Annotated in this window: 55 protein-coding genes and 1 tRNA gene (2 of these 56 running past the window's edge); 21 read left to right on the top strand and 35 right to left on the bottom strand. The window is 72.8% G+C overall.

All coding sequences use genetic code 11. The features are described 5' to 3' along the window. Positions 1 to 593: the 3' portion of a tryptophan 2,3-dioxygenase gene (locus ACGFIS_RS27635; RefSeq protein WP_392904780.1), read on the top strand. Its footprint begins 238 nt before the window's first position; 593 of the gene's 831 nt are visible here — the last part of the coding sequence; its start codon lies off the left edge, out of view; the stop codon is at positions 591 to 593. After that, a complete protein-coding gene (locus tag ACGFIS_RS27630) occupies positions 583 to 1,929 on the top strand; it encodes an FAD-dependent oxidoreductase (protein ID WP_392973067.1) in 1,347 nt (448 codons plus the stop codon). Before ACGFIS_RS27635 ends, ACGFIS_RS27630 begins: the two co-directional genes overlap by 11 nt. Here the strand turns inward: ACGFIS_RS27630 and ACGFIS_RS27625 are convergent. Then, positions 1,926 to 3,356, bottom strand: coding sequence for a DHA2 family efflux MFS transporter permease subunit (locus ACGFIS_RS27625; RefSeq protein WP_392973065.1), 1,431 nt, complete (start codon positions 3,354 to 3,356; stop codon positions 1,926 to 1,928). The genes ACGFIS_RS27630 and ACGFIS_RS27625 overlap by 4 nt on opposite strands. A gap of 80 nt (positions 3,357 to 3,436) precedes the next feature. On the opposite strand from ACGFIS_RS27625, the gene ACGFIS_RS27620 reads away from it, so the two are divergent. Further along, entirely contained in the window at positions 3,437 to 3,679 is a 243-nt protein-coding gene (locus ACGFIS_RS27620; protein WP_392904787.1) for a hypothetical protein, read from the top strand. Here the strand turns inward: ACGFIS_RS27620 and ACGFIS_RS27615 are convergent. The 3 genes from ACGFIS_RS27615 to moaA are packed head-to-tail and all read right to left on the bottom strand — an operon-like array spanning position 3,676 to position 5,607. Continuing rightward, a complete protein-coding gene (locus tag ACGFIS_RS27615) occupies positions 3,676 to 3,999 on the bottom strand; it encodes a DUF6457 domain-containing protein (protein ID WP_392904789.1) in 324 nt (107 codons plus the stop codon). The genes ACGFIS_RS27620 and ACGFIS_RS27615 overlap by 4 nt on opposite strands. Positions 4,000 to 4,048: 49 nt before the next feature. Next, entirely contained in the window at positions 4,049 to 4,618 is a 570-nt protein-coding gene (locus tag ACGFIS_RS27610) for a molybdenum cofactor guanylyltransferase (RefSeq protein WP_392904791.1), read from the bottom strand. Beyond that, a complete protein-coding gene (gene moaA, locus ACGFIS_RS27605; protein WP_392904793.1) occupies positions 4,618 to 5,607 on the bottom strand; it encodes a GTP 3',8-cyclase MoaA in 990 nt (329 codons plus the stop codon). Before moaA ends, ACGFIS_RS27610 begins: the two co-directional genes overlap by 1 nt. Positions 5,608 to 5,768: 161 nt before the next feature. Between moaA and ACGFIS_RS27600 the strand changes: the two genes are divergently transcribed. The 3 genes from ACGFIS_RS27600 to ACGFIS_RS27590 all read left to right on the top strand — a co-directional run bounded on the left by ACGFIS_RS27600 (position 5,769) and on the right by ACGFIS_RS27590 (position 7,735). Beyond that, positions 5,769 to 6,575 (top strand): alpha/beta hydrolase, encoded by an 807-nt coding sequence (locus tag ACGFIS_RS27600; protein WP_392904795.1) that lies wholly within the window; start codon positions 5,769 to 5,771, stop codon positions 6,573 to 6,575. A gap of 104 nt (positions 6,576 to 6,679) precedes the next feature. Next, a complete protein-coding gene (locus tag ACGFIS_RS27595) occupies positions 6,680 to 6,829 on the top strand; it encodes a hypothetical protein (protein ID WP_392904798.1) in 150 nt (49 codons plus the stop codon). A gap of 189 nt (positions 6,830 to 7,018) precedes the next feature. Next, on the top strand, positions 7,019 to 7,735 hold the full coding sequence (locus tag ACGFIS_RS27590) for a peptidoglycan-binding protein (RefSeq protein ID WP_392904801.1): 717 nt from the start codon (positions 7,019 to 7,021) through the stop codon (positions 7,733 to 7,735). 49 nt (positions 7,736 to 7,784) lie between these two features. On the opposite strand, the gene ACGFIS_RS27585 is transcribed toward ACGFIS_RS27590, so the two are convergent. The 3 genes from ACGFIS_RS27585 to ACGFIS_RS27575 all read right to left on the bottom strand — a co-directional run bounded on the left by ACGFIS_RS27585 (position 7,785) and on the right by ACGFIS_RS27575 (position 11,636). Then, positions 7,785 to 8,978 carry an RtcB family protein gene (locus ACGFIS_RS27585; protein WP_392904803.1) on the bottom strand — a complete coding sequence of 398 codons (1,194 nt, stop codon included), beginning with the start codon at positions 8,976 to 8,978 and terminating at the stop codon, positions 7,785 to 7,787. Positions 8,979 to 9,063: 85 nt separating this feature from the next. Further along, entirely contained in the window at positions 9,064 to 10,845 is a 1,782-nt protein-coding gene (locus tag ACGFIS_RS27580; protein WP_392904806.1) for a SelB C-terminal domain-containing protein, read from the bottom strand. Between the two features lie 209 nt (positions 10,846 to 11,054). Continuing rightward, a complete protein-coding gene (locus tag ACGFIS_RS27575) occupies positions 11,055 to 11,636 on the bottom strand; it encodes a MarR family winged helix-turn-helix transcriptional regulator (RefSeq protein WP_392904808.1) in 582 nt (193 codons plus the stop codon). Positions 11,637 to 11,727: 91 nt separating this feature from the next. On the opposite strand from ACGFIS_RS27575, the gene ACGFIS_RS27570 reads away from it, so the two are divergent. Continuing rightward, positions 11,728 to 13,158 (top strand): MFS transporter, encoded by a 1,431-nt coding sequence (locus ACGFIS_RS27570; RefSeq protein WP_392904811.1) that lies wholly within the window; start codon positions 11,728 to 11,730, stop codon positions 13,156 to 13,158. 125 nt (positions 13,159 to 13,283) lie between these two features. Beyond that, positions 13,284 to 15,230, top strand: coding sequence for a propionyl-CoA synthetase (locus ACGFIS_RS27565; RefSeq protein ID WP_392904814.1), 1,947 nt, complete (start codon positions 13,284 to 13,286; stop codon positions 15,228 to 15,230). Positions 15,231 to 15,245: 15 nt separating this feature from the next. Here the strand turns inward: ACGFIS_RS27565 and ACGFIS_RS27560 are convergent, their stop codons facing one another. Both ACGFIS_RS27560 and selD read right to left on the bottom strand, forming a co-directional pair. Beyond that, the gene (locus ACGFIS_RS27560; protein WP_392973063.1) at positions 15,246 to 15,515 is read right to left on the bottom strand and encodes a GlsB/YeaQ/YmgE family stress response membrane protein; all 270 of its coding nucleotides are present in this window, start codon (positions 15,513 to 15,515) and stop codon (positions 15,246 to 15,248) included. A gap of 116 nt (positions 15,516 to 15,631) precedes the next feature. Then, positions 15,632 to 16,624: a selenide, water dikinase SelD gene (gene selD, locus ACGFIS_RS27555; protein WP_392904819.1), complete on the bottom strand. Its 993-nt coding sequence runs from the start codon at positions 16,622 to 16,624 to the stop codon at positions 15,632 to 15,634. A 181-nt stretch (positions 16,625 to 16,805) separates the two neighbouring features. Between selD and ACGFIS_RS27550 the strand changes: the two genes are divergently transcribed. Both ACGFIS_RS27550 and ACGFIS_RS27545 read left to right on the top strand, forming a co-directional pair. After that, positions 16,806 to 18,647, top strand: coding sequence for an AMP-dependent synthetase/ligase (locus ACGFIS_RS27550; RefSeq protein WP_392904820.1), 1,842 nt, complete (start codon positions 16,806 to 16,808; stop codon positions 18,645 to 18,647). Positions 18,648 to 18,657: 10 nt separating this feature from the next. After that, positions 18,658 to 18,753: transfer RNA gene (locus tag ACGFIS_RS27545), tRNA-Sec, on the top strand. Between the two features lie 118 nt (positions 18,754 to 18,871). On the opposite strand, the gene ACGFIS_RS27540 is transcribed toward ACGFIS_RS27545, so the two are convergent. Continuing rightward, a complete protein-coding gene (locus ACGFIS_RS27540) occupies positions 18,872 to 19,204 on the bottom strand; it encodes a DUF4333 domain-containing protein (RefSeq protein WP_392904822.1) in 333 nt (110 codons plus the stop codon). Between the two features lie 189 nt (positions 19,205 to 19,393). On the opposite strand from ACGFIS_RS27540, the gene fdhD reads away from it, so the two are divergent. The 4 genes from fdhD to ACGFIS_RS27520 all read left to right on the top strand — a co-directional run bounded on the left by fdhD (position 19,394) and on the right by ACGFIS_RS27520 (position 23,671). After that, positions 19,394 to 20,206: a formate dehydrogenase accessory sulfurtransferase FdhD gene (gene fdhD, locus ACGFIS_RS27535; RefSeq protein WP_392973061.1), complete on the top strand. Its 813-nt coding sequence runs from the start codon at positions 19,394 to 19,396 to the stop codon at positions 20,204 to 20,206. A gap of 154 nt (positions 20,207 to 20,360) precedes the next feature. Then, the gene (locus tag ACGFIS_RS27530; protein WP_392904826.1) at positions 20,361 to 21,296 is read left to right on the top strand and encodes a metal-dependent hydrolase; all 936 of its coding nucleotides are present in this window, start codon (positions 20,361 to 20,363) and stop codon (positions 21,294 to 21,296) included. 189 nt (positions 21,297 to 21,485) lie between these two features. After that, a complete protein-coding gene (locus tag ACGFIS_RS27525; protein ID WP_392973059.1) occupies positions 21,486 to 23,099 on the top strand; it encodes a phytoene desaturase family protein in 1,614 nt (537 codons plus the stop codon). Between the two features lie 137 nt (positions 23,100 to 23,236). After that, a complete protein-coding gene (locus ACGFIS_RS27520) occupies positions 23,237 to 23,671 on the top strand; it encodes a CBS domain-containing protein (protein WP_392904830.1) in 435 nt (144 codons plus the stop codon). A gap of 19 nt (positions 23,672 to 23,690) precedes the next feature. Here the strand turns inward: ACGFIS_RS27520 and ACGFIS_RS27515 are convergent, their stop codons facing one another. Then, entirely contained in the window at positions 23,691 to 25,157 is a 1,467-nt protein-coding gene (locus ACGFIS_RS27515; protein WP_392904832.1) for a PLP-dependent aminotransferase family protein, read from the bottom strand. 93 nt (positions 25,158 to 25,250) lie between these two features. Here ACGFIS_RS27515 and ACGFIS_RS27510 point away from each other — a divergent pair, with 93 nt between their 5' ends. Continuing rightward, a complete protein-coding gene (locus ACGFIS_RS27510) occupies positions 25,251 to 25,880 on the top strand; it encodes a YitT family protein (protein ID WP_392904835.1) in 630 nt (209 codons plus the stop codon). 4 nt (positions 25,881 to 25,884) lie between these two features. On the opposite strand, the gene ACGFIS_RS27505 is transcribed toward ACGFIS_RS27510, so the two are convergent. The 3 genes from ACGFIS_RS27505 to ACGFIS_RS27495 form a co-directional block, all read right to left on the bottom strand. After that, positions 25,885 to 26,775: a hypothetical protein gene (locus ACGFIS_RS27505; RefSeq protein ID WP_392904838.1), complete on the bottom strand. Its 891-nt coding sequence runs from the start codon at positions 26,773 to 26,775 to the stop codon at positions 25,885 to 25,887. Then, complete coding sequence (locus tag ACGFIS_RS27500; RefSeq protein WP_392973057.1) at positions 26,772 to 27,758, bottom strand: LD-carboxypeptidase; 987 nt, start codon at positions 27,756 to 27,758, stop codon at positions 26,772 to 26,774. The genes ACGFIS_RS27505 and ACGFIS_RS27500 overlap by 4 nt, the downstream gene beginning before the upstream one ends. A 199-nt stretch (positions 27,759 to 27,957) precedes the next feature. After that, the gene (locus ACGFIS_RS27495) at positions 27,958 to 28,725 is read right to left on the bottom strand and encodes an NAD-dependent deacetylase (protein ID WP_392973055.1); all 768 of its coding nucleotides are present in this window, start codon (positions 28,723 to 28,725) and stop codon (positions 27,958 to 27,960) included. A gap of 144 nt (positions 28,726 to 28,869) precedes the next feature. Here ACGFIS_RS27495 and ACGFIS_RS27490 point away from each other — a divergent pair, with 144 nt between their 5' ends. Further along, a complete protein-coding gene (locus tag ACGFIS_RS27490; RefSeq protein ID WP_392904845.1) occupies positions 28,870 to 29,832 on the top strand; it encodes a sulfotransferase family protein in 963 nt (320 codons plus the stop codon). 31 nt (positions 29,833 to 29,863) lie between these two features. Here ACGFIS_RS27490 and ACGFIS_RS27485 read toward each other — a convergent pair whose 3' ends face one another. After that, the gene (locus ACGFIS_RS27485; RefSeq protein ID WP_392905130.1) at positions 29,864 to 31,888 is read right to left on the bottom strand and encodes an ABC transporter ATP-binding protein; all 2,025 of its coding nucleotides are present in this window, start codon (positions 31,886 to 31,888) and stop codon (positions 29,864 to 29,866) included. A gap of 260 nt (positions 31,889 to 32,148) precedes the next feature. On the opposite strand from ACGFIS_RS27485, the gene ACGFIS_RS27480 reads away from it, so the two are divergent. After that, entirely contained in the window at positions 32,149 to 34,077 is a 1,929-nt protein-coding gene (locus ACGFIS_RS27480; RefSeq protein WP_392973053.1) for a Xaa-Pro dipeptidyl-peptidase, read from the top strand. Between the two features lie 60 nt (positions 34,078 to 34,137). Here the strand turns inward: ACGFIS_RS27480 and ACGFIS_RS27475 are convergent, their stop codons facing one another. The 3 genes from ACGFIS_RS27475 to ACGFIS_RS27465 all read right to left on the bottom strand — a co-directional run bounded on the left by ACGFIS_RS27475 (position 34,138) and on the right by ACGFIS_RS27465 (position 37,055). Further along, a complete protein-coding gene (locus ACGFIS_RS27475) occupies positions 34,138 to 34,917 on the bottom strand; it encodes an enoyl-CoA hydratase/isomerase family protein (protein ID WP_392904851.1) in 780 nt (259 codons plus the stop codon). 211 nt (positions 34,918 to 35,128) lie between these two features. Continuing rightward, positions 35,129 to 35,341, bottom strand: coding sequence for a helix-turn-helix domain-containing protein (locus tag ACGFIS_RS27470; protein WP_021596738.1), 213 nt, complete (start codon positions 35,339 to 35,341; stop codon positions 35,129 to 35,131). 115 nt (positions 35,342 to 35,456) lie between these two features. Further along, positions 35,457 to 37,055 carry an ABC-F family ATP-binding cassette domain-containing protein gene (locus ACGFIS_RS27465; protein ID WP_392904853.1) on the bottom strand — a complete coding sequence of 533 codons (1,599 nt, stop codon included), beginning with the start codon at positions 37,053 to 37,055 and terminating at the stop codon, positions 35,457 to 35,459. 250 nt (positions 37,056 to 37,305) lie between these two features. Here ACGFIS_RS27465 and ACGFIS_RS27460 point away from each other — a divergent pair, with 250 nt between their 5' ends. Further along, complete coding sequence (locus ACGFIS_RS27460; RefSeq protein ID WP_392904856.1) at positions 37,306 to 38,100, top strand: VOC family protein; 795 nt, start codon at positions 37,306 to 37,308, stop codon at positions 38,098 to 38,100. Positions 38,101 to 38,123: 23 nt separating this feature from the next. Here ACGFIS_RS27460 and ACGFIS_RS27455 read toward each other — a convergent pair whose 3' ends face one another. Genes ACGFIS_RS27455 through ACGFIS_RS27445 form a run of 3 tightly spaced genes read right to left on the bottom strand, consistent with a single transcriptional unit; the run spans position 38,124 to position 40,180 of the window. Continuing rightward, positions 38,124 to 38,879, bottom strand: a complete 756-nt coding sequence (locus ACGFIS_RS27455; RefSeq protein ID WP_392905134.1) for an AIM24 family protein — start codon at positions 38,877 to 38,879, stop codon at positions 38,124 to 38,126. A gap of 9 nt (positions 38,880 to 38,888) precedes the next feature. After that, on the bottom strand, positions 38,889 to 39,542 hold the full coding sequence (locus ACGFIS_RS27450; protein WP_392904859.1) for an AIM24 family protein: 654 nt from the start codon (positions 39,540 to 39,542) through the stop codon (positions 38,889 to 38,891). Next, a complete protein-coding gene (locus ACGFIS_RS27445) occupies positions 39,542 to 40,180 on the bottom strand; it encodes an AIM24 family protein (protein ID WP_392904862.1) in 639 nt (212 codons plus the stop codon). The genes ACGFIS_RS27450 and ACGFIS_RS27445 overlap by 1 nt, the downstream gene beginning before the upstream one ends. Positions 40,181 to 40,250: 70 nt before the next feature. On the opposite strand from ACGFIS_RS27445, the gene ACGFIS_RS27440 reads away from it, so the two are divergent. Together ACGFIS_RS27440 and ACGFIS_RS27435 are read left to right on the top strand one after the other, a co-directional pair. After that, positions 40,251 to 40,646, top strand: a complete 396-nt coding sequence (locus tag ACGFIS_RS27440; protein ID WP_358457924.1) for an ABC transporter permease — start codon at positions 40,251 to 40,253, stop codon at positions 40,644 to 40,646. Between the two features lie 72 nt (positions 40,647 to 40,718). Then, the gene (locus ACGFIS_RS27435) at positions 40,719 to 41,852 is read left to right on the top strand and encodes an EAL domain-containing protein (RefSeq protein ID WP_392973051.1); all 1,134 of its coding nucleotides are present in this window, start codon (positions 40,719 to 40,721) and stop codon (positions 41,850 to 41,852) included. A 16-nt stretch (positions 41,853 to 41,868) separates the two neighbouring features. On the opposite strand, the gene ACGFIS_RS27430 is transcribed toward ACGFIS_RS27435, so the two are convergent. Both ACGFIS_RS27430 and ACGFIS_RS27425 read right to left on the bottom strand, forming a co-directional pair. Further along, positions 41,869 to 42,546 carry a response regulator gene (locus tag ACGFIS_RS27430; RefSeq protein WP_392904867.1) on the bottom strand — a complete coding sequence of 226 codons (678 nt, stop codon included), beginning with the start codon at positions 42,544 to 42,546 and terminating at the stop codon, positions 41,869 to 41,871. Further along, entirely contained in the window at positions 42,543 to 43,721 is a 1,179-nt protein-coding gene (locus ACGFIS_RS27425; RefSeq protein WP_392904869.1) for a sensor histidine kinase, read from the bottom strand. The genes ACGFIS_RS27430 and ACGFIS_RS27425 overlap by 4 nt, the downstream gene beginning before the upstream one ends. 124 nt (positions 43,722 to 43,845) lie before the next feature. Here ACGFIS_RS27425 and ACGFIS_RS27420 point away from each other — a divergent pair, with 124 nt between their 5' ends. Further along, positions 43,846 to 44,415: a hypothetical protein gene (locus ACGFIS_RS27420; protein ID WP_392904872.1), complete on the top strand. Its 570-nt coding sequence runs from the start codon at positions 43,846 to 43,848 to the stop codon at positions 44,413 to 44,415. 95 nt (positions 44,416 to 44,510) lie between these two features. On the opposite strand, the gene ACGFIS_RS27415 is transcribed toward ACGFIS_RS27420, so the two are convergent. From ACGFIS_RS27415 to ACGFIS_RS27360, 12 genes are all read right to left on the bottom strand, one after another. Then, positions 44,511 to 44,840 carry a metal-sulfur cluster assembly factor gene (locus ACGFIS_RS27415; RefSeq protein WP_358457933.1) on the bottom strand — a complete coding sequence of 110 codons (330 nt, stop codon included), beginning with the start codon at positions 44,838 to 44,840 and terminating at the stop codon, positions 44,511 to 44,513. Continuing rightward, a complete protein-coding gene (gene sufU, locus ACGFIS_RS27410) occupies positions 44,837 to 45,295 on the bottom strand; it encodes a Fe-S cluster assembly sulfur transfer protein SufU (protein WP_392904875.1) in 459 nt (152 codons plus the stop codon). Before sufU ends, ACGFIS_RS27415 begins: the two co-directional genes overlap by 4 nt. Positions 45,296 to 45,350: 55 nt before the next feature. Beyond that, positions 45,351 to 46,613, bottom strand: a complete 1,263-nt coding sequence (locus tag ACGFIS_RS27405; protein WP_392904877.1) for a cysteine desulfurase — start codon at positions 46,611 to 46,613, stop codon at positions 45,351 to 45,353. Then, positions 46,610 to 47,386: a Fe-S cluster assembly ATPase SufC gene (gene sufC, locus ACGFIS_RS27400; protein ID WP_392904879.1), complete on the bottom strand. Its 777-nt coding sequence runs from the start codon at positions 47,384 to 47,386 to the stop codon at positions 46,610 to 46,612. Before sufC ends, ACGFIS_RS27405 begins: the two co-directional genes overlap by 4 nt. A 27-nt stretch (positions 47,387 to 47,413) precedes the next feature. Beyond that, entirely contained in the window at positions 47,414 to 47,731 is a 318-nt protein-coding gene (locus tag ACGFIS_RS27395) for a non-heme iron oxygenase ferredoxin subunit (RefSeq protein WP_392904881.1), read from the bottom strand. Next, the gene (sufD, locus tag ACGFIS_RS27390; protein WP_392973048.1) at positions 47,728 to 48,867 is read right to left on the bottom strand and encodes a Fe-S cluster assembly protein SufD; all 1,140 of its coding nucleotides are present in this window, start codon (positions 48,865 to 48,867) and stop codon (positions 47,728 to 47,730) included. The genes ACGFIS_RS27395 and sufD overlap by 4 nt, the downstream gene beginning before the upstream one ends. Next, positions 48,867 to 50,279, bottom strand: a complete 1,413-nt coding sequence (sufB, locus tag ACGFIS_RS27385) for a Fe-S cluster assembly protein SufB (RefSeq protein ID WP_392904885.1) — start codon at positions 50,277 to 50,279, stop codon at positions 48,867 to 48,869. Before sufB ends, sufD begins: the two co-directional genes overlap by 1 nt. Beyond that, positions 50,276 to 51,124 (bottom strand): helix-turn-helix transcriptional regulator, encoded by an 849-nt coding sequence (locus ACGFIS_RS27380; RefSeq protein WP_392905137.1) that lies wholly within the window; start codon positions 51,122 to 51,124, stop codon positions 50,276 to 50,278. The genes sufB and ACGFIS_RS27380 overlap by 4 nt, the downstream gene beginning before the upstream one ends. A gap of 80 nt (positions 51,125 to 51,204) precedes the next feature. Then, positions 51,205 to 52,209: a universal stress protein gene (locus ACGFIS_RS27375; RefSeq protein ID WP_392904888.1), complete on the bottom strand. Its 1,005-nt coding sequence runs from the start codon at positions 52,207 to 52,209 to the stop codon at positions 51,205 to 51,207. Then, complete coding sequence (locus ACGFIS_RS27370; protein WP_392904890.1) at positions 52,206 to 53,660, bottom strand: amino acid permease; 1,455 nt, start codon at positions 53,658 to 53,660, stop codon at positions 52,206 to 52,208. Before ACGFIS_RS27370 ends, ACGFIS_RS27375 begins: the two co-directional genes overlap by 4 nt. After that, positions 53,657 to 54,592, bottom strand: coding sequence for a carbamate kinase (gene arcC, locus ACGFIS_RS27365; protein WP_392904892.1), 936 nt, complete (start codon positions 54,590 to 54,592; stop codon positions 53,657 to 53,659). The genes ACGFIS_RS27370 and arcC overlap by 4 nt, the downstream gene beginning before the upstream one ends. Positions 54,593 to 54,629: 37 nt before the next feature. Next, positions 54,630 to 54,896, bottom strand: the 3' portion of a protein-coding gene (locus ACGFIS_RS27360) for an arginine deiminase (RefSeq protein WP_392904895.1). It continues 975 nt past the right edge of the window; the window shows 267 of its 1,242 coding nt (coding positions 976-1,242); the start codon falls outside the window, past its right edge; the stop codon is at positions 54,630 to 54,632.

Genomic DNA, 54,896 nt, shown 5'->3' with positions numbered 1-54,896 from the left:
CCGTGGTCGGGCAGCTGGACGTGCTGGAGACGATGACGCCCCGGCAGTTCGCCGCGTTCCGCGACGTCCTCGGAAGCTCCAGCGGGTTCCAGAGCGAGCAGTTCCGCGAGATCGAGGCCGTCCTCGGGCGGCGCAGGTTCCCGGCCTCGGACCTGCGCGACGACGAGCGGCTCCAGGCGGCGGTGTCCCGCCGGTCGATCTTCGACTCCCTGCTGCGCTACCTGGACGGCAAGGGCTTCTCCGTCCCGCCCGAGGCCCTCGACCGCGACACCTCCCGCGCCTGGGAGCCCGACCCGGGCGTGCAGAAGGCGCTGCTCGCCGTCTACGCCGACGAGTCCGGGCCCGCCGCCGAGGTCTGCGAGGCGCTCGTCGACGTCGACGAGGGCATCCAGGAATGGCGGTACCGGCACCTGAAGATGGTGGAGCGGACGATCGGCGCGAAGATCGGCACGGGCGGCTCGGCCGGCGCGGACTACCTGCGCCGCACGCTGTTCGCCCCCTCCTTCCCCGACCTGTGGGAGGTCCGCTCGCAGACCGAGCCGGCGAGTACGGGACCGGCGAGTACGGGGGAGGCCCCCGCCGATGGTGCGTGACGGCGGCGGCGAGCGGGTCGCGATCGTCGGCGCCGGCCTGGCGGGCTCCCTGCTGGCGGTGCTGCTGGGCCGCAGGGGCATCCCCGTGACCGTGTACGAGCGGCGCCCCGACCCGCGGGTCGCGGGCGCCGAACGCGGACGCTCGATCAACCTGGCGATCTCCGCCCGGGGCCTTGCCGCGCTGGAGCAGGTGGGCCTGCGCGACCAGTCCCTCAAGCGGGCACTGCCGATGCACGGGCGGATGGTGCACCCCCTGTCCGGCGGGCAGAACTTCCAGCCGTACAGCGCGGACGGCGAGCGCGCCATCAACTCCATCGGCCGGGCCGAGCTCAACCGGTCGCTGCTCGACGCCGCCGACGCCACCCCCGGGGTCACGCTGCGGTTCTCCCAGCGCGTCACCGGCGTCGACGCCGAAACCGGAGCGGTGCTCCTTGAGGACGCCGACGCCGAGCCCGCCGACGTCGTCCTGGCGGGGGACGGCGCCTACAGCGCGGTCCGCCGGTCCCTGGAGCTGGACGACGACGCCGACTTCCTTGAGCACGGCTACAAGGAGCTGACCATCCCGCCCAGGGACGGCGAGTTCGCCCTCGACCCGGACGCGCTGCACATCTGGCCCCGCGGCACCTCGATGATGATCGCCCTGCCCAACCTCGACCGGTCGTTCACCTGCACGCTGTTCTGGCCCAAGGCCGACCTCGACGCGCTGGACACGCCGGAGAAGGTCACCGCCTGCTTCGAGCGCCACTATCCCGACGTCACGGACCTCATGCCGGACCTGACGGCCGACTACGGGCGCAACCCCGTCGGGTCACTGGTGACCGTCCGGTGCCGGCCGTGGACCCGGTCCGGGGCCGGCGGCGCGATCACGGCGCTGCTGGGCGACGCCGCGCACGCGATCGTCCCGTTCTTCGGGCAGGGCGCCAACTGCGCGTTCGAGGACTGCATCGAGATCGACCGGTGCCTCACCGAGACCGGCGGCGACTGGGCCCGCGCGCTGTCGCTCTACGAGGAGCGGCGCAAGCCCAACACCGACGCGATCGCCGAGATGGCGCTGGACAACTTCATCGAGATGCGCGACCGCGTGTCGTCCCCGGTGTACCGGACGAAGCAGGCCGCGACGCACGCGCTGGAGCGGCGCCTGGCCGGACGCTACGTGTCCCGTTACGAGCTGGTGTCGTTCTCGACGGTGCCCTACGCGGAGATCCCGGCGCGGATCAGGCGCCAGAACCTGATCCTCGCCGGGGCCGTCCTCGGCACCGCGGGCGCCCTCGCCCTGGCGGCACGCGCCCTCCGCACGTATGCGCCGAGGGCTCGCGGGCGCCGGGAACACGGCTAGCCGCCGCTCCCCGCACGGCGGCCGGCGGCCAGGTCCGCGGCCGCCGCCACCAGCGCCGCCAGGACGAACACCATGACGACGATCAGCCCGTCGCGGAACGCGGCCGCCCAGTCCCCTCCCGTGCCGGAGAGGGTGGCGAAGAACAGGTATCCGGCGGCGGCGATCCCGATCGCGGTGCCGACGCGCTGCCCCGCCTGCAGCACGCCCGCCGCGCTGCCGCCCCCGGTGTGGTGCACCTCCGACAGGGTGATCGTCTGGTTGGGCGCGATGACGAGGCCGGTGCCGAGGCCCGCCGCCAGCAGCGGCGCCGCGGTCGCCCACGCCACACCGCTGCCGGGTCTCAGCTCGACCGCCACCCACGCCCCGCCGAGGCCCACCAGGACCAGGGCCAGCCCGGCGGCGACGAGCGGACGCCCGTACCGCGCCACGATCCGTCCCCCGACGGCGGACCCGATGCCCGACCCCACCGCGAACGGGGTGACCGCGAGGCCCGCGCCGAGCGCGCTGTAGCCGAGGCCGCTCTGCAGGTAGAGGGTGAAGATGAAGAAGATCGCGGTGAACCCGGCGAAGAACAGCAGCGCGATCGCCGAACCCAGCGCGTACGAGCGGAGCCGGAACAGGCCGAGGTCGACCATCGGCGTCCGGGCGCGTCGCTCCCACGCGGCGAACACCGCGATCAGTACCGCGCCCGCGGGGACCAACAGCCACGTGAGGGCGCTCTGCCGCTGTTGTTCCTGGACGAACGGCAGCAGCACGCACACGATGCCCGCGCCCAGCAGCACCACGCCGATCGGGTCGAGGCCCTGGCGCTCCCCGTAGACGGGCGCGGGCAGCAGCCGCCACGCCAGCACGAGCGCCACCACCCCGACCGGGACGTTGACGTAGAACACCCACCGCCAGCCCTGCTCCGGCCCGGCGACGGCGATCAGCGCGCCGCCGAGCAGCGGGCCGACGGCGGTCGCGATCCCGATCACGGCGCCGAGCGCGCCGAACGCCCGGCCCCGCTCGGCGCCGTGGAACAGCTGCTGGATGAGGCCCGCGACCTGCGGGTTGAGGATGCCGCCCGCGACGCCCTGCACGAGCCGGGCCACGATGAGGAACAGGATCGTCGGGGCGATCCCGGCCAGCGCGCTCGCCGCCGTGAACAGCGCGAGCCCGTACAGGAACACGGCGCGGCGGCTGCGGGCGTCACCGAGCCTCCCGGCCGGCACGAGGACGAGGCCGAACGCAAGCGCGTATCCCGACAGGATCCACTGCAGCCCGGCCTCGGACGCGTTCAGCCCATCGCGGATCGAGGGCAGCGCCACGTTGACGATGCTGACGTCCAGCAGCGTCATGAACGCCGCGACCAGGCAGACCGAGAGGGCCTCCCAGCGGCGCCGCCCGTCCCGGCCCTGGTCCGGGGCGCCTGAGCCCTCGGTCCGCACGGCTGGGTCCTATCCGGCGATCACCTGGCGAAACGCGGGGCGGGCACGTTCCGGCGGGCGGGCTGTGCCACAGTGGGCCGATGACCGACTCCGCTCCGGGGACCGGCCCCGGCGAACGGCAGTGCTCCGCCAAGGGGTGCCGCGCCGACGCCGTGTGGGCGCTGCGCTGGAACAACCCGAAGATCCACACGCCGGACCGGCGGAAGGTCTGGCTCGCCTGCGACGCGCACCGCGAGAGCCTGTCGGCGTTCCTCGACCGCCGCGACTTCCTGAAGGACGTGGTGCCCGTCACCGACCTCGACGCGCCCGCGGCCGGCGGCTAGGCGTCGTCGAGGACGGGTTCGCCCGCCGGCCCGGGAACCTCGGCCGGCCCCGGCACCGCGGCCTCGGTCCCCTCGGCGGCCTCGGCGGTCCTGGCGCTCCAGCCCTCGGCCATCTCGGTCAGCCGGGCGGCGGCGTCCCGCGCGGGCGCGCCCTGGCCGACCGCGAGGCCGAGCAGGTACGCCGTCAGCGGCGCGCCCGGCCGCGCGACCCCGTGAGCGACGTCGCGGGCCAGGTCCAGCACCAGGTCGCGGTCGATGTCGCAACGTTCGAGACCCAGTTCGCCGCAGGCCGCATTGATCCAGTCCTCAAGCACCGACATGGGTCCCCCTTCACGCATGGTTCTGGCGAATCTGCCCACTCTCACACGATCAAAGCAGGCGCTCGGCGGCGGCCAGCTCCTCGGGGGTGTCGCAGTCGTACCAGGCCGGGCGGGCGTCCGCCGGCAACGCGACCGTGACGGGGGCCAGGGGGCCGAGCAGCCCGCGCAGCGACGCGCCCGGGTAGCCGTTCAGCGCCTCCCGCAGCGTTCCGGCGCGCCAGCACCCGGCGAGCCACTGTTCGCGGCCGTCGCCGTCCACGAGCACGGAACCGGCCCGGTCCCCCATCGCGTCCAGCAGCCGGGCGAGGTGGGCGGGACGCAGGAACGGCATGTCGGCGGCCAGCAGCGCCAGCCGCGGTGCGCGCACCTCGGCCAGCCCCGCCCGCAGCGCGGGCACCGGCCCGGCGCCCGGCGGGTCCTCCCGGACGAGCACGGCCCCCGGCAGGACGTCCCGCGGCGGCCCCACCACGATCAGCCGGGACGCACCGGACGCGGCGGCGGCCGCCCACTCGATCAGCGCGCGGCCGCCGACGGGCGCGGCGGGCTTGTCGGCGCCGAACCGGCGGGCGCGCCCGCCGGCGAGCACGACCGCGTCGAACGGCCCGGGGCCGCGGTCCATCAGCCGCCGATCGCCGACATGGGCCGGGCGGGCTGCAGGAACGTCGGATCGTCGATGCCGTGCCCGGCGCGTTTGGCCCACACCGCCTTGCGCCACCGGTCGGCGAGTTCGGTGTCGGTGGCGCCGCCGCGCAGCGCGTCGCGCAGGTTGGACTCCTCGGTGGCGAACAGGCAGTTGCGGATCTGCCCGTCCGCGGTGAGCCGCACCCGGTCGCAGGCGCCGCAGAACGGCCTGGTCACCGAGCCGATCACGCCGACGACGTCCGGGCCGCCGCCGATCGTGAACGCCTCCGCGGGCGCGCTGCCGCGGTCGTGCTGCTCGTCGGGCGCGAGGTCGAACTCCGCCGACAGCCGTTCGAGGATCTCGTCCGCGGTGATCATGTTCTCGCGGGTCCAGCCGTGCTGGGCGTCCAGCGGCATCTGCTCGATGAACCGCAGCCGGTAGCCGTGGTCGAGGCAGTAGCGCAGCAGCGGGACGGCCTCGTGGTCGTTGACGCCGCGCATCAGCACCGCGTTGACCTTGACGGGCCGCAGTCCCGAGGCCTGCGCGGCGGCCAGCCCCTTCAGGACGTCGTCCAGCCGGTCGCGGTGCGCGAGCCGTTTGAAAGTGTCGCGGTCGAGGGTGTCGAGGGACACGTTGACCCGGTCGAGCCCGGCCTCGGCCAGCGGCACGGCCAGCCGGTCGAGCCCGATGCCGTTGGTGGTCAGGGAGATCTGCGGCCGGGGCTCCAGTTCCCCCGTCCGCCGCACGACGTCGGGGAGACCGCGCCGCAGCAGCGGCTCGCCGCCGGTGTAGCGGACCTCGGTGACCCCGAGCTCCCGGACGGCCAGGCCCACGAGGCGCACGACCTCGTCGTCGGTGAGGACCTCGGGCTTGGGCAGCCAGTCCAGGCCCTCGGGCGGCATGCAGTACGAGCATCGGAGGTTGCAGCGGTCGGTGAGGGAGACCCGCAGGTCCGTCGCGGTTCGGCCGAAGGTGTCGACCAGCACGGGCGCCCCTTCCTGCTGTGCGGCGGACGGACTCACTGCCCGCCGAGAATTGCGGTCGGACACTCCACCCTATTCCGGTGGTTGACGTTCCGTCGCATCGCGGGAGACGGTTACGTTCCGTAGACCATCGAGGAGACCCGAGTGACCACCAGGAGGCCGGAGTGACCACGGCGCGGGAATGGGAGTTCGCGGGGACGCGGGGCGCGATCACCGCCCGGATCTGGGCGGACGGCGAGCCGCGCTACGCCGCCGTCCTCGTGCACGGCTACGGCGAGCACCTCGGCCGCTACGACCATGTCGCGGACGTCCTCGTCCGGCACGGCGCCGTCGTGTGCGGCCCCGACCACATGGGGCACGGCCGCTCCGCGGGCGAGCGGGTGCTGGTCGAGGACTACGACGACGTCGTGGCCGACGTGCACACGGTCGTGGAGTCGGCGCGCGGCGACCATCCCGGGCTGCCCGTCGTCATGATCGGCCACTCGATGGGCGGGCTGATCGCGTCCCGGTACGCCCAGCTGCACGGCGGTCTCCTCGCCGCGCTGGTGCTGTCGGGGCCGGTGCTCGGCCGCTGGCACGTCGTCGAGGAGCTGCTCCCCCTGGACGAGATGCCCGACGAGCCGATCGACCCGTCCACGCTGTCGCGCGACCCGGCCGTCGGCAGGGCGTACACCGAGGACCCGCTCATCTGGCACGGCCCGTTCAGGAAGGCCACCGTGAAGGCCCTCGACACCGCGCTGACGCGCGTCAACGAGCACGGGTCCCTCGGCGCCCTGCCCACCCTCTACGTGCACGGGGAGGCCGACCGGCTCGTGCGGCCGGGCGACACCCGGACCGGCATCGAGGCGATCCGCGGCGGCGGCCTCACCGAGCGGATCTACCCCGGCGCGCGGCACGAGGTGTTCAACGAGACCAACCGCGGCGAGGTCCTCGCCGACGTCACCGCCTTCATCGACCGCGTCCTCGCCTGAGCCCTGAGGAGGCGACCTCCGGATCGTCCCGGAAAGTCGGCAAGGCCGGCGAGCGGGTCGCTATGGTCGTCACCGGCGTGGAGGCGCGCCGGATGGAGGATGACATGAGCGAACCGCTGCCGCCGGAGCCGGTCAACGGCGCCCGCGCCACCGAGGCCGACGAGGAGGAGGTCCTCCGGAGCCTGTACGGCGAACCGGACGCCGACGGCGTCCACCGGGGCGACGGCCCCCCGGACCCGGACGGTGCGCGGTGAGCGCGGCGGAAATGCTGCGGGAGAAACGCTGCTCACGTTGTCGCGAGACTCGCCCGCTCGCCGCCTGCTACGCGGACAAGCGGGCGAGCGGCGGCAAGCAGACCGCGTGCTGAGCGCTGCGATGTATCTGATCGCTAGCCACGACATGCTTGGGGAGATCTAATGTCTGCACCCGGCATGCTCCGGCAGATGCGTTCCATCATCGGCCTCGGGGAGCCCAACCACATTCAACGGTGGTACGCCGAGCGCAACGGCAGTGCGTACTCGTACAACTTCCCTTGGTGTGACGCAGCCATCACGTGGGCGGCATGGAAGTCCGGCAACCACGGGGCGGTCTGCCCGAACGGGGACCGCGCCTACACGCCCACGCACGCCAACGACTTCAAGAAACTCGGTCGCTGGCACTCCGGCACCACCGCCAACGTCAACCGGTGCCGCCCCGGCGACATCGTGTTCTACGACTGGTCCGGTACCAACTCGATCTCCCGGGTCGACCACGTCGGCGTCGTCGAACGCGTCCTCGGCGGCGGGCGGATCCAGACCATCGAGGGCAACACCTCGAACCAGTGCCTGCGGCGCGTCCGCTCGGCGGGCGTCATCGCCGGGTACGGGCGCCCCGCCTACTCCGGCGGCTCGGGCGGGTCCGGCGGCTCGGGCTCGTCCGGCTCATCGTGGATGGAGAACCTCATGAGTGACCTTCCCCTGCTCAAGCGCGGCGACCGGGGCGAACACGTCGAGACCGTGCAGGGTCTGCTGCTCGCCCGGTCGCATCCCGAGGTGAAGATCGACGGCGACTTCGGGCCGGTCACCGAGCGTGCGGTCCAGGCCGTCCAGAGCTGGGGCGGCGTCGCCGCCGACGGCGAGGTCGGGCCGAGGACGTGGCCCGTTCTGCTGCGGGTCCACTGACCTCCCGCACCTCCCCGGCCCGGGCGCGGCCCGGGCCGGGGAGGTGCGGCTAGCCCTTGACGCAGATGAGCTGGCGGAGGTGCGCCACGACCTCGACCAGGTCCGACTGCGCCTCGATCACCGTCTCCAGGTCCTTGTAGGCGCCCGGGATCTCGTCGATGACGCCGCTGTCCTTGCGGCACTCGACGCCGCGGGTCTGCTCGACCAGGTCGTCCACGGTGAAGTTCTTGCGGGCCTTGTTGCGGCTCATCCTGCGGCCCGCGCCGTGCGAGGCCGAGTTGTAGGCGGTCTCGTTGCCGAGGCCCCGCACGATGTAGGTGCCGGTCGCCATCGACCCCGGGATGATGCCGAGGTCGCCGGCGCCCGCGCGGATGGCTCCCTTGCGGGTGACGAGCAGCTCCGTACCGCCGTACTCCTCCTCCGCCACGTAGTTGTGGTGGCAGGAGATGATCTGGTTCCAGCGGCAGCGCTTCTCCCCGAACCGCTTCGTCACGACCTCCTGGGCGAGCGCCATCATGACGGCGCGGTTGCGGCGCGCGTACTCCTGCGCCCAGAACAGGTCGTGGCGGTAGGCGTCCATCTTCGCGGTGCCGGCGAGGAAGACGGCGAGGTCGTTGTCCGGCAGGTCCTGGTTGTGCGGCAGCTTGCGGGCGGCCTCGATGTGCTGTTCGGCCAGCTCGTTGCCGATGTTGCGGGACCCCGAGTGCAGGACGAGCCAGATCGCGCCGTCGTCGTCCGCGCACAGCTCCAGGAAGTGGTTGCCGCCGCCGAGCGTGCCCATCTGGACGCGGGCGCGGCCGAGGCGGGACCGCACCGCCGGGTGCAGGTCGTCGAACGCCTTCCAGAAGTCGTACCAGCCGCGCTCCTTCAGGTTCGGGAGCCCGTCCGGGTCGACGGCCTGCCGGTGCGATCCGCGGCCGACGGGGATCGCCCTCTCCAGCCGGCCGCGCAGGCCCGACAGGTCGTCGGGCATGTCCTCGACGGTGAGCGACGACTTCGCGGCGGTCATCCCGCAGCCGATGTCGACGCCGACGGCCGCCGGGGACACCGCGTCCTTCATCGCGATGACCGAGCCGACGGTGGCGCCCTTGCCGTAGTGGACGTCGGGCATCACCGCGAGGCCCTCCACCCACGGCAGGGCGGAGACGTTGCGGAGCTGGTCGAGGGCCGGGTCCTCGACGGTGGCCGGGTCGGTCCACATCCGGATGGGAACGCGGCCGCCCTTGATGGTCTGGTACGGCATGCCTTCTCCTTGATCAGCGGGATCCGAACCGTGATCTATGACGCCAGAAGACAGGGTCGCGGTTCAACCGGTTTTCACCCAAGGGTCAGGAGCGGCGGCGTTCGGTGAGGCCGAGCCCGTCCAGGTGGCGCAGCAGGGCGACGGCGATGCGGCGGCTGGTGGACAGGGCGCTCCCGGCCTGCCCGGGCGTGAACGGCTGCGGCAGGGCGGACAGGATGCGCAGCGCCTCCCGGTCCGCGCCCGGCAGCAGGACGATGTCGGTCCCGTCGCGGTCGCCGTCGGCGCCGCCGCCGATCCGCAGGACGGCGCCCGCGCGTTCGGCGTCGGCGAGGTTCCCGCCCGTGAGGCCCAGTTCCGCGAGACGGCCGGCGGCGGGCGCCGAGAACGGGGCGTCCGCGAGGTCGGCCCGGAGGCGCTCCACGGCGTCCGCCCAGGGCGGCGGCGGCGCGGACGCGATCGCGGTGGAGGCCATCTGCCGCGGGGCCTGCTCCGGGACCCGTGCGGCGGCGGGTGCGGGGCCGTAGACGCGTCCGGCCTCCACGCGCAGCGGCGGGCGGACGAGCGCGGCGACGAGCCGGCGGGCCGGGAGGCCGAGGCGCAGCCGGACGGTCTCCAGCGGGATCCCCGGGGCGTGCGGGCTCTCGGCGGCGTGCCGCGACGTCTCCTCGCTGAGGCGCTCGAACAGCGAGTCCCAGTGCGCGGGGTCGGCGACCCATTCGCCGTTCAGCGTGACCGCGTCCGGCGGCGGCGCGCAGCCCATGACCGACAGCTCGGACCGGCGGAGGACGCCGTGCCGGCGCAGCACGATCGTGCCGTCCGGCCGGTCGGGCCAGGACGCCAGCTCCCGTGCCCGTGCCGCGCCCGCGTCGCGCCGCACCAGGGTCGGCGGCCGGACGTCCAGGACGCTCACCCCGGCGATCGAGCGGCGCGCGGGGTCGCGCAGGATCCCGGTGTCGCCGAGGTGCAGGGCGACCCGCGTGTTCAGGGTCAGGCGGGCGGTGTCGGGGCCGAGGGGCCGCAGCCGGACCGGGACGGCGGCCGACCCGATGTGCAGGGTCATCCGCCGCGCGAGCCGGCCGGACGCCTCGCCGAATCGGGTGCGGACGTCGATGCAGGTGGTGTGGGTCCAGGCGCCGGCGGCGACCAGGGCCATGCCGCCGTCCACGCGTCCCGCGTCGCGCAGGGTCAGCACGATCCGCGACACGCCGCCGACGGACTCGCACGGCTCGCCCGCGCAGCCGATCGTCCGGACGCGGACGCGTTCGCCGGCGGGCATCAGGAGCAGCTCGTCGCCGACGGCGATCGTCCCGGCGGCGAGGGTGCCGGTGACGACGGTCTGGCGGCCGGCGGTGAAGGCGTGGTCGATCCACAGCCGCACCGGGGCGGCGGGGTCGGGGACGGGGAGGCGGCCGGCGAGCCGGTCCAGTGCCGCGGCCAGCTCGCCGGTCCCGGTCCCGGTCCCGGTGCCGGTGCTGACGGCGACCGCCTCCGCACCGCGCAGCGCGGTCCCGGCGAGGCGCTCGCGGACCTGGCGCAGCGCGAGCTTCGGGTCGGCGGCGTCCGCCTTGGTGACGGCGACGACGCCGAACCGGACGCCGAGCGCGCCGAGGGCCTCCAGATGCTCCTGCGTCTGCGGCATCCACCCCTCGTCGGCGGCGACGGCCAGCAGGACGGCGGACGCGGGGGCGGCGCCGGCGAGCATGGCCGGGACGCCCTGCTCGTCCCCGGGCGCGTCGACGAAGGCCACGCGGCGTCCCGAGGGCAGCTCCGTCCACGCGCCCGGCTCCTCGGGCTCCTTGCCGGTGAGGGCGCGCACGAGCGCCGACTTGCCGTGCCCACCGTGGCCGGCGGTGGTGACGACGTGCATCAGCGTCCCTCCCGGAAAGGGATGCGGAAGGAAGCGCGGCGACGGGCCGGGCGGGGGAGACCATTGCGGGGGTTGTGCAGACGACGGTCCACGAAAGGTAACCCTATGGAGGTGGGAGCCCGTCGCAAAACCAGATCTCGCACACACCGCGGCCTGGAAAATCTCTCTAACATCACGTAAACCACAAACGACTCGAAACCGTCATCGGTTCAGCTCCGGCCCGACCCGGCATGGCCGGACGGCGCCGCCATCCGGGGGCCCGCGGCGGGCGCACCGGCATCGGGCGCGCCGGCGTCGGGGGCGCCCGCGTCTGCGGTACTCGCGTCGGGGGTGCCGGAGTGAGCCTCGAAGTCGTCGACCATCCGGTGCACGAGCCCGGCCAGCCGCTCGCGCTCGGCGGGCGACCATTCGGCGAGGGCCCCCGAGATCCAGCGCCGCCCGGACGCGCGGATGGCCTCGACGGCCTCCAGCCCGGCGCCGCTGAGCCCGACCCGCAGGCACCGCCCGTCGTCGGGGTCGGGGACCCGCTCGACGTACCCGGCCCGCTCCAGCCGCTGGACCTGCCGGGTGACGTGCGGCGCCTCGACGGCCAGCCGGACGGCCAGCTCCCCCGGCCGCATGGGGCCCGCGTTCTCGGCGAGGGCGCGCAGCAGCGGCACGGCCGCGCGGTCGACCGGGACGCCGGCCGCGACCACGGTGCGGTCGTGCTGCTTGAACCGGGTCAGCATGTGCGCGACCCGGCTGAGCGCCCGCTCGATCTCCACGATGTCCGGCGGCACCGGTGATGACATGCCACCCAGCCTACCGTTCTACACTTACTTAACTTAAGTAACAAGATCGCCGATCGGCCGGCTCCCCCGGCGACCGGCCGATGGAGGTTCGATGACCGGCGCCCCGACCACGGCGCGCGAGACGGCCCGGCGCCCGCCCCCCGATCCCGGGCGCACCGGCCTCACCCTGGTCGCACTGGCGTTCGCCGGGATGTCCGTGGCGGTGCAGCAGACCCTGGTGCTGCCGATGCTGCCCCAGCTCATGGACCGCTTCGACGCCCCGATCACCGATGTGACATGGGTGTTCACCGCATCGCTGCTGGCCGGTGCGGTCGCCACCCCGCTGCTGACGCGGTTCGGCGACATGTACGGCAAGAAGCGGATGATCCTGCTCGCCCTCGCCCTGCTGCTGGCCGGCTCGGTGATCTGCGCGCTGTCGGGATCGCTCATCGTCCTGATCGCCGGACGCGCGCTGCAGGGCGTCTCGGCGTCGATGATCCCGCTGGCCATCGGCATGATCCGGGACACGTTTCCGCGCGAGCGGATCACCACCGCGATCGGCGTCGTCAGCGCCACCATGGGCGCCGGCGGCAGCGCCGGCATGATCGTGACCGGGCTGATCGCTGCCCGCACCGACAGCCACCGCCCGGTGTTCTGGATCGCCGGCGCGATGGCCGCGGCCGGGCTGGTGCTGGTGGGGACCGCCGCCCGCGACGTCGGCGTCCGCGCGGGCGGGCGGCCCGACTACCCGGGCGTGGCCGTCCTCGCCGCATGGCTGATCTGCCTGCTGCTCGGCATCAGCGAGGGCAACGCGTGGGGCTGGACGTCCGGCGGCGTCCTCGGCCTGTTCACCGCCGCCGCCGTGCTGTGCGCCGCCTGGGTCGTGATCGAGCTGCGGGTCCGCGCCCCGCTGGTGCGGCTGAACCTGCTCGTCGGCGCGCGGTCGCTGTCGGCCAACGTCGCCTCGGCGCTGCTCGGGTTCTCGATGTTCGCCTCGTTCACACTGATCGCGGGCTTCGTGCAGGCGAAGCCGGACGTGGTCGGGTACGGGCTGGACGGCTCGGTCCTGGACGTCGGGCTCTACATGCTGCCGAGTACGGTCACGATGCTGGCCTTCTCCTTCATGGCCGGGCGGATCGCCGCCTGGATCGGTCCCGCGTTCACGCTCGCCATCGGGTCGGCCTTCGCCGGGCTGTGCTACGCGTGGCTGGCGGTGTCGAACTCGCACGTGTACGACATGCTCGCGTTCAGCGCCATCCAGGGGATCGGGTTCGGCATCGCCTACGCGGCGCTCGGCACGCTCGCCATCCAGCACGTCCCGATGGACCAGAGCGGCATCGCCAGCGGCATCAACTCGCTCGTGCGCACCACCGGCGGCGGAATCGCCGGCGCGGTCACCGCGTCCGTCCTCGCCGGGCAGGTCATCGCCGGCACCGACGTCCCCACCCTCGCCGCGTACGAGCTGTGCTTCTGGGTCGTCGCCGCGGGCTCCGTCGTGGCCGCGATCGTCGCCCTCGCGCACGGGTTCCGCCACTCCGACTAGCAGGCCGGACGGCCTGGTTCGCCCCCTTGCTGCGGGGCATGCCGTACGCACGCCGGGCGCCCGTGCGGCGCGGGCCGGGCGGCGCGGGGCCTTGACGAACGGCACCCGCGCCATGCCCTATAGGGATGCGGCCCGATCGCCGAGCGGGCCGGAAGCAGCGGGCCAGGACACCCGACCGGGAGGACGACATGGGCGCCTACGCGGCCGCGTACGAACGCAGCATCGCCGATCCGACCCGATTCTGGGGCCTGGCGGCACGGGACGTGCGCTGGCTCGTCCCGCCCGACCGCGTACTGGACGACGGGGCGCCGCCGTTCTACCGCTGGTTCACCGGCGGTGAGCTCAACACCTGCGACAACGCGCTGGACCGGCACGTCGAGGAGGGACGCGGCGACCAGGCCGCGCTGATCTACGACAGCCCCGTCACCGGGACCGTCCGGACCTACACCTACGGCGAGCTGACCGGCCTCGTCGCCCGGTTCGCCGGGGCGCTGCGGGCGCAGGGGGTCGACCGCGGCGACCGCGTGGTCATCTACCTGCCGATGGTGCCCGAGGCGGTCGTGGCGATGCTGGCGTGCGCGCGGCTCGGCGCGGTGCACTCGGTCGTCTTCGGCGGGTTCGCGGCACGCGAGCTGGCCGTCCGCATCGACGACGCCCGGCCCAAGGCGGTCGTGTCGGCGTCCTGCGGCATCGAGGCGGGCCGGATCGTCCCCTACAAGCCGCTGCTTGACCGGGCGCTGGAGCTGGCGAAGCACAAGGTCGAGCGGTGCGTGATCCGGCAGCGCGAGCAGCTGCACGCCGACCTCGTGCGGCCGCGGGACGTCGAGTGGGACGAGGCCGTCGCGGCCGCCGAGCCCGCCGAGTGCGTGCCCGTCGCCGCCACCGACCCGCTCTACATCCTGTACACGTCGGGGACGACCGGGCGGCCCAAGGGCATCGTCCGCGACAACGGCGGGCACGCGGTGGCGCTGCGCTGGTCGATGGAGAACGTGTTCGGCGTCGGCCCCGGCGACGTGTTCTGGGCCGCGTCCGACGTGGGCTGGGTCGTCGGGCACTCCTACATCGTGTACGCGCCGCTGCTCACCGGCTGCACGACCGTCCTGTACGAGGGCAAGCCGGTGGGGACGCCGGACGCGGGCGCGTTCTGGCGTGTCGCGGCGCAGCACCGGGTGAAGGCGCTGTTCGCCGCGCCGACCGCGATCCGGGCCGTGAAGAAGGAGGACCCGGAGGGCGCGCTGCTCGCCGGGCACGACCTGTCCGCGCTGGACACGCTGTTCCTCGCCGGGGAGCGCCTGGACCCCGACACCTACCGGTGGGCGTCGCGCATCCTCGACCGGCCCGTCATCGACCACTGGTGGCAGACCGAGACGGGATGGCCGATCGTGGCGAACCTGCGCGGGCTGGAGCCGATGCCGGTCAAGCCGGGGTCCCCGTCGGTGCCGGTCCCCGGGTACGACGTGCGGGTCCTCGGCCCGGACGGCTCACCGGTCCCGCCGGGCGCCGACGGCGACATCGCGATCCGGCTGCCGCTGCCGCCCGGCACCCTTCCCACGCTGTGGCAGGACGACGAGCGGTTCGTCGAGTCGTACCTGACCAGGTTCCCCGGGCACTACCTGACCGGCGACGGCGGGCACGTCGACGAAGACGGCTACGTGTGGGTGATGGGCCGCACCGACGACGTGATCAACGTGGCCGGGCACCGGCTGTCCACCGGGACGATGGAGGAGGTCATCGCCTCCCACCCGGCGGTCGCCGAATGCGCGGTCATCGGCGTCCAGGACTCCCTCAAGGGGCAGGTCCCGCGCGGGCTGGTGGTGCTCAAGAGCGGCGTCCTGGCCGAGCCGGAGGAGCTGTGCCCGGAACTCGTCCGGATGGTGCGCGACCAGGTCGGGCCCGTCGCCTCCCTCAAGGAGGTCACGGTCGTCACGGCGCTGCCGAAGACCCGCTCCGGCAAGATCCTGCGGGGGGTGATGCGGGGCATCGCCGACGGGCAGGAGGTCTCCGTCCCGTCCACGATCGAGGACCCGGACGTCCTGGACACCCTGCGTCCCGTCCTGCGGAAGGCCCTGTAGCGCGCACCGTGCGCGCTACGAGTGGGTCCGCTTGGGCCAGAACGCCGCCACCAGGAACACGCCGACCACCGCCAGGAAGACCTGGAGGAGCGTCGCCCAGAAGCTCCAGCCGTCGCCCGCCAGGCCGAACAGCTGGGCCAGGCCCGTCCCGGCGAACGCCGCGACGATGCCGGCGCCGATGGTGAGCCAGACCGGCATGCTCTCCCTGCGCGGCGCGAGCAGCCGTCCCAGCACGCCGATGACCGCGCCCAGAACGACGGCCGCGGCGAGCCCCGCGATGGCCATGTGCGCCCCCTCACCCCGCCCGGCCCCCGGCGGCGAGACCGGTCACCGCACTCCCCTACCCGTGTCGTGATGGCCGACACGGGTACGGGACGATGTGCCGCCGCCGGAGCGCGGTGTCAGCGCACGACGATCGTGTGGCGTCCCCGGGCGACCAGTTCGCCGATGACCGGGGCGCCGGGGATCTCGCCGGCGATCAGCAGGCCGCCCGAGGTCTGCGCGTCGGCCAGCAGCAGCCGCTCCTCCTCGGCGATCCGGCGGAAGTCGGTGTGCGGGGACACCCACGCCAGGTTGCGCCGCGTGCCGCCGGGGACGAATCCGTCCCGCACGGCGGCCCGCGCGCCGTCCAGGTACGGCACCGCGGAGGCGTTCACGACGGCCGTGACGCCGCTCGCCCGCGCCAGCTTGTAGAGGTGGCCGAGGAGCCCGAACCCGGTGACGTCGGTGGCTCCGGTGACGCCGCGTTCCAGGGCCGCGAGCCCGGCCTCCGCGTTGAGCGCCGTCATGGTCTCGACCGCCTGCGGGAACACCACGCCGGTCGTCTTGTGGCGGGCGTTGAGGACCCCGATGCCGAGCGGCTTGGTCAGCGACAGCGGGAGCCCGGGGCGTGCGGCGTCCAGCCGCAGCAGCCGGTCCGGGTCGGCGACGCCGGTCACGGCCAGGCCGTACTTGGGCTCGGGGTCGTCGACGCTGTGGCCTCCGGCGATGGCGCAGCCCGCGAGCGCCGCCACGTCCCGTCCGCCGCGCAGCACCTCGCGGGCCAGTTCGGCGGGAAGCGCGTCGCGGGGCCAGCCCAGCAGGTTGAGGGCCATCAGCGGCACACCGCCGACGGCGTAGACGTCGGACAGCGCGTTGGCGGCCGCGATGCGGCCCCAGTCGTAGGCGTCGTCGACGACGGGCGTGGAGAAGTCGGCGGTGGACACCACGGCCCGGTCGTCCTCGATCCGCAGGACGGCCGCGTCGTCGCCGTCCGGGCCGCCCACCAGGAGGTCGTCGCCGCCGCCGGTGAGACCGGTCACGACCCATTCCAGCTCCGCCGGCGGGATCTTGGACGCGCAGCCACCGCCGTGCGCGTACTGCGTAAGGCGGGCGACGGGTGCGAGGCGGGTCACTGGAAGATTTAACGCACAATCATCGCAAATGATCAAGAAACGGACAGTATGGATCCGGTCACCGAGGGCCGAGCGCGGGGGCCCGGCCGGCCGGGGAAAACACCGAACCCCTTGTCCGAACGACGTTCGGCATGGTGCGATTCAGCCTTAGCAAGTCATCACTTACATCCTAGGGGCGACCATGGGGATCCAGGAACAGCAGGCCGAACTCGACCAGGCCCTTTCGGGACGGACGATCTGCACCGTCCTCGCCGAGACCGCCGGGCGGCACGGCGACCTGCCCGCCTACTCCGAGCGCACCGGCGACGCGTGGAAGACGCTGACATGGGCCGAGACCCGGACCCGGGCGCTGGAGACGGCCGCCGGCTTCGCCGCCCTCGGCCTGGAGCCCGGCGACGTGGTCGCGCTGATGATGCCGAACCGGACCGAGCACGTCCTGGCCGACCTCGGCGCCGTCCACGCCGGCGGCACCCCCGCCACCGTCTACGCGACCCTCGCGCCCGACCAGATCGCGTTCGTCGCCGGTGACTGCTCCGCCAAGTACGCCGTCCTCAACGGCAAGGACCAGCTCGACCGCTGGCAGCCGGTGCTCGACCGCCTCCCCGGCCTCCGCAAGGTCATCGTCGTCGAGGCGGACGACTGCCCGGCCGGCGACCGCTACCTCACCTGGGACGCCCTCACCGAGCTCGGCCGCAGGGAACTCGCCGCCGCCCCCGCCGCCGTCGACCGCCGCTGGCAGGCCGTCAAGCCCGGCGACACCGTCACCCTCCTCTACACCTCCGGCACCACGGGCGACCCCAAGGGCGTCCTGATCACGCACTCGATGGTGCTGCACGAGGCGGCCATGGTGGAGCGCAGCTCGGTGCTGCCCGACCACCCGTCCGGCATCTCCTACCTGCCGTTCGCCCACATCGCCGACCGCGTCCTCAGCTACTACCTGCCGGTGCGGCTCGCGTCCCACGTCCACTTCTGCCCGGACCCGGCCCAGCTCACCGCCATCCTCGGCGCGGTGCGGCCGCACTCCTTCTTCGGCGTCCCCCGCGTCTGGGAGAAGATCATGGCCGGCATCCAGGCCGTCCTGTCCGCCGAGCAGGACGAGGCCAGGAAGCAGGCCGTCGCCGCCGCCCTCGACGCCGGCCGCGCCTACGTGACGGCCCAGGAGTTCGGCAACACCCTCACCCCCGAGATCACCGCCGCGTTCGAGAAGGCGGACCAGGCGGTCCTCACCCCCATGCGCGCCATGCTCGGCCTCGACCGCGTGGTGCAGGCGTCCAGCGCCGCCGCCCCCCTGCCCGTCGAGGTCGCCCGCTTCTTCGCCGGCCTCGGCCTGAAGATCTTCGACGCCTACGGGATGACGGAGACCACCGGCGCCGTCACCGCCAACCTGTCCGACTCCTTCAAGCTCGGCACGGTCGGCCGCCCCTTCGACGGCGTCGAACTGAAGCTCGCCGACGACGGCGAGATCCTCGTCCGCGGCGCCACCTGCACCCCCGGCTACCTGCGCCGCCCCGAGGCGACCGCCGACCTCATCGACTCCGGCGGCTGGGTCCACACCGGCGACGTCGGCCGCCTGGACGCCGACGGCTTCCTCACCGTCGTCGACCGCAAGAAGGAGCTCATCATCACCGCCGGCGGCGAGAACATCGCCCCGTCCATGATCGAGAACCACCTCAAGGAGCACCCGCTCATCGGCCAGGCCCTCGCCTTCGGCGACCGCCGCCCCTACGTCGTCGCCCTCATCACGCTCGACGGCGAGGTCGCCCCCGTCTGGGCCGCCGCCCACGGGATCGACACCACCGACCTCGCCGCCCTCGCCGACAACCCCCTCGTCCTCGACGAGGTCGCCAAGGCCGTCGAGGACGCCAACACCCGCCTCGCCCGCGTCCAGCAGGTCAAGAAGTGGCGGCTGCTGCCCGCCGAGTGGACCGCCGAGAGCGAGGAGCTCACCCCGACCCTCAAACTCAAGCGCCGCGTCGTCCACACCAAGTACTCCACGGCCATCGACGACCTCTACACCGGCTAAGATCACCGGCGGAGGCGTGTGAGCGCCTGGTGGCCTCCCCGGCCTTCAAAGCCGACGGTCCCGAGGATCTCGGGACGGCGGGTTCGATTCCCGTACGCCTCCGCCACTCCCCCTCCGGCCGCCGGTCATCGTCGATGAGACGGCGACCGCCGTCACGGAGCGTGTCCGTGACGGCGGCGGGCGGTGTACCGGCGAGCCGGAGCAGCGGCCGGCGGGAGTGACCGTCAGCCCTTCGGCTGCGGGGGCTCCTTCATGTTGAAGCGGACCTGGTCGCCGTCGACCGAGGTCACGGTGATGATCACCGGGTAGGCGCGGTCGTTGCCGTCCTTGACGGTGCATTCGATCGTGGTGCCGACCTCGCCCTTCAGGTCTTCGCCGCACTCGGCGGTGGCGGGGCCGATGCCGCCGTCGTCGAAGGGCGGGCCGAACTTCGCGACGATCTGCTCCTCCACCTTCTCGGCGGAGACGGTCTTCGTCACCCCCGCGTTCACCTCGCAGGCGGTGGTGGCCAGCACCAGGGCGCCGAACAGGGCGGGAACGAGCAGGAACTTGCGCATCGGTGTCTTGGCTCCTTGCGTTCTGTGGCGCCCCCGTCCCTTGGGGGCGCGCTTTGGCACGTTCCGATCATCGATTCCGGGACGCCCCGCGGACCAGGGTGTCCAGTCCCGAGGAGAAAGGGATTGAAAACAGGACACAGCGGGCCGAACTTTCCGCTACTTGCGGGTATCCGGGGTACCGTCACGCCCATGGGGCGGATCACCGTGCGCAGGCCCGTGCTGCGGCTGGGCACCTCCGGGTCGCGGAGCCGCAGGCCCGACACGCTGGCCGTGGAGGAGCCGCTGGAGATCCGCGTCGCGGGCAAGCCGCTCACCGTCACGATGCGGACGCCCGGGCACGACTTCGATCTCGTCGCGGGTTTCCTGGCGGCCGAGGGCGTGATCGCCGGCGCAGGGGACCTGGCGACGATGCGCTACTGCGCCGACACCGACGAGCAGAACACCCTGGACGTCGCGCTCGCTCCCGGGATACCGGCACCCGACGACTCCATGGCCAGGGCGTTCACGACGACGAGTGCGTGCGGGGTGTGCGGGAAGTCGAGCATCGAGGCGCTGCGCTCCGACCGGCCGTACGAGGTGCGCGATGATCCGGTACGGCTCACGCCGCACGTCCTGGCGGCGCTTCCGGAGCGGCTGCGCGAGGCGCAGCGGGTCTTCGACAGGACGGGCGGGCTTCACGCGGCCGGGTTGTTCGATGCGGGCGGTGACCTGCTCGCCGTGCGGGAGGACGTCGGGCGCCACAACGCGGTGGACAAGGTGATCGGATGGGCGCTGCGCCAGGGGCGGCTGCCGCTGGCGGGGAACGTCCTGATGGTGAGCGGGCGCGCGTCGTTCGAATTGACGCAGAAGGCGATGACGGCGGGCGTGCCGGTGCTGGCGGCCGTGTCGGCGCCGTCGTCACTGGCGGTGGATCTGGCCGAGGACGCCGGGATGACGCTCGTCGGGTTTCTGCGCGGAGAGACGATGAACGTCTACGCGGGAGCGGAACGAATCGCCCTGTGAGGGTCGAGAGTTATCACCCCGGGTCGAAAACCAGGCGGTAACTTGTTGGGCACGCCCCAAGACACGGCGGGCACCACCGGAGTTGACTCGTCCCCCAATGGATACGCGCGCGTGTGCTCACGCGGCGTGACGACGCGTGGAATAGAGGACCCGAATGGCGAGGCCCCTGACAGACGGCGGACCGGCGTCCGGGATCGACGAGCGCCATCCTCCGATCAAGCCTCGGCGCGTGTCCTTCGACTGGTCGCAGACACCGCTGCACTGGGTCCCCGGCGATCCCGTCGCGACCCACATCATCAACTCGTTCCACATCGTCCTGCCCGAGGGCGAGAAGTGGTTCATCCAGTGCGTGAAGGACGCCCGCCCCTACATCAAGGACGAGCGGCTCCAGGAGGAGATCCGGGGCTTCATCGGGCAGGAGATGGTGCACGCCCGCTCCCACCAGGGCGTTCTCGACCAGATCCTGGAGGCCAACGGGATCGACGTCTCCAGGATCACGGGCCCGGCGGCCAAGGGCAACGCCGACCGGCCCGCGCAGATGGCCGCGCTGAAGAAGAAGAACCCGCGGGCGTGGCGGCGGAGGCTGCGGTTCGAGCTGGCCGCGGTCGCCTCGATCGAGCACTACACCGCCGTCCTCGGCCAGTGGATCATGGACAACGACCGGTTCGAGAAGGCCGGGGTCGACCCGACCATGCTGGACCTGCTGCGCTGGCACGGCGCCGAGGAGGTCGAGCACCGGTCGGTGGTGTTCGACGTGTACAAGGCCGTCGGCGGCGGCTACGCCACGCGCGTCGCCGCCTGGGTGGTGTCGCTGTTCTTCCTGTACTGGGCCCTGATCGGCGGTTCCCTGTACCTGCTGAAGCAGGACCCGACCATCAAGAAGCGGGTGACGCCGCTGCGCGTCTACCGGTCGTACCGGCGGTCGGTCCGGCTGGGCCACGTGCCCGGCATCTTCAAGCTGCTGCTCGGCGAGGCGCCCGTCTACCTCAGGCCGAACCACCACCCGTCGAAGGTGTGCTCGACGCCGCGGGCACTGGACTACCTGATGCAGTCCCCCGCCGCGCGGGCCGCGGGCTACGACCCGTACTAGACCGCCGCCCCCCGCCGAGGGCCCGTACCGCCGCGCCGTACGGGCCCTCGGCCTCTGCCGCGGCGGGTCTCACCCCGCCGTCCCCCCTCGGCCGGGAGCGAACACCGCGTGGGGCTGAACACCGCGTCGGCTGAACACCGGCGCCCCGGGTACCCGTAGGGTGATCACTCACCGGGGAGGCGGTACCACATGGCGGACGCCGTGGTCGTCGGCGCGGGACCCAACGGGCTCGTCGCCGCCAACATGCTGGCGGACGCCGGCTGGGACGTGGAGGTCCTCGAAGCGCAGCCGGAGCCGGGCGGGGCCGTCCGCAGCGACCGGGGCGTCCATCCCGGCTACGTCAGCGACCTGTGCAGCGCGTTCTACCCGCTCGGCGTCGCGTCCCCCGCGATGCGCGCCCTGGAGCTCGAACGGCACGGGCTGCGCTGGCGGCACGCGCCCGCCGTCCTCGCGCACCCGCTGCCGGACGGACGCTGCGCCGTCCTCGAACGCGACGCGGACGCGACGGCCGACGGGCTCGACGCGCTCGGCGCGGGCGACGGCGAGGCGTGGCTGCGGCTCTGCGGGCTGTGGGACGAGATGGGGGAGGACGTCCTGCGCGCCCTGTTCACCCCGTTCCCGCCCGTCCGCGCCGCGCTCCCCCTGGCGGTGTCGGCACGGCGCGCGGGCGGGCTCCGCGTCATGCGCGACCTGCTGACGCCCGCGCGCACGTTCGGCGAGCGGGAGTTCACCGGACCCGGCGGCCCGCTGCTGCTCACCGGGTCGGCGCTGCACACCGACATGCTGCCGGAGACCACCGGCGGCTCGGTGTTCGGCTGGCTCCTCGCCATGATCGGGCAGCGGTACGGCTGGCCGGTGCCCGAGGGCGGCGCGGGCGAGCTGACGGCGGCGCTCGTGCGGCGGCTGGAGTCGCGCGGCGGACGCGTCCGGTGCGACACGCCCGTCGCGTCGGTGATCGTTCGCGGGGGCCGGGCGCTGGGCGTCCGCACCGCGTCCGGTGAGCCGGTGCGCGCGGTCAAGGCCGTGCTGGCGGACGTGGCCGCGCCCCTCCTCTACGGCGGCCTGGTCGACTGGTCCGACCTTCCGGGCTCGCTCCGCGCCGACATGCGGCGCTTCGACTGGGACCATGCCACCTTCAAGGTCGACTGGGCGCTGTCGGGCCCCATCCCCTGGGCGTCCCCCGGCGCGGCGCGGGCCGGGACCGTCCACCTGTCCCCCGGCATGGACGCGCTGAGCGACTACAGCGCGCAGCTCGCCACCGGCCGCGTCCCGTCCGAGCCGTTCGCGCTCCTCGGCCAGATGACGACCGCCGACCCCTCCCGCTCCCCCGCCGGAACCGAGTCGGTCTGGGCCTACACCCACGTGCCGTACCGGGTGAAGGCCGACGCGGGCCCCGACGGCATCACCGGAGCCTGGGACGAACGCGAGCGGACCGCCATGGCCGCGCGCATGGAGGACGTCGTGGAACGACTCGCGCCCGGCTTCCGCTCCCGGATCACCGGCCGCCGGGTCACGGGGCCGCCCGCGTTCCAGGAGCACAACGCCAACCTGCTGAACGGCGCCCTGAACGGCGGCACGGCGATGCTCCACCAGCAACTGGTGCTCCGTCCCGTCCCCGGCCTCGGCCGCGCCGAGACGCCGGTCGCCGGCCTGTACCTGGCGTCCGCGTCCGCCCATCCCGGCGGCGGTGTGCACGGCGCCTGCGGCGCCAACGCCGCCCGGGCCGCCCTCGTCCACGCCTCCCCGGCGGGCCGCCTCCTGACTCCCGCCCTCGGCGCATTGAGCCGCCTCCTCGCCCCCTAACCCGTGCAGGGGTTTACCGCCGCGGGGTTTTCCCGGCGGCCGGAACATGCGACCTTGGCAGGACAAGCCCGGCGACCGGCCCCCGCCCCCGGCGGCCGTCGTCCCACGGGCCCCGAACCGGCACCGGAGCGTGAGGCATGCGGATTCGCGACATCCTGCGGAGGAAGGGAGACACGGTGGCCACGGTGCGGCCCGACGCCACCGTGCGGCAGCTGCTCGCCGTCCTGGCGGAGCACAACATCGGGGCGGTGGTGGTCTCGCCGGACGGCGCGTCGATCGCCGGCATCGCCTCCGAACGCGACGTCGTGCGGTCCCTGCACGAGCGCGGCGCGGCGCTGCTCGACCGCCCCGTCTCCGACATCATGACCGTGGAGGTGCGCACCTGCGGCCCCGCCGACAAGGTGGAGGACCTGCGCCACGCCATGACCGAGCACCGTTTCCGGCACGTGCCCGTCACCGAGGACGGACGCCTCGTCGGGATCGTCAGCATCGGCGACGTGGTCAAGAGCGCCATCGACGAACTGGAGAGCGAACGCGAACATCTCGTGGACTACATCCAGCGGGCACCGTAGGGGTTCCGCCGCTCCCGGGTCAGACGTAGGCGGGAAGGAGACGGCCGGCCGGAGCCGACTCGGCCTCGCGGTAGGCCTGGGCCAGGCGTTCCACGGCCAGGCGGAGCGTGTCCGGCGGCAGGACGTACGGCAGCCGGACATAGTCCTCCAGGACGCCGTCCACGCCGAACACCGGGCCGGCCACGACCCGGACGCCGAGCCGCTCGGCCGCCTCCGCGAGCGCGGAGGCGACCGGTGCCCCGAGCCGCGCCCACAGCGACATGCCGCCGGCGGGCAGCCGGAACTCCCAGCCCGGCAGACGCTCGCGCAGTGCCCCGGCGAGCGCGTCACGGCCGCGCAGCAGGCTCTCCGCCCGCTCGGCGCGGACCTCGTCCACCCGCAGCAGCAGCTCCCGGACGATCAGCTGGTCCAGTACCGGGCTGGCCATGTCGGACGATTCGCGGGCCAGCACCAGGCGGCGGGCCATCGGCGCGGTCGTGCGGATCCAGCCGATCCGGAGGCCGCCCCACATCAGCTTCGACGCCGAGCCGATGGTGACGACGCGTCCGCCTGAGTCGAAGGAGGCCAGCGGCGGCTCGCGCGGCGCGTCCGGGTCGTGCCCCAGCTCGGCGAAGGTCTCGTCGACGACCAGGAGCGCGTCGGCGCGTCGGCCGGCGTCGACGAGCGCGGCCCGGTCGGCGGACGCCATCAGCAGCCCGGTCGGGTTGTGGAAGTCGGGGATCGTGTACGCCATCCGGACGGCGGCCTGCCGCATGGCGCCCGCGGCGAGCTCGACGTCCCAGCCCTCGTTGACGCCGACGGGGACGAGCCGGGCGCCGCGGCGGCGCAGCCCCTCCAGCGCGTGCGGGTAGGTGGGGCGCTCGACCATGACGGCGTCACCGGCCTCGATGAGGGCCTGTGACAGCAGCGTGAGCGCGTGCTGGGCGCCGGTGGTGACGATGATCTGGTCGGACCGGGTGGGGACGCCGCGCGCCGTGTACCGGTCCGCGATGACCTGGCGCAGGCTCGCCAGCCCGGCGGGCTCGTAGCCGGGGCCGGAGCTGTAGCGGGGCAGTTCGTCGACGGCGGCGGCGACGGCCTCGCCGAAGACCGCCGGGGCGCCGGGGGTGGCGCAGCCGAGATCGATGAACGCCGGGTCGTCGGGTACCGGGTGCGCCTTGCCGAACCGGCCGCCGGGCGGCGTGCTCCGCGTCTCGGCCGGCGACATCCGAATCGGCGGCAGGACCGTCCAGCTTCCCGCGCCCTGGCGGCTCTCGATGTAGCCCTCGTCGCGGAGCCGGTCGTAGGCGGCGGTCACGGTGGTGCGGCTGACGCCGAGGGCGGCGGCCAGGTCGCGTTCGGCGGGCAGCCTGGTCCGCAGCGCGAGCCGCCCGTCCAGGACGAGGGCGCGCACCGACCGGGCCAGCGCCGCGTAGACGGGGCGTTCGCGCGACACGTCCCCCAGCAGCCGGGCCAGATGCGGTCCGCTCACGTATCGAGTGCTCACCTAAGCCACTTTCGCATATTGGCCCTATAGAAACCAGTCCACTCGGGCCAAGGTATGCAGGAAGATGGCCGGTTTTGAGTGAAGGAGCGAATAATGGCCTTGATGGCACGCCGTCTGGTGCAGCTTTATATCGGATTGGCCCTGTACGGGCTCGGGATCGCCCTGCAGGTGTCGTCGGGCCTCGGGAACGACCCGTGGGACGTCCTCCACCAGGGCCTGTCCCGGCGTTTCGGCCTGTCGATCGGCGCCTGGATCATCATCGCCGGCGCACTGGTGATGCTCGCGTGGATCCCGCTGCGGCAGCGGCCCGGCACCGGGACGATCAGCAACGTCGTCCTCATCGGCGTCTTCGCGGACCTGTTCCTCTGGCTGCTGCCCACCCCGGAGGCGCTCGGCGTGCGCTGGGCGTACCTGGTCACCGCCGTCCTGGTGGGCGGTTTCGCGACCGGCTGCTACATCGGCGCCGGGCTCGGTCCGGGCCCGCGCGACGGCCTGATGACCGGGATCGCGGCGCGGGGTCACTCCCTCCGGGTGGTCCGGACGGGGATCGAGCTGACCGTGCTGGCCACCGGCTGGCTGCTCGGCGGCACCGTCGGCATCGGAACCGTCCTGTACGCCGTCGCGATCGGCCCGCTGACGCACGTCCTGCTGCCCGTGCTGACGATCAAGCCCCGCGTCTCCGAGCCGGCCCCGAGCCCCGAACCCGAAGCCGCCCGCGCTTGATCGTTCAGCGCTCGGCGGCCAAGGTGGCGAGGACGGAGGAGAACTCCTCCGGCAGCACCAGCGAGCCGCCCTCGTAGCGGGTCTCCAGGTAAGACAGCTCCCCGGCGCGCCACCAGTACAGGTGCGGGCTGAGGGAGCCCGGCCCGTCCTCGTAGGCGCGGTGGGCCTGGGCCTGCAACTCGTTGGCCGCCGCCACGGCCGCGCGGTAGCGGGCCCTCGGGCAGCCCTCGTTGATGCGGAGCGGATGCGCGACGATCAGGCTGCGGTTCGGGGCGATGACCAGCGCGCCGTACGGCCCGATCGGCAGGTACTCCTCCAGCCAGGCCAGGTGGGTCACGGCGTAGAACGTCCATCCGTGCAGGACCGAGACGCGGACGCCGCCGAGGTCCTGCTCGTCCACCTGGAGCGGCCCGTCGGCGCGGACGTTGGAGCGGCCGAGCATGAACAGCGCGTCGCCGGAGACCGGCCAGCCGTTCATCTCGTCGGTGCTGACGGTCCGGACGGAGGTGGGCGTGTCGACGACCACGACCTCGATCAGGCCGGGTGCGAACGACCGCGCCGCCAGCACGCCGTTGTCGGCCTCGGCGGGGTAGATGCGGGTGCGCAGCAGATGCTGGGCGAGGTCGAAGTCGCTCAGGTCGAGCGGCTCCTCCATCGCCGTGACGATCGTGGTGACATGGTCGGACACCAGCGCCGGCCAGTCGTCGCGGGGCACCAGACGGGCGAGCTGGCGCAGGTCGCGCATGCTCACCGGCAGCCGCTGGGCGCCCTCCAGCAGCATGATCTCGCCGGGCGCGCGGTGGCAGGAGTAGCCGAGGCTCTCGGCCACCAGCACCAGCAGCGAGTCGAGGGTCCCGTCATCCGCGGGTTCGGGACGGGCGTGGCGGCCTCTCATCGCGCACCTCCCGGCGCTCGAAGGGTGAGCGCGGCCGCGTCCGGGGGGCCCAGTGCGGTCGTGTCGAGCACGGCGAAGGCGCCGAGTTCCAGTGTGCGCTGGTGCGGGCCGTGCCCGGCGGGGACGCCCGCCAGGACCGGGACGCCGAGCGGCCCGAGCCGCGCGGCGAACACCGAGTCGAGTTCGGCGGGGTCGCCGCAGTCCCGCCAGGAGCCGAGCGCGATCCCGGCCGCGCCGTCGAACCATCCGGCCTGGAGCAGCTGGACGAGCATGCGGTCGATCCGGTACGGCGCCTCGGCCACGTCCTCCAGGAAGACGATGCGGCCCGCGGCGGGCGGCGGTGCGTACGGGGTGCCGAGGAGCGCCGCGAGGAGCGACAGGGTGCCGCCGGTGAGCGGACCCTCCGCGCGGCCCGGACGCAGCGCGTGCGTGCCGGGCAGTGCCACCGGGCCGCCGAACAGCGCGGCGCGGAGACCGTCCAGCGTGCCGTCGGGACCGCCGTCCGACAGTGCGGGGCCCAGGTCGGCGATCACGCCGGCGGGCATGGGTCCGAACGACGTCGTGACGGAAAGGCGCGTTCCAAAAGCGGCGTGCAGGGCCGTGACGTCGCTGGAGCCGTGCAGGATCTTCGGGCCGCCGCCGGACGCCGCGGACGCCTCCGCCGCGGCGCTCAGGGCGTCCCAGTCGAGATGGTCGAGGACGCGGGTGGCGCCGTAGCCGCCGCGCGCGCAGATCACCGCGCGGACGCGCGGGTCGCACCAGGCGGCCTGGAGGTCGGCGGCCCGGTCGGCGTCGCCTCCGGCGAGCCGGTGCCAGTCGTCGCGGACGGGGCCCGGCGAGCCGAGGTTGACTCGGTCGAGGGCGTGCTTTCCGACCACCGCGTCAAGGCCCAGGTCACGGAGAACGGCGCAGCCCGCCTCCAGGCGGGCGGGCTCGGCGGGGCCGCTCGGGGCGACGACCGCGATCCTGTCGCCGGGTCGCAACCGCCTATACCTGCGGGTTTGTCGCGTTCGCGGCAGTCCGTCGGGCATGCCGACGGCGGGCGCGTCGGCCGGTCCCTGGACCGCCTTCGCGCGGGCGCCCCCGCTTTTCAACCCGATCCCTCCTCGCACCGCGACGGATAGAGCTTGTCAGGATCCGGACGCCAGCGGAAGAGGCGCACGGTCACGACCCGCCAACAGATCATCGCCCGGTGCCGAGCGCGATGCCGGCGAGCCGCGGCAGGGTCTCGCCGACCGGCCGGCGCAGTACCGCGTCGGCCAGCCCATCGTACGGCGTCTCCTCCGCGTTGATGATCACCAGGCGGGCGCCGTGGTCGACGGCCTCCAGACACAGCCCGGCGGCCGGCTGGACGGTCAGCGACGTGCCCACGGCCAGGAACAGGTCGCAGGAGCGCGCCGCGCTGACCGCCGCGTCCAGGACGTCCCGGTCCAGCGCCTGGCCGAACGAGATCGTCGCGGACTTCTGGATGCCGCCGCACTCCACGCACGGCGGGTCGTCCTCGCCCGCGTCGAGCCGCTTGAGGACCTCCGGCATCGGGGTGCGCAGGTCGCAGGACAGGCAGACGGCGTCCCGCACGGTGCCGTGGAGCTCGATGACCGCCGCGGCGCCCGACCCGGCGCGCTGGTGCAGTCCGTCGATGTTCTGGGTGATCAGGGCGCGGAGCCGTCCGGCCCGCTCCAGTTCGACGAGGGCGGCGTGCGCGGCGTTCGGCTCGGCGTCCCACAGCGGGTTGTCGCGCCGGAACCGCCAGGCGCGGCGCCGCACCTCCGGGTCGGCGAGGTAGGCGCCGATCGTGGACATCGCCTCCGCCGCCGGGTCCTTCGTCCAGACGCCCTGCGGACCGCGGAAGTCCGGGATGCCGCTGTCGGTGGATATCCCGGCGCCGGTGAGGACCGTGATCGCCTCGGCCTTCGGCAGAAACTCGGCGAGCGTCAGGGGAGCGTCCACCCTTCCCATGGTAGATGCCGGGCGGCACCGCACGTTCCGGCCGGGTCCGAACGGGTCGGCCCTGTCTAACAGATGGATATCGGTCGGCCCTTACGGAGGGTCACGGATGGAGCAGACCTCAAAAGGTGACAAACTTGGCCCCGTATGAGGTCGACGCCGCACATCCTGGTGATCAACGGCACCAAGGTCCGCCGCCCGGTGTTCATCCTGGGCGCGCCGCACTCGGGTGCGGGATTGCTGGCGCGCGCGGTCAAGCGCTCCCCCGGCTTCCATCTGACGACGGGCCGTCCCGGTGTACTGCGCGTCACCTACGCGTTCGCCCGGCAGCCGTCGATCGCGACGGAGCGCGGGAAGGGCGCGGCGCGGGTGCTCCGCGACGCCTACGCCGAGGCGTGGCTGGTCTCTGCCCGCGCCTGCGCGGAGTGCCCGGACGAATGCCGTGAGCTGGCCGGACTGCCGCCGCGGCAGCCCGCCGCCGACCGTCCCGGGCAGGGCGGCGACCTCCCGGAGCCGTGCGTCGAGCCGCGCGGGCTGGCCCGGTTCGCCGACGCGTCCCCCGACCTGATCTACAGCACCGACGTGCTGCTGGACGCCTTCCCCGACGCCCAGCTCGTCCAGGTGATCCGGGACGGCCGCGACGTCGTCGCCGACATGCTGGACGACGAGCGCTGCCTGGCCTGGTTCAAGCCGGGCCTGGCCAACCTCGACACGGTGTTCCCCAACCCGTTCCTCGGCGTCGAGGACCATACCGAGCGGAACCGGTGGCCGCGCGCCGCGACCGCCGTCAAGTGCGCGCTGCGCTGGCGGGGCTCGGTGCGGCTGAGCGCGAAACTCCGCCTGCAGGTCCCGGAGGACCAGCTGTTCACCGTCCGTTACGAGGAACTGGTGGCCGGCCCGCGCCGCGTGGGCGCGGAGCTGTCGAGGTACCTGGACGCCCCGCTGTCCAGGACGGCCCTGTCGGGGCTGGTCCGCGTCGGGGCGCCGGACCCCGGCCACGGTGTCGGCGCGTGGCGGGACCGCCTGACCCCGCGGCAGGCCGCCCAGGTCGAGAAGGTCGCCGGGACCGAGCTGCGGCGGCTCGGCTACCAGCTCGGCTCCGGCATCTGAGACCGCCGGGCGGCCGGCCCGGCCGGCGCCGTCACTCCGCGCCGAGCGGCTCGGTCTGGCGCTCCTCGTCGCGCTGGTGCGCGAACTGGGTGCGGTACAGCTCGGCGTACAGGCCGCCCTGGAGCAGCAGTTCCTCGTGCCGCCCGCGCTCGGCGACCCGGCCGTCGTCGATCACCAGGATCAGGTCGGCCTCCCGGATCGTCGACAGCCGGTGCGCGATCACCAGGGACGTCCGCCCGGCCAGCGCCGTGCGCAGCGCCCGCTGCACGGCCGCCTCGGACTCGGAGTCCAGGTGCGCGGTCGCCTCGTCCAGCACCACCACGGACGGCGCCTTCAGCAGCAGCCGGGCGATCGCGAGACGCTGCTTCTCCCCGCCCGACAGGCGGTAGCCGCGGTCGCCGACGACGGTGTCGAGCCCCTCGGGCATCTCGGCGACGAGGTCGCCGATGCGCGCGGCCTCCAGCGCCGCGTGGATCTCCTCGTCGGAGGCGTCCGGGCGGGCGTAGCGCAGGTTCTCGCGGATCGAGTCGTGGAACAGGTGCGCGTCCTGGCTGACCACGCCGATCTCGGCGCGCAGCGAATCGAGCGTGACGTCGCGGACGTCGGCGCCGCCGATCCGCACCGCGCCCTCGCTGACGTCGTACAGCCGCGACACCAGGTGCGTGATCGTCGACTTGCCCGCACCGGACGGCCCGACGAGCGCGACGAGCCGGCCGGGCTCGGCGGTGAAGTCGATGTCGTGCAGGACCTCGCGCCCGGGGGCGGTGTCGGTGCGCGCGATCGACTCCAGCGAGGCCAGCGACACCTCTTCCGCCGACGGATAGGCGAACCGGACGTGGTCGAACTCGACCGACGGCGCGCCCCGGCTCCCCGACTCCCCGGTCGCCTTGGTCGCCTTGGTCAAGCTGGTGGCCTTGGTCAAGTCGGCGGCCTCGGGCTCCTTGGTCAGGCGAGTGCCGTTCCCGTCGGACCCGCGTGCCTCGCCGAGGGTGCGGGCGCCGTCACGGTCGCGGATCAGCGGCTTGAGGTCGAGCACCTCGAACACGCGGTCGAAGCTGACCAGCGCGGTCATGACGTCCACATGGACGTTGGACAGGGCGGTGAGCGGCCCGTACATCCGGGTCAGCAGGGTCGCGAGCGCGACCAGCGTCCCGAGTTCCAGGGCGCCGTTCACGGCGAGCGCGCCGCCGACGCCGTAGACCATGGCCGTGGCCAGGGCCGCGACGAGCGTCAGCGCGGTGAAGAAGACCCGGCCGTACATGGCCGCGATGATGCCGATGTCGCGGACCCGCGCGGCGCGCCCGGAGAAGTTCTCCTCCTCCTCGGCGGGCCGCCCGTACAGCTTGGCCAGCATCGCGCCCGCGACGTTGAACCGCTCGGTCATCAGCGAGCCCATCTCGGCGTCCAGCACCATCTGCTCGCGGCTGACGCGCTGGAGGCGCTTGCCGACCCACTTGGCCGGCAGGATGAAGATCGGGAGCAGCAGCAGCGCGATCAGCGTGACCTGCCACGACAGGATCAGCATGGTGGCCACCACCAGGATCAGGCTGATCACGTTGGAGACCACCGACGACAGCGTGGTGGTGAGGGCGCGCTGCGCGCCGATGACGTCGTTGTTGAGGCGGCTGACGAGCGAGCCGGTCTGCGCCCGCATGAAGAACGCGACGGGCTGCCGCTGGACGTGCGCGAAGACCTGGCTGCGCAGGTCGTAGATGAGGCCCTCGCCGACGCGTGCCGAGTACCAGCGCTGGACCAGGCCGAGGACGGCCTCCACCAGCGCGAGCCCGGCGACGGCGACGGCGAGCCAGACGACCAGGCTCTGCCGCCCCGGCACGATGCCGCGGTCGATGATCGCCTTCAGCAGCAGCGGGTTCGCGACGACGATCAGCGCGGACAGGGAGTTCAGGGCGAGGAACAGCCCCAGTTCCCGGACGTAGGGACGGGCGTACCCCGCGATCCGCCCGACCGTGCCGGGCTTGAGCTTCTGCTGGGTGACGCTGCTGTCCTTGCGGAACGAGGCCATCACCTGCCAGCCGTTGCCCGGCATTCCCGGCATTCCCACAAACGCCTCCGAGGTTCGCCGCGCGGCCCGCGGGAGCCGCGGCCGCGCATGGAACGTAATCAAGTAAGCATCTCAGTATCCGGCCGGGACAACGCGCACCGGGCGGCCCCCCTTCCCGCGTCCGCTCCTGGCGTAACCAGAGCTCGCCCGTTGACCGGTGGTGGGTGGGGGCCGGAGGACGGTGGACTTCGCATCACTCGCGGAGTAAAAGTGATCAACCCCCTATGTCAGGCTCACACCCCCCAGGAGCCCCGATGACACGACGCCTCCCGCGAGGCGGCGCCGGCGTGGCCGCCCTCACCGCCGCGCTGCTCGCCCTCACCGCGCTCCCCGCCGGGGCGGCCGGCCCCACCGGGTCCTCGCCGCCCGGCGCCGCCCCGAAGCTCACCGTGAAGGACGGCGAGACGCAGCCGGTCTTCTCCCGCGCCGACGCCGTCACCCAGACCGTCGACATCGAGACGACGGCCGACAGCGACAGGGACGGCGTCCGGGACCGCGTGCAGATGCGGATCATGCGTCCGAAGGAGACCGACACCGCCGGCCTCAAGGTCCCGACGATCCTGGAGCCGAGCCCGTACTGGGCCGGCGGCAACGACGTCGTCAACCACCCCGTCGACATCGGCGACGCGCGGGCCGGGGCCTTCGCCGCCCCCCGGCGTGACCTCGCGGCCCTGTTCCCCGGGTACTACGACAACTACTTCCTGCCGCGCGGATACGCCGTCGCCGACCTGGACAGCATCGGGACGGGCGGCTCCACCGGCTGCCCGACGTCCGGGGACCGCAGCGAGCAGGCCGGCGCCAAGGCGGCGGTCGACTGGCTGAACGGCCGCGCCCGCGGCTGGGCACCGGACGGGACGCCCGTCACGCCGGACTGGTCGACCGGCGACGTCGGCATGATCGGGCAGTCCTACAACGGGACGCTGCCGAACATGGCCGCCGCGACCGGCGTGACGGGGCTGAAGGCCATCGTCCCGATCGCTGCCATCTCCAGCTGGTACGACTACTACCGCGCGAACGGCGGTGTGCTCGCCCCCGGCGGCTTCCAGGGCGAGGACCTGGACGTCCTGGCCAAGTACGTGCTGACCCGGGAGAACCCCGAGGTCTGCGCGGAGATCATCGACGAGATCGAGGCGGCACAGGACCGCGTGACCGGCGACTACGGCGACGTCTGGGCCGCCCGCGACTACGTCGGCCAGGCGAAGAACGTGCGGGCCGCGGTCATGGTCGTGCACGGCCTGAACGACTGGAACGTGAAGACGAAGAACTCCGTCCAGTGGTGGAACGCCCTGAAGAAGACCGGTGTCCCCCTCAAGCTGTGGCTGCACCAGGGCAGCCACGCGACACCGTTCCGCTGGCGTGTCGAGGAGTGGCTGCGCCAGACGCATCGCTGGTTCGACCGCTACCTGCACGGCATCCGCAACGGCATCGAGCACGAGCCCCGCGTCGACGTCCAGCACGCGGACGGGACGTGGGAGACGGCGCGGGACTGGCCCGTCCCGGGAACCCGCACCGTGCCGCTCGCCCTGAACGCCGGCCCGTCCGGGCAGCCCGGGAGGCTGGCCCTGCGGCCCCGCCGCGGCGCGACGCAGTCGTTCGCCGACGAGGGCAGGACCCGCACCGCCGAGCAGCTGCTCGCCCACGAGGACCGGGCCGACCCGGGACGCCTGGCGTTCCTGACGCCGCCGCTGTCCGCGCCCGTCCGGGTGAACGGCACACCCGGGATCACTCTCCGCGCGTCCCTCGACGGGCGCTCGCCGTACCTGACGGCGCTGCTGGTCGACTACGGCACCGGAACCCGCCCCACGGGCCGCCGCGCCGACACCGGTGAGCGGGTCTGCTACGGCCAGGGCGTGCCGGGCGACGACGGCTGCACCACCCGCCAGGCCCTGGAGACCGAGACGGCCCCCTACAAGATCATCACGCGGGGCTGGCTGGACGCGCGGAACCGCCATGATCCGGGCCGCACGGAGCCGATCAGGCCCGGCCGGACCTACACCTTCAGGTGGGACCTCCAGCCGGCCGACTACACGGTGGAGCCCGGCCACCGGCTCGGCGTGATCGTGCTGTCCACCGACTACGACTACACGCTGCGTTACCCGGCCGGGACCGAGGTCACCGTGGAGCCGGGCGTCAGCCGGATTCTGCTGCCGCTCGCCGGAGGCGGCCACAGGGCCCTGAGATAGCCGGACGCGGCGGGCCGCCCCATGGGACGCCCGTGGGGCGGGCCCGCCGCCACCCGGTGATCAGCGCGTGAACAGCTCGCGCAGCCGGCCGATCTGCTCGTGCCGCTCGGCGGCGCACTGCTCTTCGAGGGTGTTCTCGGCGGCCTGCCACAGCAGCCGCTTGGTGGCGACGGCCGCGCCCGGGTTCACCGCCAGCAGCGCGGTGACCAGGTCGCGGACGGCGTCGTCCAGGCCGTCGCGGGGGACGACCACCTCGGCGAGACCGAGCCGTGACGCCTCCTCGGCGAGCACGGTGCGGGTGGTGAGGCACAGCTCCAGCGCCCGCCCGATGCCCACGATCTCGACGAGCGGCTTGGTGCCGGTCAGGTCGGGGACGAGCCCGAGCGCGGGCTCCTTCATGCAGAACTTGGTGTCGTCGGCGATCACGCGGATGTCGCACGCCAGCGCGAGCTGGAAGCCGCCGCCGATCGCGTGGCCGTGCACCGCCGCGACGGTGACGATCTCGGGGCGCCGCAGCCAGGTGTAGCCCTCCTGCAGCTCCGCGATGAACCGGTCGGTGGCATCGGCGTCGGAGCCGTCGGTGAATCCGTCGCCCTCGCCGGAGAACATGCCGAGGTCGATGCCCGCCGAGAAGCTCGGGCCCTCGCCCCGCAGGACGACGACGCGGACATCGGCGGGCAGGGAGCGGCCGATCGCGGCGAGACCGCGCCACGTCGCGAACGTCATCGCGTTGCGCCGCTCGGGCCGGTTCAGCGTGACGGTCGCGACGGCGCCGTCCACGTCGAACCGCAGCCCGCCCTCATCAAGCACGGACTGGTCGAGCACCGGCTGATCGGGCACCGCCCGATCGAGTACCGCCGGGTCCGTGACCGTTACCGGCCGTCCGTCCGTATTCGCGTCCGCCATTGGCCTCCCTTTCGATGAGCACCACGGGCCCGCCCCGCCGTCCACGGGGCGGGACCCGGCGCCTGTCCGCCGCCGCGACCGAACCTTACTCGGCCGGTCGCGGCGCCGGTTCAGGCGGTGCGCTCATCCGGGGGCCGGTGTCCGTTCAGGACTTCTTGCCCCGGGTCGCGCCGCCGCGACCGCGCAGGTTGACGCCGGACTCGGTCAGAATCCGGTGGATGAAACCGTACGAGCGGCCGGTGGCGGCTGCCAGGGCGCGGATGCTCTCGCCGGAGTCGTACCTCTTTTTCAGGTCCGCCGCCAGCTTGTCGCGCTCGGCACCGGTCACGCGGGTGCCCTTCTTAAGGGTCTCGGCCACGAGTACCTCCCGTAGTGATGTGGTGACCGCTGCGTTATCCCCGCCATGATCAGTCATTCCCGCCGGTTCGGCTACCCACTCGGCCAGAAAAGATCTGCGGAAGTCACCCCGCAGGTCACGCGAGCGCCACCAGATCGGCAAACTCGTCACTCCAGATGTCTTCCACACCATCCGGGAGCAAAATCACTCTTTCCGGTGCGAGCGCGTCGACGGCCCCCTCGTCGTGGGTCACCAGGACGATCGCCCCGGCGAACGTCCGCAGCGCCCCGAGGATCTCCGCGCGGCTGGCGGGATCGAGGTTGTTGGTGGGCTCGTCGAGCAGCAGGACGTTCGCGCTGGACACCACCAGCATCGCCAGCGCCAGCCGGGTCTTCTCGCCGCCGGACAGGACGCCCGCGGGCTTGTCGACGTCGTCGCCGGAGAACAGGAACGAGCCGAGGATCTTGCGGACCTCGACGGGCGCCATGCCGGGCGCGGCCGACTGCATGTTCTCCAAGACGGACCGTTCGACGTCCAGGGTCTCGTGCTCCTGGGCGTAGTAGCCGACCCGCAGGCCGTGACCGGCCACCACCGACCCGGTGTCGGGCTCGTCGACCCCCGCCAGCAGCCGCAGCAGCGTCGTCTTGCCCGCGCCGTTCAGGCCCAGGATGACGACGCGGCTGCCCCGGTCGACGGCCAGGTCCACGTCGGTGAAAATCTCCAAAGATCCGTACGATTTCGACAAACCCTCCGCGGTGAGGGGGGTTTTGCCGCACGGTGCCGGTTCCGGGAAGCGGATCTTGGCGACCTTGTCGGCCCGCCGCTCGCCCTCGACGCCCGCCAGCAGGCTCCTGGCGCGCCGGTCCATCTGCTGGGCCGCCTTGGCCTTGGTGGCCTTGGCGCGCATCTTGTCGGCCTGCGACAGCAGCGCGGACGCCTGCCGCTGCGCGTTGGCCGTCTCGCGCTTGCGGCGCCGCTCGTCGGTCTCGCGCTGCTCCAGGTACTTCTTCCAGCCGACGTTGTAGATGTCGACCACGCTGCGGTTGGCGTCCAGGTGGAACACCCGGTTGACCACGGCGTCCAGCAGCTCCACATCGTGGCTGATCACGACGAGGCCGCCCTGGTGGGACTTCAGGAAGTCGCGGAGCCAGACGATGGAGTCGGCGTCCAGGTGGTTGGTCGGCTCGTCCAGCAGCAGCGAGTCGGCGCCGGAGAACAGGATGCGCGCCAGTTCCACGCGGCGCCGCTGACCGCCCGACAGCGTCCCGAGGGGCTGGGTCATCACCCGGTCCGGCAGGCCGAGGCTGGAGGCGATCGAGGCGGCCTCGGCCTCGGCGGAGTAGCCGCCGAGCACGTGCAGCCGCTCCTCCAGCCGGCCGTACCGGCGGACGGCCTTGTCGCGGTCGGCGCCCGACGCGGTCGCCATCGCGTCCTCGGCGGCGCGCAGCCTGCGGATGACCTCGTCCAGCCCGCGGGCGGACAGGATCCGGTCGCGGGCCAGCTCCGCGAGGTCGACGTCACGGGGGTCCTGCGGCAGGTAGCCGATGGTGCCGGAGGACGTCACGGCGCCCTGCGCGGGCAGCGCCTCCCCGGCCAGCACCTTGGTGAGGGTGGTCTTGCCGGCGCCGTTGCGGCCGACGAAACCCACCCGGTCGCCGGGGTTGACCCGGAACGTGGCGGTCTCGATCAGCAGCCGGGGTCCGGCGCGCAGCTCGATGTCTTTCGCGATGATCACAGTGACAGGCTCCCCTGACGGACGGCTCGGAGGACAGGCACGAAGAAGCGCGCCTCTCGGTCACCGTGGGACCGGGGCGCGCTGGGCGCACTGTCAATTCGGGAGCGGAACCATGCGTCCAGTGTACGGGATGGGCGGCGAGCCCCGCCCCGCCGCCGGTCCATGCGGATCCGAAGTGTGAACCCCGGGCCCGTGGCCAGGATGGAGGTGACGGGCGTGCGGCGGAACGACACGAAGGAGTGTGGGCGGGATGACCCAGGTCACGAGCAACGCGCCGGAGGGGACGCCGAACTGGCTCGACATCGGCGTCCCCGACATCGACCGCGCCAGGACGTTCTACGGGACGCTCCTCGGCTGGGAGTTCCAGGACGCGGGCCCGGAGGCGGGGCACTACAACCAGTGCCTCCTGCGCGGCGAGTCCGTCGCCGGGATGATGCTGAACCCGGAGGACCAGCCGGACGTGTACTGGTGGGCCGTCTACTTCGCCGCCGACGACTGCGACGGCGTCGTCAAGCGCGCCACGGACGCGGGCGCGGAGGTCGTCGTCCCGGCCATGGACGTGATGGACCTCGGCCGCATGGCGGTCCTCAGGGACCCGCAGGGCGGGCAGTTCGGCCTGTGGGAGGGCCGCGCGCACCCCGGTTCCCGGATCGTGAACGAGCCGGGGTCGTTCGTCTGGAACGAGCTCGTCACCCCCGACTCGGGACCCGCCTGCGAGTTCTACAAGGCGTTGTTCGGGTACGAACTGGAGCCGATGCCGGGCGACATGGACTACTTCATCCTGCGCCGCCCCGACGGCCGCTACGTCGGCGGCATCCAGGGCGGGTCCGGAATCGCCCTCGGCGGCGGCGGCCCTCGGGTCCCGTCCTGGACGACGACCTTCGCGGTCGACGACGCCGACGCGGCGGTCCGGACGGTCCGGGACGCCGGCGGCACGGTCGACGCCGAGCCGGTGGACAGCCCGTACGGCCGGTACGCCGCCGTCCGCGACCCGTTCGGAGTCCCGTTCAACGTGGGCAGGCCCGCACCCGAACCCGAGGCGTGACCGGCCGCCCGGTCACGCCTCGCTCAGCCCTGGCGTTCGGCGGCGAGCCGCTGGGTGATCGTCTGCTGGAGCCGCTGGAGCCCGGATGTGCCGACCAGCCCGATCTGGCCTTCGAGGTCGCGCAGCAGGACGTCCTCGCGCATCACGACCTCGGACGACTGCATCAGCACGGTGCCCGCACCGGTGAAGTCGAACTGGTGCTCCTCGCCGGACGAGCCGCCGATGCCGAGGACCATCCGGGCGGCGCCGAACGCGCCGCGCATGTAGGAGTGGTCGTAGTGGTGGCACGGGGACGGGCAGTCGGCCCAGCCGAGCAGCGCCTGCGGGTCGATCCTGATCGGCGGCTCGACGAAGTGGACGGGGCCGTTGGAGGCGGCCACGAACCGTCCCGTGCCGATCAGCGTCAGGAACCCCGGGATGATCGACTGCTTGAGATCGAGGCCCGGCTCGAACGCCAGGAGGTTCCCGGCCCGGACGGTCAGGTTGCCGTCGTCGAGGTCGAAGGAGTTGACATCGAACCCGCGGTCGGCGAGGACGAGCTTGCCCTGGCCCTGCGCGACGATCCAGTCCTGCGCGTAGAGCGGGGAGTTGAAGGAGCGCGCGACGAGGGCGTCCAGCGGCCCCGCCGACAGCGCCTCGAACTTGACCTGCCCGTAGTAGGCGATCATCTTGCCCTTCTGCGCGAACCACTGCCCGTTGAGGTCGACGCTGAAGGCGTAGGGGTTGACGTTGTCGTTGGACGGGAGCGTCCCGGCGTTCCAGGTCTGCGTGCCGAACATGCTCACGGGTCAGATCTTCCTCTCGCTGGCCTGGACGTAGACGACGCCGGTGCCGCTCAGCTGGAGCTGGAAGCCCTCGCCGGAGCCCCGCCCCATCATCTCGCGCAGGCCGACCGCCGTGGTGAGCTTGTTCTCCACCTGGCCGCGGTGCGCGACGTACGCCTGCGGGTCGACGTGGACGGGTCGCTGCGGGCTGATCGGCAGCTCCATCACGCCGCCGTGCGACAGCAGCGCGCACGAGCCGTGCCCCATGAGCGTCGTGGTGAACAGGCCCTGCCCGGTGACCGCGCCGCGGACCATGCCGCGCACGCCGCCCTGCTCGCCCATGAACATGGTGCCGACCTGCAGGGACGCGTCGTGCACGAGCAGCCGGTCGGCCTCGGCGTAGAGCGTCTCGGCGCCGTTCAGGTCGACGACGGTGACCTCCAGCCCGCCGTGGCCGAACAGGACGCTGCCCTGCCCGGTGACGTGCATCATCGCGGAGCGCTCGCCCGCGACGGCGCGTCCGATGGTGCCGCCGATGCCCTGCCCGGCGGTGGTGGACGGGGCGAACGAGACCGGCCCGGTGTAGCCGAGCATCGCGCCGCGCTTGCTGTAGACCTCCTGGCCCGGCCCGATCGGCACCTGGAGCATCTTCGAATTGATCGACTGGTAGCCCGGCATCAGATCTCCAGAATTCCGCCGCGTTCGGAGGGCTGGACGTACACCAGCCCGTGCCCCGAGTACCGGAACTGCACGCTCTCCCCCGATCCCTGGCCGATCACCGTGCGCCAGTTGACGTCGGTGACCACGTCCTGCTGGAGCCGGCCGTGATGGCAGACGTAGGCGTGGGGGTCGACGCACAGCGGCGACTGGGGCGACACCTCCAGCGCGATCGCCGGCCCCTCCGACAGGACGGCGACCGTCCCGTGGCCTTCCACCTTGGTCGTGGCGAGGCCCTGGCCCGTCCCCATGCCCCGCAGCCCGACGAAATGGACGCCGGTCTGCAGATTCCCGTCGAGGGCGAGGAGGCTTTCCGACTCCACGAACAATGTGTCGCCGGTGAGCTGGACGAGCGTGACCTCCGTCGCCTCGTTCGCCAGGTAGACCGTCCCCTGCCCGGTGATCTCCATGAGGGTCATGCCCTCACCGGCGATCTTGCGCTTGAGGGCGCCGCGAAGCCCCTCGCCGCCCGTCATGCCCTGCCGCTTGAACGCCATCTGGCCCTCGTAGGCGACCATGGACCCGTTCAGCGCCCTGATGGTCTCGCCGCCGAGGTCGACGGCGAGCATCTTCGAGCCGTTCATCCGAAATTGCGCCACGGAGCGAGAAGATACAGGCCCCGGCGCGTTGACGGCTCGCCTTCACCCCGGATCGGGAAGGATGAGGACCATGTGGATCGCTCCCGAACGCCGCAGCCTCGGCCGGTGGGCCGTACCCGGGCTCGTCCTGAGCGCCGGTGTGGTGGTCGGGGCCGTGCTCGCCGCCGACGGGCGGTCGGGGACGGCCCTGGTCGCGCTCGCCGCGCTGGCCGGCTACGCGGCGTACCTGGCGTACCGGCGCAACGAACCGGCGCTGCCGGTCAGCGAGGGCTTCGGGTCCGGCACCCGGGCCCGCGCGCACCTGCGGGCCGCCGCGATGACGGGCGACGTGCTGACCGTCGCGGTGGTCGGCGCGCTGATCGTCCAGTCGCTGCGCGGCGCCGACATCACCGCCTACGTGTGGCTCGCCGCGGTCGCGGGGGTGACCTACTTCCTGTCGGCCCTCGCCGGCGGCCGCGGCCTCTGACCCGCGCGAACTGTGGGTTAACTTCTTCCTACAAGTCCGTTTTCAGGGCGTGGCGGGCGGCATGATGCGGCTGTGTCAGCCGTCGAAGTCCCAGACGCCCTTCTCCCGGCCCGGGCGGTGTTCCGGCCCGTCGTCGACCTCGGCACCGGCACCGTCGTCGCCGTCGAGGCGCACGCGGCGCCGCCGGGCCCGGCCGGCCCGATGCGGTTCGATCCGGCCGCGGAGGACGTGCGCCGCGCCGTGGAGGCGGCCCGCGCCGCCGCCGGTCTCGGGACCCCGCTGCCGCTGCAGATCGGCCTGCGCGCCGAGACGCTCTCTGGCGGCGACGACCTCCTCGCCGAGCTGCACCACGGCCTCGGCGACACCGGCCGGCGCCCGCAGGAGGTCATCATCTGCGTGGCGGGCGGCTTCCCGCCCGCGATGCGCCCGCCCGTCACCGCCGCGCTGGCCCGGTTGCGGGGGGCCGGCTACCTCGTCGCGCTGGCCGGTCTCGGCGCCGCCCACGCACCGCTGGACCTTCTCGCGGACGGTGCGTCCTACCTGCTGAAACTCGACCCGGACCTGGCGCGCAGGTCGGTCGCCGAGCCGCGCCGGGCGGCGCTCGTGCGGAGCCTGGTCGAGCTGGCGCACCGCCTGGAGACGCACGTCCTGGCCCCGCAGATGGCGACGCGGGAGCAGGTGCTGCACATGCGCGACGCCGGTGTGCGCCTCGTCCAGGGTCCCGCGCTGGCACCGCCGGGATGGCTGCCGGGGGCGCCGGTCACCATCCCGGTCGCGGCCCGCGAGGAGCCCGCGCGGGCGGACCTGGGGCTCGGGCCCCGGGTCTCGGAGTTCACGCTGCCCGCGGTGACCATGTCCCACACGGCGACCGCCGGCGAGGTGCTCGACGCGCTGAACACCGAGACCGGCATCACCAGCATCGTCCTGGTCGACGAACGGCAGCGGCCCCGGTGCGCCGTGGACCGGACGCGTTTCCTGCTGAGGCTGTCCGGCGCCTACGGGCACGCGCTGCACGCCCGCAGGCCTGCCGCGCGGCTGGCCGACCCGCCCCGCCCGGTGCCGCGGACCGTCCCGGCGGTCGCGGCGCTGCGGGCCGCCGGGAAGGAGGACGAGCGCGTCTACGACGACCTGGTCGTGGTGGACGAGGTGGGCCGCTGCCTGGGAATCGTCCGCGTCGCCGACCTGATCCGCGGCCTGTCGCGCTGAGATCGCGCCTGCCGCGTCAGACCGTCCCGGGTGATCCTTCGCCGGGAGCGGGCCCGGAAAGCCCGGAGGCGGCCGTCTCCTGCGCGAGGATGGCCGCCTGGACGCGGCTGGTCAGCCCGAGTTTCCCGAGTATGCGGCTGACGTGCGTCTTGGTGGTGGTCTCGGCCATGTTCAGGCGTGCCGCGATCTGCCCGTTCGACAGGCCCGCACCGAGGCACGCGAACACCTCCCGCTCCCGCGGCGTCAGCTCCGACAGGCCCGGCGCGGGCGGCCGGGCCGCGGGCCCGGACGCGAACGCGCCGATCAGCCGCCGGGTGACCTTCGGCGCGATGATCCCCTCCCCGGCCGCGACGGTCCGCACCGCCTCCACCAGCCGGTCGGCGTCGACGTCCTTGAGCAGGAACCCGGCGGCGCCCGCCCGCAGCGCCCCGAACACGTACTCGTCCATGTCGAACGTCGTCAGCACCAGCACGTCGGTGAAGCCCGCGATCTCCCGGGTCGCGGCGATGCCGTCCAGGCGGGGCATGCGGACGTCCATCAGCACCACGTCCGGGCGCAGCTCACGGGCCAGCTCCACCGCCGCCGCGCCGTCGGCGGCCTCGCCGACCACCCGGAGGTCCGGGGCCGCGCCGAGGATCAGCACCAGTCCGGCCCGCACCGCCGCCTGGTCGTCGGCGACCAGCACCTCGATCATGACGCCTCCGCGACCTGGTGGCCGACCGGCAGCTCGGCGTGCACGCGCCACCGGCCGCCCTCCGGCCCCGCGTCGAACTCCCCGGCCAGCATCGCGGTGCGCTCGCGCATCCCGACCAGCCCGCTGCCCGTGCCCGGCAGCCGCGACCCGTCCTGCCCGAGCGGGCTCAGCACGTCGATCACCACGCACCGCCGCGTGTACTCGACCCGGACCTCGGCGCGCCCCGGCCCGGCGTGCTTCAGCGCGTTCGTCAGCGACTCCTGGACGATCCGGTACGCGGCCAGCTCGACCGCGGCGGGCAGTTCGGGCGGCTCCCCGGCGATCTCCAGGCCCGCCGACAGGTCCGGCCGCGCGGTGCGCCGGACGAGCGGCTCCAGCTCCGACAACCGCGGCCGGGCCGCCGGATCCGCGGAGTCCCCGTCCCGCAGCAGCCCGATCATCCGGCGCATCTCGGCGAGACCCCGCACGCTGTTCTCACGGATGACCTCCATGGCCCGCTCGATACCGTCTCGGTCGAGGTCGCGGACCTTCAGCACGGCCGAGGAGTGCAGGGCCACGGCGCTCAGATGGTTGGCGACCACGTCGTGCAGCTCGCGGGCCATCCGGGCGCGCTCGGCGTTGACCGCGGCGAGCCGGTCCATCTCGGCCAGCCGCGCCACCTGCTCGGCGCGCTGCCGCTCCGCCTCCGCCCGGAACCGGTGCTCCCGGACGGCCATCGCGGTCAGCACCGGCGCCACCCAGACCAGCCCGGCGACCGCTCCCCCGACGACGCCGGCGGGGAACTCGCGCAACGCGATCATCGTGCCGGCCGCCACCGCCAGCGACGCCAGGACGGTCGTCGCGAGCAGCCACTCGGCCGTCCGCCGCCGCCCGTACACGCTCGCCGCGTACAGAGCGTCGCCGTAGATCATCGCCGTGGCGATGCTCGGCCCGAGGAGCACGTCGGTGAAGTTGAACGGCGTCGCCAGGGCCAGCCCGGCGAGCGGCGCGGTCCGCCTCAGCAGCATCGTCGAGCACAGCCCGAGCAGCGGGACGAGCCGCACCCGGGCCGGGGGATCCCACTCCGGGGACCACGCCGAGTATCCGTGTACCGCGAGCATCAGCAGGCCCCCGGCGAGCGCCGCCGCGGCGATCAGCGCGTCCTGGCGGGTGGTGAGACGTCGGACATTGTGCACGCCTACATCTCAGCATCCCCGCGGCCGAGCCTCGTCCATCCACGCGAGGAGGCCCGCGTACATCCTTCGGACGACACGCGAAACCTCACCCTGGACGACGACCGGCCGTTCGAAGGCTCGCACGATGGAACCAGGCGAGAAGGGATTCCACGTGCTCATCGCGATCATCGTCGGCTGTGAGATCGGCTTCTGGGGCGTGCTCGCGGCCGGCCTCCTCGCCCGCTACCCGCTGCGGATGCGGCGGACCGGCGCGGCGCTCCTGCTCTGCGTCCCGCTGGTCGATCTCGTCCTGCTGGCCGCGACGGTGATCGACCTGCGCGGCGGCGCGACCGCCGGCGCGGGCCACGGCCTGGCCGCCGCGTACCTCGGCTACTCGATCGCGTTCGGCCACAGCATGGTCCGCTGGGCCGACGAGCGCTTCGCGCACCGCTTCGCCGGCGGCCCGCCGCCCCGCGGAAGGCCGAAGTACGGCCGGGCACGCACCCGCTACGAATGGCGCGAGTTCGGCAAGGCCGCCATCGCCACCGCCATCGCCTGCGGCCTCCTCGCCGCGATGATCGTCCTCGTCGGCGACGCCGGCCGGACGGAGGCCCTGCGGGGCTGGCTCGGCCGCCTCGGGCTGGTCCTGGCGATCTGGTCGCTGTGGCCGGTCACCCACACCCTCTGGCCGGCCCGGCCCAAGCCGCCGGACTGAACCCGCCCGGCCGGAGCACGGCATGCGAAGAGGCCGCACCCCGGGGCGGGGTACGGCCTCTGCACGTGGCGCGGATCGGCCGTGCGCGGCGCGGGTCAGATGTTGAAGCCGAGGGCGCGCAGCTGGTCGCGGCCGTCGTCGGTGATCTTGTCGGGACCCCACGGCGGCAGCCAGACCCAGTTGATCTTGACGTCCTTGACCAGGCCCTCCAGCGCGCTGTGCGTCTGGTCCTCGATCACGTCGGTGAGAGGGCAGGCGGCGCTGGTGAGCGTCATGTCCAGGGTGGCGACCTCGTCGGCGAGGCTGACGCCGTACACCAGGCCGAGATCGACGACGTTGATGCCGAGCTCGGGGTCGACGACGTCCTTGAGCGCCTCGAGGATCTCTTCGTCGGGGACGGTGCCGGTGGCGGGCGTATCGGTCATGTTGCCTCTCCGAGTGCGCGGGCGGTCGCGTCCTTCCACGCCATCCAGGCGAGCAGGGCGCATTTGATCCTGGCGGGGTACTTCGACACCCCGGCGAAGGCGATGGCGTCCTCCAGGAGGTCCTCGTCGAGCTCGACGTCCCGGCCGCGCGACTGCATCAGCGCCAGGAACTCCTCCCCGACCGCCATCGCCTCCTTGACGGACTTTCCGATGATCAGATCGGCCATCACCGAGGTGCTGGCCTGGCTGATCGAACAGCCCATGGAGTCGTAGGAGACGTCGGCGACCGTCGCGTCCTGACCGTCGCCGTCCAGGTGGACGCGCAGCGTCACCTCGTCACCGCAGGTCGGGTTGACGTGGTGGGCCTCCCCCTCGAACGGCTCCCGCAGCCCCTTGTGATGCGGGTTGCGGTAATGGTCCAGGATGACCTCCTGGTACATCGCCTCCAGCTGCATGTCGTCCTTTCCAAGCCTTTCTCGCTACAACCGGGCCCAGGGCCGGCGTGTTCCGCTAGGTGGTGCCGAAGAACTTCTGGGCCTGCCGCACCCCGTCGGTGAGGGCGTCCACGTCGGCGAGGGTGTTGTAGACGTAGAACGTCGCGCGTGTGGTCGCCGGGATGCCGAAGCGGCGGCAGATCGGCCACGCGCAGTGGTGGCCGACACGGACCTCCACGCCGAGGTCGTCGAGGACCTGCCCGACGTCGTGCGGGTGGATGTCCTCGACGGTGAACGACACGGCGCCGCCGCGGGCCTCGGTGGTGCCGGGGCCGATGATCCGGACGCCGGGGACCTCGGTGAGCCGCTCCAGCGAGTAGGCGATCAGGGCCTCCTCGTGGGCGTGCACCCTGTCCATGCCGAGTTCGGCGAGGTACTCGCAGGCCGCGCCGAGCCCGATCGCCTGCGCGGTCATCGGCACACCGGCCTCGAACCGCTGCGGCGGCGGCATGAAGGTGGAGTCCTCCATGTGGACGAGCTCGATCATGGAGCCGCCGGTGATGAAAGGCGGCATGGCCTCCAGCAGCTCGCTCCGGCCCCACAGCACGCCGATGCCGGTCGGGCCGAGCATCTTGTGGCCGGAGAACGCCAGGAAGTCGGCACCCAGCGCGGACACGTCCACCGGCTGGTGCGGAACGGACTGCGCCGCGTCCAGCAGGACGAGCGCGCCGACGGCGTGGGCCCGCTCCACGACCCGCTCGATCGGCGGGACGGTGCCGAGCACGTTCGACTGGTGCGTCAGCGCGACGATCTTCGTGCGCTCGCCGACGAGGTCGTCCAGGTTCTCCAGGTCGAGGCGGCCCTCGTCGGTGATGCCGAACCAGCGCAGCGTCGCGCCCGTCCGCCGGCAGAGCTGCTGCCACGGGACGAGGTTGGCGTGGTGCTCCATCTCCGACACCACGACCTCGTCGCCGGGGCCGACCGCGAACCGCTCCGCGTCCGGGCCCGCGGTGGCGGCGTTGCTCATCGCGTACGCGACCAGGTTGATGGCCTCGGTGGCGTTCTTGGTGAACACGATCTCACCAGGCGTCGCCCCGATGAACCGGGCGATCGACGCGCGGGCGTTCTCGTAGGCCTCCGTCGCCTCCTCGGCCAGCAGGTGCGCGCCCCGGTGCGGCGCCGCGTTGTGCCGCTCGTAGAACTCCCGCTCCGCGTCCAGCACCCGGACGGGCTTCTGCGACGTCGCGCCCGAGTCGAGGTACACCAGAGGGCGCCCGCCGCGCACCGTGCGCTGCAGCAGCGGGAAGTCCTTCTTCAGCTCCTCCGGCAGCAGCCTCATAGGGAAGCGCCCGCCCCTCGCACCGGCTCCGCGTACTTCTCGTAGCCCTCGTCCTCAAGCTCGTCGGCCAGCTCGGGCCCGCCCTGGGCGACGACGCGGCCGGCGGAGAAGACGTGCACGAAGTCGGGCTTCACGTACCGCAGGACGCGGGTGTAGTGCGTGATGAGCAGGACGCCGGTGTCGCCGGAGGAGAAGCGGTTCACGCCCTCCGCGACGACCTTGAGGGCGTCGACGTCGAGGCCGGAGTCGGTCTCGTCCAGGACGGCGACCTTCGGCCTCAGCATCTCCAGCTGCAGGATCTCGTGCCGCTTCTTCTCACCGCCGGAGAAGCCCTCGTTGAGGCTGCGCTGTGCGAACGCGGGGTCGATGGACAGCGCGTCCATCGCCTGCTTCATCTCCTTGGAGAACTCGCGGAGCTTCGGCGCCTCGCCGCGGACGGCGGTGACGGCCGAGCGCAGGAAGTTCGACACCGACACGCCCGGCACCTCGACCGGGTACTGCATCGCGAGGAACAGCCCGGCGCGGGCCCGCTCGTCGACCGACATGGCGAGGACGTCCTCGCCGTCGAGCGTGACGGTCCCGGACGTCACCTGGTACTTGGGGTGCCCGGCGACCGCGTACGCCAGGGTGGACTTGCCGGAGCCGTTCGGCCCCATGATCGCGTGGGTCTCGCCGGCCTTCACGGTCAGGTCGACCCCGCGCAGGATCTCCTTCGCCCCGTCGGAGCCGTCGCCGACGGAGACGTGGAGGTCGCGGATCTCTAGCGTGGCCATAATGCTCGTGGTTCCTTCGTCGTGGGCCTAGTCGTCGGCGGCGAGGGACAGATAGACGTCGCCGTCCTCGACCTTGACCTTGTATGTGGCGACCGGCTGCGTGGCCGGCGGGTTGGTGGGCTTGCCGCTGCGCAGGTCGAAGCAGGACCCGTGCAGCCAGCACTCGATGGTGCCGTCGTAGACCTCGCCCTCGGCGAGGGAGACCTCGGCGTGCGAGCAGATGTCGTTGACGGCGTACACCTCGTCCCCGCTGCGCGCGAGGGCGACGGGAGTGTCGTCGACCTCGACGGCGATGGCCCCGTCGGCGGGGACCTCCGCCAGCGCGCACACCTTCACGTACGTCATCGGGTCTCCGCCCTCACATCCAGTTCCTCCTCGATCGCCTCGGTGACCTTGTCGCGCACCTCGGCGACCTCGATGCGCTGGATCAGCTGCCCGAGGAACCCCCGCACCACCATCCGGCGCGCCTCGTCGAAGGTGATGCCGCGCGCCTGCAGGTAGAACAGGTGCTCGTCGTCCAGCCGCCCGGACGCCGAGGCGTGTCCCGCGCCGGCGACCTCGCCGGTGAGGATCTCCAGGTTCGGGACGGAGTCGACCCGCGTTCCGTCGGTGAGGACGAGGTTGCGGTTCAGCTCGTAGGTGTCGGTGCCCTCGGCCTCCGCGCGGATGATCACGTCGCCGATCCAGACGGCGTGCGCGTCCTCGTCCTGCAGCGCGCCGCGGTAGTCGACGCGGCTGCGGCAGTGCGGGACCGTGTGGTCGACGAGCAGCCGGTGCTCCAGGTGCTGGCCGCCGTCGGCGAAGTACACCCCGTACAGCTCGGCGTCCCCGCCGGGCCCGGCGTAGGAGATCGACGGGGAGATCCGGACGACGTCGCCGCCGAGCGAGATGTTGTGCGAGACGAACCGGGCGTCGCGGCCGAGCCGGGCGTGCTGGTGGGACACGTGGACGCTGTCGTCCGACCAGTCCTGCAGGCTGATCACCGACAGGCGGGCCCCGTCGCCGACGACGAACTCGACGTTGTCGGCGTAGGTCGCCGACCCGCGGTGCGCCAGCACGACGGTGGCCTCGGCGAACGGCTCCACGATGACCGCGGTGTGACCGTAGGCGGCGGCGGAGGCGTCCTCGCCGCGCAGCCGCAGGATGGTCGGCGCCGAGGCGACGGCCTCCTTCGGGACGGTCACGACGGTGGCCTGGGCGAAGGCGTTCCACGCCTGCGCGCTGACCCGGTCGGCCGGCACGTAGGACTTGCCGAGGCGGGCGTCGTCGCGGCCGACGATCTCGACCGTCACCTCCGGTGCCGCCTCCACCTCGACCAGCACCTTGCCGTGGGCTTCGGCGGTGCCGTTGTGCAGGCCGCGCAGGCGGCGCAGCGGTGTGAACCGCCACTCCTCCTCCCGGCCGGTCGGCACCTCGAAGTCGCCGAGGTCGTACGACGCCTTCTCGTGCAGCGTCGAGAGAGGCTTGGTGTCGAGCCCCATCAACCCACGGCTCCTTCCATCTGCAGCTCGATGAGCCGGTTCAGCTCAAGGGCGTACTCCATCGGCAGCTCGCGCGCGATCGGCTCGACGAACCCGCGCACGATCATCGCCATCGCCTCGTCCTCGGTGAGGCCGCGGCTCATCAGGTAGAACAGCTGCTGCTCCGACACCTTGGAGACGGTCGCCTCGTGGCCCATCTCCACGTCGTCCTCGCGGACGTCGACGTAGGGGTAGGTGTCGGACCGGCTGATCTGGTCGACCAGCAGCGCGTCGCACTTGACGGTGGACTTGCTGTGCTCGGCGCCCTCCTGGATCTGCACCAGGCCCCGGTAGGACGTGCGGCCTCCGCCGCGCGCCACCGACTTGGACACGATGCTGCTGGAGGTGTTCGGCGCGGCGTGCACCATCTTGGCGCCGGCGTCCTGGTGCTGGTCCTCGCCGGCGAACGCGATCGACAGGGTCTCGCCCTTGGCATGCTCGCCGAGCAGGTAGACCGCCGGGTACTTCATGGTGACCTTGGAGCCGATGTTGCCGTCGACCCACTCCATGGTGGCGCCCTCGTAGGCGACGGCGCGCTTGGTCACCAGGTTGTAGACGTTGTTGGACCAGTTCTGGATGGTCGTGTAGCGGACGCGGGCGTCCTTCTTGACGATGATCTCCACGACGGCGGAGTGCAGCGAGTCCGACTTGTAGATCGGCGCGGTACAGCCCTCGACGTAGTGGACGTAGGAGCCCTCGTCGGCGATGATCAGCGTCCGCTCGAACTGGCCCATGTTCTCGGTGTTGATCCGGAAGTAGGCCTGGAGCGGGATCTCCACGTGCACGCCCGGCGGGACGTACACGAACGAGCCGCCCGACCACACGGTGGTGTTGAGCGCGGCGAACTTGTTGTCGCCGACGGGGATCACCGAGCCGAAGTACTCCTGGAAGATCTCCGGGTGCTCGCGCAGGCCGGTGTCGGTGTCGACGAAGATGACGCCCTTCTCCTCAAGGTCCTCGCGGATCTTGTGGTAGACGACCTCCGACTCGTACTGCGCGGCGACGCCGGCGATGAGGCGCTGCTTCTCGGCCTCGGGGATGCCGAGCTTGTCGTAGGTGTTCTTGATGTCGTCGGGGAGTTCCTCCCACGACGTGGCCTGCTGCTCGGTGGAGCGCACGAAGTACTTGATGTTGTCGAAGTCGATGCCCGTCAGGTCGGAGCCCCAGGTGGGCATCGGCTTCTTGCTGAACAGCCGCAGCCCCTTCAGGCGCAGGTCGAGCATCCATTCGGGCTCGTTCTTCTTGCCCGAGATGTCGCGGACGACGTCCTCGTTCAGCCCGCGCCGCGCCGAGGCCCCCGCCTCGTCGGAGTCGGCCCAGCCGAACTTGTACCTGTCGAGCCCTTCAAGCTCAGGGTGGGCTGCAGTAGTCATAGGGAGATCCCTCCGGACTCCTCGTCACTGATCTCTGTTCGTTCGGGGGACGCCGCTCCCCGCTCGCCGTCTCCCGCGTCCCCGCCGGCGGCGGCGCCCGCGGCGGGATCAGCGGCCTCGCCCGCCCCGCTCAGCGAGCGGGAGCTGACGTGGGTGGTGCAGATCCCGTCGCCGTGCGCGATCGTGGCCAGCCGCTGGACGGGTGTGCCCAGCAGCCGGCTGAACGCCTCGGTCTCGGCCTCGCACAGCTGCGGGAACTCCGCCGCGACGTGCGCGACCGGGCAGTGGTGCTGGCACAGCTGTTCGCCGCCGCCCGGCTGCGGGGCCTTGGCCGCGGCGGCCGCGTACCCGTCGCCCGACAGCGCCTCGGCGAGCGTGCGGACACGCTGCTGGGGCGGAGCGTCCTGCACGACTGGCCGGTAGCGCCGCTCGAGGTCGGCGATCTGCCGCCGGGCGAACTCGGCGACCGCGTGGTCGCCGGCCGTCTCGGCGAGGAACCGCAGGGCGCCGGTCGCCAGGTCGTCGTAGGCGTGCACGAAGGCGCTGCGCCCGGCGTCGGTGATGGCGAACCACTTGGCGGGACGTCCCCGCCCGCGCCGGGTCTGCGTCGCCCGCGCCTTGCGCACCTCGATCATGCCCTCGGCCAGCAGCGCGTCCAGGTGCCGCCGGATCGCGGCCGGCGTGAGGCCGACGCGCTCCCCCAGCGTGGACGCCGTGACCGGGCCGTGCTCAAGGATCAGCCGGGCCACCCGGGCGCGTGTGTCGCGCTCGGTGTGGGCGGCTCCGGACGGCATGCCGAGAGGCCGCGCGGCGGCGGCCTGGGCATGCGTCTGATCCTCGCTCACGTATTTCACAACATCAGTGTGCCGTAATTCCTTCCCCCGAAACACCGGTTCGCCGATGTCTTAGCTCACGCAGGCAAGCCTTACCTAACCTGGACTTTCTCGTCCTGCCGGGGTGCGGCGCCGCGCGGCAGGACCAGCACCGGGCACGGCGCGGCCCGGACGATCTTGCCCGAGTTCCCCCCGAGGAAGACCTTGCGCAGCGGCCCGTCATGGCCGGACAGGCAGACCAGCACCTCGCCCGCAAGCATATCGACGCTGGCGAGGGCCTTCCCGACGCCCGTCCCGACGGCCGTCAGCCGCTCCACCGGCATCCCGCCGCCGAGCCGGCCGGCTGCTTGGCGGAGGTCCTCGTCGGCCTGGGCCACCTGCCGTTCCAGCACGCCCCCCGCGGTGTGGAACTTCGCCGCGAGCCCGGGCGGCCTCAGCACCAGCGTGAGCAGCCGCATCGGGAGCCCCAGCGACCCTGCGAACTCGGCGGCGGCGGCCAGCGGGCCCTCGACGTCGCGGCGCCGCCAGTACGCGACGGTCATCCGCTCGAGCCGCCTCGGTGACCGGTGGGGCGGGCCCGCGCCGGGATGATGCGGCGACTCGGCGGCGTATCCGCGCGGCGCGAGCATGACCGGTACGTGCGAACCGTGCAGGAGCTGGTCGGCGGTGCTTCCGAGGGTGATCCGCCCGCGCCGTCCGCGCGGCGCCGAGCCGGCCACGATGAGGTCGGCGCCGACCTTCCTGGCGGTCTCGATGAGACCGCGGCCGCTGCTCCGGTGGGCGTGGGAGCGCAGATCCACGTCCGGCCTCGGCACCTGCAGCTCGCCGAGCCGCACGGCGGCCTCGGCGAGGGCCTCGTCGGCCTGCCCCCTGAGGTAGGCGACCCATTCCGCGTCCACGCTGCCGGGGCCGCGGGCGGGCCAGGCGGGCGGGTGGACGTGCGCGACGGTCAGCGGCGCGTTCGCGCTCTTCGCGACCATGGCCGCCAGGACCAGCGCGTCCTCGCCGCGATCGTCGGGCGAGTAGCCGACCAGAACCCGCATGCCGGCCGTCTCCTTCATGGCGCTCGTCTCGCTCGCGCCGGTCGTCTCGCTCATGGCGGCCCCCTTCCCGGGGAGCCGGCCGCCAGGCGTGAACGTCGCCGTCCGTACAGGAAGTACGCGGCCAGCCCGACGAGGATCCACAGCAGGAAGACCGCCCACGTCACGCCGCCGAGGCCGACCATCAGGTACACGCAGAACGCGACGCCCAGCAGCGGCGTCGCCGGGAAGAGCGGAGTCCGGAAGCTGCGCGGCAGGTCGGGCCTGGTGCGGCGCAGCACGATGACGCCGATGCTGACCAGCGCGAACGCGAACAGCGTCCCGATGCTCGTGGCGTCCACCAGCCGGCCGAGCGGGATCACCGCGGCGAGGACCGCGATGAACAGCGCCACGATGGCCGTGTTGGCGACCGGCACCCGGCGCCCAGGGCTCACCTTCTGGAAGACCTGCGGGACGAGCCCGTCCCGCGACATCGCGAACAGGATGCGGGTCTGCCCGTACATGACGGTGAGCACGACGCTGGCGATGGCGATCACCGCCCCGAGCGACAGGACGATCGACGGCCAGGTCTGCCCGGTGGCCTCGTCCAGCACCCGCGCCAGCGACGCCTCCGCGCCGCTCAGGTCGAACTGCTCCCAGTGCATCGCGGCGACCGCGGCCAGCCCGACCAGCACGTAGATGACGGTCACGATGATCAGCGAGAGGATGATGGCGAGCGGCAGGTCGCGGCGCGGGTTCTTGGCCTCCTCGCCGGCGGTGGACGCCGCGTCGAAGCCGATGTAGGAGAAGAAGACCCTGGAGCCGGCCGCGCTGATGCCCGCCCAGCCCATCGGCGCGAACGGGCTGAGGTTCCGCGACCGGAACGCGGTGAAGGCGACCGCGCAGAAGAACAGCAGCACGCCGATCTTGAGGAACACCATGATCGTGTTGGCGGTGGCGCTCTCGGACGCGCCGCGCAGCAGCAGGAGCGTGGCGAGCGCGACCACGATCACGGCCGGGATGTTGACGATCCCCCCTTCGCCGGGCGGGCTGCTGATCGCGGCCGGGATCGTGAACCCGAACGCGGCCTCGAAGAACGCGTTGAGATAGGAGCCCCAGCCGACGGAGACCGCCGACACCGAGACGGCGTACTCCAGCAGCAGGCACCAGCCGCAGACCCACGCGACCAGCTCGCCGAGCGTGGCGTAGGCGTAGGAGTACGACGAGCCGGCCACCGGGATCGTCCCGGCCAGCTCGGCGTAGGACAGCGCAGAGAACAGGGCGGTGACGGCGGCGAGGGCGAACGACAGCACGACCGCCGGGCCCGCCAGCGGCACCGCCTCGCCGAGCACCACGAAGATGCCGGTGCCGAGGGTGGCGCCGACGCTGATGAAGGTGAGCTGCAGGAGACTCAGCGACCGCTTCAGCTCGCCGCCCTCGCCCTCCCCGCCCTCGGCCACGATCCGGTCGACCGGCTTGGTCCGCAGGAGGCTGCGGGCGAAGGACTCCCGCGCGGTACCGGCGGTCACAGCGTGCTCGCCAGCGGCCAGGTCGCGTTGGGGGTGACGATCGTGCCGGCCGTCCCGTCGAGGATCGGCACGCACTGGTCGAGCAGCCCGATCGCGGCCATGTCGCCCGTCCGCTCGACGAAGCTCGCGGCGGCCTCGACCTTGGGGCCCATCGACCCGTCGGGGAAGTCCTCGGCCCTCAGCTCGTGCGGGGTCGTGTGGGTGATCGCCTGCTGGTCCGGGGTTCCGAAGTTCCGCATCACATTGGGGACGTCGGTGAGGATCAGCAGCGCGTCCGCGTCCATGCTCTCGGCCAGGACGGACGCGGTGAGATCCTTGTCGATCACCGCCTCGACGCCCTGCAGCCGCCCGACGTCGTTGCGGAACACCGGGATGCCGCCGCCGCCCGCGCAGACCACGACCGTCCCGAGCCGCACCAGCTCCCTGATCAGCCGGGTCTCGATCACCCGCTGCGGCCGCGGGGACGGCACCACGCGGCGCCACAGGTCCCCGTCCCGCCGGACGGTCCACCCGTACTCGGCGGCGAGCTTGTCCGCCTCGTCCCGGTCGTAGACCTGGCCGACGAACTTGGTCGGGTTCTCGAACGCCGGGTCCACCGCCGACACCAGCGTCTGGTTGATCATCGCCATCACCTGGCGGCCGGGCAGCGCGTTCTGCAGCGCCTGCAGCATCCAGTAGCCGATCATGCCCTGGGTCTCGGCGCCGACGGTGTCCAGCGGATACGGCCGGGTCAGGCCCGGGTCGTTGACGCTCTCCAGCGACAGCACCCCGACCTGCGGCCCGTTCCCGTGCGTGATGATCAGCTCGTGCCGCTCGGCGAGCGGCGCCAGCGACCGCACCGCCCGGTCGACGTTGGCGCGCTGCGGTTCCGCGTCGGGCGTCTCACCCCGCTTGACCAGCGCGTTCCCTCCGAGCGCTACGACCACGCGCATGTCTGCTCCCCCGTCCCTGCTCAGCCGATGGCCGCCGTCACGCGTCCCGCTGGATCGGGCAGGTCATGCAGCGCGGGCCGCCGCGACCCCGGCCCAGCTCGCTGCCGCGGATGGTGATGACGTCGATCCCGTTCGCGCTCAGATGATTGTTGCTGGTCGCGTTGCGCTCATAGGCGACGACCACGCCCGGCGAGACGGCCAGGAGGTTGTTGCCGTCGTCCCACTGCTCGCGTTCGGCGGCGAACACGTCCTGCGCCGGGGTGAGCACCTTGACGCCGTCCAGGCCGAGGGCCGCCGCGATCGC

This window comes from Spirillospora sp. NPDC048824, assembly GCF_043198455.1.
Classification (GTDB): domain Bacteria; phylum Actinomycetota; class Actinomycetes; order Streptosporangiales; family Streptosporangiaceae; genus Spirillospora.
This window is presented reverse-complemented; position numbering and strand designations above follow the sequence as displayed.

Excerpts from the sequence above, each read along its gene's own strand:
- ACGFIS_RS27490 (WP_392904845.1), top strand. The coding sequence starts at position 28,870 with ATGAGGTCGACGCCGCACATCCTGGTGATCAACGGCACCAAGGTCCGC.
- ACGFIS_RS27480 (WP_392973053.1), top strand. The coding sequence starts at position 32,149 with ATGACACGACGCCTCCCGCGAGGCGGCGCCGGCGTGGCCGCCCTCACC.
- ACGFIS_RS27575 (WP_392904808.1), bottom strand. The coding sequence starts at position 11,636 with ATGTCATCACCGGTGCCGCCGGACATCGTGGAGATCGAGCGGGCGCTC.
- ACGFIS_RS27550 (WP_392904820.1), top strand. The coding sequence starts at position 16,806 with ATGGGGATCCAGGAACAGCAGGCCGAACTCGACCAGGCCCTTTCGGGA.
- arcC (WP_392904892.1), bottom strand. The coding sequence starts at position 54,592 with ATGCGCGTGGTCGTAGCGCTCGGAGGGAACGCGCTGGTCAAGCGGGGT.
- ACGFIS_RS27530 (WP_392904826.1), top strand. The coding sequence starts at position 20,361 with ATGGCGAGGCCCCTGACAGACGGCGGACCGGCGTCCGGGATCGACGAG.
- ACGFIS_RS27430 (WP_392904867.1), bottom strand. The coding sequence starts at position 42,546 with ATGATCGAGGTGCTGGTCGCCGACGACCAGGCGGCGGTGCGGGCCGGA.
- ACGFIS_RS27585 (WP_392904803.1), bottom strand. The coding sequence starts at position 8,978 with ATGCCGTACCAGACCATCAAGGGCGGCCGCGTTCCCATCCGGATGTGG.
- ACGFIS_RS27505 (WP_392904838.1), bottom strand. The coding sequence starts at position 26,775 with ATGAGAGGCCGCCACGCCCGTCCCGAACCCGCGGATGACGGGACCCTC.
- ACGFIS_RS27420 (WP_392904872.1), top strand. The coding sequence starts at position 43,846 with ATGGAACCAGGCGAGAAGGGATTCCACGTGCTCATCGCGATCATCGTC.
- ACGFIS_RS27510 (WP_392904835.1), top strand. The coding sequence starts at position 25,251 with ATGGCCTTGATGGCACGCCGTCTGGTGCAGCTTTATATCGGATTGGCC.
- ACGFIS_RS27520 (WP_392904830.1), top strand. The coding sequence starts at position 23,237 with ATGCGGATTCGCGACATCCTGCGGAGGAAGGGAGACACGGTGGCCACG.
- ACGFIS_RS27590 (WP_392904801.1), top strand. The coding sequence starts at position 7,019 with ATGCGTTCCATCATCGGCCTCGGGGAGCCCAACCACATTCAACGGTGG.
- ACGFIS_RS27485 (WP_392905130.1), bottom strand. The coding sequence starts at position 31,888 with ATGCCGGGAATGCCGGGCAACGGCTGGCAGGTGATGGCCTCGTTCCGC.
- ACGFIS_RS27560 (WP_392973063.1), bottom strand. The coding sequence starts at position 15,515 with ATGGCCATCGCGGGGCTCGCCGCGGCCGTCGTTCTGGGCGCGGTCATC.
- sufB (WP_392904885.1), bottom strand. The coding sequence starts at position 50,279 with ATGACTACTGCAGCCCACCCTGAGCTTGAAGGGCTCGACAGGTACAAG.
- ACGFIS_RS27525 (WP_392973059.1), top strand. The coding sequence starts at position 21,486 with ATGGCGGACGCCGTGGTCGTCGGCGCGGGACCCAACGGGCTCGTCGCC.
- ACGFIS_RS27630 (WP_392973067.1), top strand. The coding sequence starts at position 583 with ATGGTGCGTGACGGCGGCGGCGAGCGGGTCGCGATCGTCGGCGCCGGC.
- ACGFIS_RS27620 (WP_392904787.1), top strand. The coding sequence starts at position 3,437 with ATGACCGACTCCGCTCCGGGGACCGGCCCCGGCGAACGGCAGTGCTCC.
- ACGFIS_RS27615 (WP_392904789.1), bottom strand. The coding sequence starts at position 3,999 with ATGTCGGTGCTTGAGGACTGGATCAATGCGGCCTGCGGCGAACTGGGT.
- ACGFIS_RS27440 (WP_358457924.1), top strand. The coding sequence starts at position 40,251 with ATGTGGATCGCTCCCGAACGCCGCAGCCTCGGCCGGTGGGCCGTACCC.
- ACGFIS_RS27610 (WP_392904791.1), bottom strand. The coding sequence starts at position 4,618 with ATGGACCGCGGCCCCGGGCCGTTCGACGCGGTCGTGCTCGCCGGCGGG.
- sufC (WP_392904879.1), bottom strand. The coding sequence starts at position 47,386 with ATGGCCACGCTAGAGATCCGCGACCTCCACGTCTCCGTCGGCGACGGC.
- ACGFIS_RS27570 (WP_392904811.1), top strand. The coding sequence starts at position 11,728 with ATGACCGGCGCCCCGACCACGGCGCGCGAGACGGCCCGGCGCCCGCCC.
- ACGFIS_RS27375 (WP_392904888.1), bottom strand. The coding sequence starts at position 52,209 with ATGAGCGAGACGACCGGCGCGAGCGAGACGAGCGCCATGAAGGAGACG.
- ACGFIS_RS27405 (WP_392904877.1), bottom strand. The coding sequence starts at position 46,613 with ATGAGGCTGCTGCCGGAGGAGCTGAAGAAGGACTTCCCGCTGCTGCAG.
- ACGFIS_RS27540 (WP_392904822.1), bottom strand. The coding sequence starts at position 19,204 with ATGCGCAAGTTCCTGCTCGTTCCCGCCCTGTTCGGCGCCCTGGTGCTG.
- ACGFIS_RS27565 (WP_392904814.1), top strand. The coding sequence starts at position 13,284 with ATGCGGCCCGATCGCCGAGCGGGCCGGAAGCAGCGGGCCAGGACACCC.
- sufU (WP_392904875.1), bottom strand. The coding sequence starts at position 45,295 with ATGCAGCTGGAGGCGATGTACCAGGAGGTCATCCTGGACCATTACCGC.
- ACGFIS_RS27450 (WP_392904859.1), bottom strand. The coding sequence starts at position 39,542 with ATGCCGGGCTACCAGTCGATCAATTCGAAGATGCTCCAGGTGCCGATC.
- sufD (WP_392973048.1), bottom strand. The coding sequence starts at position 48,867 with ATGGGGCTCGACACCAAGCCTCTCTCGACGCTGCACGAGAAGGCGTCG.
- ACGFIS_RS27580 (WP_392904806.1), bottom strand. The coding sequence starts at position 10,845 with ATGCACGTCGTCACCACCGCCGGCCACGGTGGGCACGGCAAGTCGGCG.
- ACGFIS_RS27595 (WP_392904798.1), top strand. The coding sequence starts at position 6,680 with ATGAGCGAACCGCTGCCGCCGGAGCCGGTCAACGGCGCCCGCGCCACC.
- ACGFIS_RS27415 (WP_358457933.1), bottom strand. The coding sequence starts at position 44,840 with ATGACCGATACGCCCGCCACCGGCACCGTCCCCGACGAAGAGATCCTC.
- ACGFIS_RS27395 (WP_392904881.1), bottom strand. The coding sequence starts at position 47,731 with ATGACGTACGTGAAGGTGTGCGCGCTGGCGGAGGTCCCCGCCGACGGG.
- fdhD (WP_392973061.1), top strand. The coding sequence starts at position 19,394 with ATGGGGCGGATCACCGTGCGCAGGCCCGTGCTGCGGCTGGGCACCTCC.
- ACGFIS_RS27455 (WP_392905134.1), bottom strand. The coding sequence starts at position 38,879 with ATGTTCGGCACGCAGACCTGGAACGCCGGGACGCTCCCGTCCAACGAC.
- ACGFIS_RS27460 (WP_392904856.1), top strand. The coding sequence starts at position 37,306 with ATGACCCAGGTCACGAGCAACGCGCCGGAGGGGACGCCGAACTGGCTC.